Origin of the sequence: Kocuria kalidii (assembly GCF_044462225.1) — a bacterium.
Lineage (GTDB): Bacteria > Actinomycetota > Actinomycetes > Actinomycetales > Micrococcaceae > Kocuria > Kocuria kalidii.
This window is the reverse complement of the sequence record NZ_JBISWJ010000094.1, coordinates 1-49,104: the sequence shown is the minus strand read 5'-3', so window position 1 is coordinate 49,104 and position 49,104 is coordinate 1. Positions and strand designations below refer to the sequence as shown.

At 71.4% G+C, this 49,104-nt stretch carries 53 protein-coding genes; 28 read left to right on the top strand and 25 right to left on the bottom strand.

The window, feature by feature from the left end; all coding sequences use genetic code 11:
• From ACH9D3_RS14145 to ACH9D3_RS14135, 3 genes are all read left to right on the top strand, one after another.
• Window positions 1-693 (top strand): TetR/AcrR family transcriptional regulator C-terminal domain-containing protein (locus tag ACH9D3_RS14145; RefSeq protein ID WP_396411430.1); only part of this gene is annotated, 693 nt, incomplete at its 5' end.
• Window positions 694-740: 47 nt separating this feature from the next.
• The gene (locus tag ACH9D3_RS14140) at window positions 741-1,088 is read left to right on the top strand and encodes a hypothetical protein (RefSeq protein ID WP_396411429.1); all 348 of its coding nucleotides are present in this window, start codon (window positions 741-743) and stop codon (window positions 1,086-1,088) included.
• 425 nt (window positions 1,089-1,513) lie between these two features.
• Complete coding sequence (locus ACH9D3_RS14135; protein WP_396411428.1) at window positions 1,514-1,987, top strand: DUF4383 domain-containing protein; 474 nt, start codon at window positions 1,514-1,516, stop codon at window positions 1,985-1,987.
• Window positions 1,988-2,195: 208 nt separating this feature from the next.
• Here ACH9D3_RS14135 and ACH9D3_RS14130 read toward each other — a convergent pair whose 3' ends face one another.
• From ACH9D3_RS14130 to ACH9D3_RS14120, 3 genes are all read right to left on the bottom strand, one after another.
• Window positions 2,196-3,257, bottom strand: coding sequence for a glycosyltransferase (locus ACH9D3_RS14130; RefSeq protein WP_396411427.1), 1,062 nt, complete (start codon window positions 3,255-3,257; stop codon window positions 2,196-2,198).
• 236 nt (window positions 3,258-3,493) lie between these two features.
• Window positions 3,494-4,126, bottom strand: a complete 633-nt coding sequence (locus tag ACH9D3_RS14125; RefSeq protein ID WP_396411426.1) for an NAD(P)H-binding protein — start codon at window positions 4,124-4,126, stop codon at window positions 3,494-3,496.
• Window positions 4,127-4,426: 300 nt separating this feature from the next.
• Complete coding sequence (locus ACH9D3_RS14120; RefSeq protein ID WP_396411425.1) at window positions 4,427-5,065, bottom strand: methyltransferase domain-containing protein; 639 nt, start codon at window positions 5,063-5,065, stop codon at window positions 4,427-4,429.
• 155 nt (window positions 5,066-5,220) lie between these two features.
• On the opposite strand from ACH9D3_RS14120, the gene ACH9D3_RS14115 reads away from it, so the two are divergent.
• On the top strand, window positions 5,221-6,636 hold the full coding sequence (locus ACH9D3_RS14115) for an FAD-dependent oxidoreductase (protein WP_396411424.1): 1,416 nt from the start codon (window positions 5,221-5,223) through the stop codon (window positions 6,634-6,636).
• A gap of 264 nt (window positions 6,637-6,900) precedes the next feature.
• Here the strand turns inward: ACH9D3_RS14115 and ACH9D3_RS14110 are convergent, their stop codons facing one another.
• The 6 genes from ACH9D3_RS14110 to ACH9D3_RS14085 all read right to left on the bottom strand — a co-directional run bounded on the left by ACH9D3_RS14110 (window position 6,901) and on the right by ACH9D3_RS14085 (window position 13,750).
• A complete protein-coding gene (locus tag ACH9D3_RS14110; RefSeq protein ID WP_396411423.1) occupies window positions 6,901-7,578 on the bottom strand; it encodes a haloacid dehalogenase type II in 678 nt (225 codons plus the stop codon).
• 819 nt (window positions 7,579-8,397) lie between these two features.
• Window positions 8,398-9,942 carry an alpha/beta fold hydrolase gene (locus ACH9D3_RS14105; protein WP_396411422.1) on the bottom strand — a complete coding sequence of 515 codons (1,545 nt, stop codon included), beginning with the start codon at window positions 9,940-9,942 and terminating at the stop codon, window positions 8,398-8,400.
• A 106-nt stretch (window positions 9,943-10,048) separates the two neighbouring features.
• Window positions 10,049-11,650, bottom strand: a complete 1,602-nt coding sequence (locus tag ACH9D3_RS14100; protein ID WP_396411421.1) for a DUF4389 domain-containing protein — start codon at window positions 11,648-11,650, stop codon at window positions 10,049-10,051.
• Complete coding sequence (locus ACH9D3_RS14095) at window positions 11,647-12,657, bottom strand: hypothetical protein (protein WP_396411420.1); 1,011 nt, start codon at window positions 12,655-12,657, stop codon at window positions 11,647-11,649. The genes ACH9D3_RS14100 and ACH9D3_RS14095 overlap by 4 nt, the downstream gene beginning before the upstream one ends.
• On the bottom strand, window positions 12,629-13,159 hold the full coding sequence (locus ACH9D3_RS14090; RefSeq protein ID WP_396411419.1) for a flavodoxin domain-containing protein: 531 nt from the start codon (window positions 13,157-13,159) through the stop codon (window positions 12,629-12,631). Before ACH9D3_RS14090 ends, ACH9D3_RS14095 begins: the two co-directional genes overlap by 29 nt.
• A gap of 408 nt (window positions 13,160-13,567) precedes the next feature.
• On the bottom strand, window positions 13,568-13,750 hold the full coding sequence (locus ACH9D3_RS14085; protein WP_396411418.1) for a cytoplasmic protein: 183 nt from the start codon (window positions 13,748-13,750) through the stop codon (window positions 13,568-13,570).
• A gap of 199 nt (window positions 13,751-13,949) precedes the next feature.
• Here ACH9D3_RS14085 and ACH9D3_RS14080 point away from each other — a divergent pair, with 199 nt between their 5' ends.
• The 6 genes from ACH9D3_RS14080 (at window position 13,950) to ACH9D3_RS14055 (ending at window position 20,197) form a co-directional block, all read left to right on the top strand.
• A complete protein-coding gene (locus tag ACH9D3_RS14080) occupies window positions 13,950-14,543 on the top strand; it encodes a rhodanese-like domain-containing protein (protein WP_396411417.1) in 594 nt (197 codons plus the stop codon).
• A 231-nt stretch (window positions 14,544-14,774) separates the two neighbouring features.
• Window positions 14,775-15,638, top strand: a complete 864-nt coding sequence (locus tag ACH9D3_RS14075) for a TSUP family transporter (protein ID WP_396411416.1) — start codon at window positions 14,775-14,777, stop codon at window positions 15,636-15,638.
• Window positions 15,639-15,769: 131 nt separating this feature from the next.
• On the top strand, window positions 15,770-17,122 hold the full coding sequence (locus ACH9D3_RS14070) for an MBL fold metallo-hydrolase (RefSeq protein WP_396411415.1): 1,353 nt from the start codon (window positions 15,770-15,772) through the stop codon (window positions 17,120-17,122).
• Between the two features lie 122 nt (window positions 17,123-17,244).
• On the top strand, window positions 17,245-18,456 hold the full coding sequence (locus tag ACH9D3_RS14065) for a HoxN/HupN/NixA family nickel/cobalt transporter (protein WP_396411414.1): 1,212 nt from the start codon (window positions 17,245-17,247) through the stop codon (window positions 18,454-18,456).
• Window positions 18,453-18,701, top strand: coding sequence for an SHOCT domain-containing protein (locus tag ACH9D3_RS14060; protein ID WP_396411413.1), 249 nt, complete (start codon window positions 18,453-18,455; stop codon window positions 18,699-18,701). Before ACH9D3_RS14065 ends, ACH9D3_RS14060 begins: the two co-directional genes overlap by 4 nt.
• Window positions 18,698-20,197, top strand: a complete 1,500-nt coding sequence (locus ACH9D3_RS14055) for a multicopper oxidase domain-containing protein (protein WP_396411412.1) — start codon at window positions 18,698-18,700, stop codon at window positions 20,195-20,197. Before ACH9D3_RS14060 ends, ACH9D3_RS14055 begins: the two co-directional genes overlap by 4 nt.
• Window positions 20,198-20,352: 155 nt before the next feature.
• Here the strand turns inward: ACH9D3_RS14055 and ACH9D3_RS14050 are convergent, their stop codons facing one another.
• A complete protein-coding gene (locus tag ACH9D3_RS14050) occupies window positions 20,353-20,934 on the bottom strand; it encodes a TetR family transcriptional regulator (protein ID WP_396411411.1) in 582 nt (193 codons plus the stop codon).
• Between the two features lie 434 nt (window positions 20,935-21,368).
• Between ACH9D3_RS14050 and ACH9D3_RS14045 the strand changes: the two genes are divergently transcribed.
• From ACH9D3_RS14045 to ACH9D3_RS14035, 3 genes are all read left to right on the top strand, one after another.
• On the top strand, window positions 21,369-22,538 hold the full coding sequence (locus ACH9D3_RS14045; protein ID WP_396411410.1) for an MFS transporter: 1,170 nt from the start codon (window positions 21,369-21,371) through the stop codon (window positions 22,536-22,538).
• 628 nt (window positions 22,539-23,166) lie between these two features.
• Complete coding sequence (locus tag ACH9D3_RS14040; RefSeq protein WP_396411409.1) at window positions 23,167-23,814, top strand: dihydrofolate reductase family protein; 648 nt, start codon at window positions 23,167-23,169, stop codon at window positions 23,812-23,814.
• Between the two features lie 468 nt (window positions 23,815-24,282).
• The gene (locus tag ACH9D3_RS14035; protein WP_396411408.1) at window positions 24,283-25,785 is read left to right on the top strand and encodes an MFS transporter; all 1,503 of its coding nucleotides are present in this window, start codon (window positions 24,283-24,285) and stop codon (window positions 25,783-25,785) included.
• Window positions 25,786-26,093: 308 nt separating this feature from the next.
• On the opposite strand, the gene ACH9D3_RS14030 is transcribed toward ACH9D3_RS14035, so the two are convergent.
• Window positions 26,094-26,630, bottom strand: coding sequence for an SRPBCC domain-containing protein (locus ACH9D3_RS14030; RefSeq protein ID WP_396411407.1), 537 nt, complete (start codon window positions 26,628-26,630; stop codon window positions 26,094-26,096).
• Window positions 26,627-27,001 (bottom strand): metalloregulator ArsR/SmtB family transcription factor, encoded by a 375-nt coding sequence (locus ACH9D3_RS14025; protein ID WP_396411406.1) that lies wholly within the window; start codon window positions 26,999-27,001, stop codon window positions 26,627-26,629. Before ACH9D3_RS14025 ends, ACH9D3_RS14030 begins: the two co-directional genes overlap by 4 nt.
• A 309-nt stretch (window positions 27,002-27,310) precedes the next feature.
• On the opposite strand from ACH9D3_RS14025, the gene ACH9D3_RS14020 reads away from it, so the two are divergent.
• The 4 genes from ACH9D3_RS14020 (at window position 27,311) to ACH9D3_RS14005 (ending at window position 29,464) form a co-directional block, all read left to right on the top strand.
• The gene (locus ACH9D3_RS14020; protein WP_396411405.1) at window positions 27,311-27,535 is read left to right on the top strand and encodes a hypothetical protein; all 225 of its coding nucleotides are present in this window, start codon (window positions 27,311-27,313) and stop codon (window positions 27,533-27,535) included.
• 563 nt (window positions 27,536-28,098) lie between these two features.
• Window positions 28,099-28,269, top strand: a complete 171-nt coding sequence (locus ACH9D3_RS14015) for a hypothetical protein (protein ID WP_396411404.1) — start codon at window positions 28,099-28,101, stop codon at window positions 28,267-28,269.
• Entirely contained in the window at window positions 28,266-28,922 is a 657-nt protein-coding gene (locus ACH9D3_RS14010) for a three-helix bundle dimerization domain-containing protein (protein WP_396411403.1), read from the top strand. The genes ACH9D3_RS14015 and ACH9D3_RS14010 overlap by 4 nt, the downstream gene beginning before the upstream one ends.
• A 143-nt stretch (window positions 28,923-29,065) precedes the next feature.
• Window positions 29,066-29,464, top strand: a complete 399-nt coding sequence (locus ACH9D3_RS14005; RefSeq protein ID WP_396411402.1) for a nuclear transport factor 2 family protein — start codon at window positions 29,066-29,068, stop codon at window positions 29,462-29,464.
• A gap of 246 nt (window positions 29,465-29,710) precedes the next feature.
• Here ACH9D3_RS14005 and ACH9D3_RS14000 read toward each other — a convergent pair whose 3' ends face one another.
• Window positions 29,711-30,022, bottom strand: coding sequence for a hypothetical protein (locus ACH9D3_RS14000; RefSeq protein ID WP_396411401.1), 312 nt, complete (start codon window positions 30,020-30,022; stop codon window positions 29,711-29,713).
• Between the two features lie 402 nt (window positions 30,023-30,424).
• Here ACH9D3_RS14000 and ACH9D3_RS13995 point away from each other — a divergent pair, with 402 nt between their 5' ends.
• Entirely contained in the window at window positions 30,425-31,129 is a 705-nt protein-coding gene (locus tag ACH9D3_RS13995; protein ID WP_396411400.1) for a GAF domain-containing protein, read from the top strand.
• A gap of 148 nt (window positions 31,130-31,277) precedes the next feature.
• On the opposite strand, the gene ACH9D3_RS13990 is transcribed toward ACH9D3_RS13995, so the two are convergent.
• The 4 genes from ACH9D3_RS13990 to ACH9D3_RS13975 form a co-directional block, all read right to left on the bottom strand.
• Window positions 31,278-31,559, bottom strand: coding sequence for a hypothetical protein (locus ACH9D3_RS13990; RefSeq protein ID WP_396398846.1), 282 nt, complete (start codon window positions 31,557-31,559; stop codon window positions 31,278-31,280).
• Between the two features lie 17 nt (window positions 31,560-31,576).
• Complete coding sequence (locus ACH9D3_RS13985; protein ID WP_396411399.1) at window positions 31,577-32,296, bottom strand: GAF domain-containing protein; 720 nt, start codon at window positions 32,294-32,296, stop codon at window positions 31,577-31,579.
• Between the two features lie 156 nt (window positions 32,297-32,452).
• On the bottom strand, window positions 32,453-32,833 hold the full coding sequence (locus ACH9D3_RS13980) for a hypothetical protein (protein ID WP_396411398.1): 381 nt from the start codon (window positions 32,831-32,833) through the stop codon (window positions 32,453-32,455).
• A gap of 9 nt (window positions 32,834-32,842) precedes the next feature.
• Window positions 32,843-33,562, bottom strand: coding sequence for a GAF domain-containing protein (locus ACH9D3_RS13975; RefSeq protein ID WP_396398849.1), 720 nt, complete (start codon window positions 33,560-33,562; stop codon window positions 32,843-32,845).
• A 673-nt stretch (window positions 33,563-34,235) separates the two neighbouring features.
• On the opposite strand from ACH9D3_RS13975, the gene ACH9D3_RS13970 reads away from it, so the two are divergent.
• Complete coding sequence (locus tag ACH9D3_RS13970; protein WP_396398850.1) at window positions 34,236-35,576, top strand: hemolysin family protein; 1,341 nt, start codon at window positions 34,236-34,238, stop codon at window positions 35,574-35,576.
• Between the two features lie 232 nt (window positions 35,577-35,808).
• On the top strand, window positions 35,809-37,143 hold the full coding sequence (locus ACH9D3_RS13965; RefSeq protein WP_396411397.1) for a TerC/Alx family metal homeostasis membrane protein: 1,335 nt from the start codon (window positions 35,809-35,811) through the stop codon (window positions 37,141-37,143).
• 196 nt (window positions 37,144-37,339) lie between these two features.
• Here ACH9D3_RS13965 and ACH9D3_RS13960 read toward each other — a convergent pair whose 3' ends face one another.
• Window positions 37,340-37,591 carry an SDR family oxidoreductase gene (locus ACH9D3_RS13960; RefSeq protein ID WP_396411432.1) on the bottom strand — a complete coding sequence of 84 codons (252 nt, stop codon included), beginning with the start codon at window positions 37,589-37,591 and terminating at the stop codon, window positions 37,340-37,342.
• 64 nt (window positions 37,592-37,655) lie between these two features.
• On the opposite strand from ACH9D3_RS13960, the gene ACH9D3_RS13955 reads away from it, so the two are divergent.
• Together ACH9D3_RS13955 and ACH9D3_RS13950 are read left to right on the top strand one after the other, a co-directional pair.
• A complete protein-coding gene (locus ACH9D3_RS13955) occupies window positions 37,656-38,222 on the top strand; it encodes a TetR/AcrR family transcriptional regulator (protein WP_396398853.1) in 567 nt (188 codons plus the stop codon).
• Window positions 38,223-38,265: 43 nt separating this feature from the next.
• The gene (locus ACH9D3_RS13950; RefSeq protein ID WP_396411396.1) at window positions 38,266-39,447 is read left to right on the top strand and encodes an SGNH/GDSL hydrolase family protein; all 1,182 of its coding nucleotides are present in this window, start codon (window positions 38,266-38,268) and stop codon (window positions 39,445-39,447) included.
• Between the two features lie 261 nt (window positions 39,448-39,708).
• Here ACH9D3_RS13950 and ACH9D3_RS13945 read toward each other — a convergent pair whose 3' ends face one another.
• On the bottom strand, window positions 39,709-40,596 hold the full coding sequence (locus tag ACH9D3_RS13945; protein ID WP_396411395.1) for a DoxX family protein: 888 nt from the start codon (window positions 40,594-40,596) through the stop codon (window positions 39,709-39,711).
• Window positions 40,597-40,687: 91 nt separating this feature from the next.
• On the opposite strand from ACH9D3_RS13945, the gene ACH9D3_RS13940 reads away from it, so the two are divergent.
• Entirely contained in the window at window positions 40,688-41,269 is a 582-nt protein-coding gene (locus ACH9D3_RS13940; protein WP_396411394.1) for a WHG domain-containing protein, read from the top strand.
• A 207-nt stretch (window positions 41,270-41,476) separates the two neighbouring features.
• Window positions 41,477-41,737 carry a hypothetical protein gene (locus tag ACH9D3_RS13935; RefSeq protein ID WP_396411393.1) on the top strand — a complete coding sequence of 87 codons (261 nt, stop codon included), beginning with the start codon at window positions 41,477-41,479 and terminating at the stop codon, window positions 41,735-41,737.
• Here the strand turns inward: ACH9D3_RS13935 and ACH9D3_RS13930 are convergent.
• Both ACH9D3_RS13930 and ACH9D3_RS13925 read right to left on the bottom strand, forming a co-directional pair.
• The gene (locus ACH9D3_RS13930; protein WP_396411431.1) at window positions 41,713-42,261 is read right to left on the bottom strand and encodes an EamA family transporter; all 549 of its coding nucleotides are present in this window, start codon (window positions 42,259-42,261) and stop codon (window positions 41,713-41,715) included. The genes ACH9D3_RS13935 and ACH9D3_RS13930 overlap by 25 nt on opposite strands.
• Entirely contained in the window at window positions 42,144-42,692 is a 549-nt protein-coding gene (locus ACH9D3_RS13925; protein WP_396411392.1) for an EamA family transporter, read from the bottom strand. The genes ACH9D3_RS13930 and ACH9D3_RS13925 overlap by 118 nt, the downstream gene beginning before the upstream one ends.
• Window positions 42,693-42,942: 250 nt before the next feature.
• Between ACH9D3_RS13925 and ACH9D3_RS13920 the strand changes: the two genes are divergently transcribed.
• Window positions 42,943-43,452, top strand: a complete 510-nt coding sequence (locus tag ACH9D3_RS13920; RefSeq protein WP_396411391.1) for an antibiotic biosynthesis monooxygenase — start codon at window positions 42,943-42,945, stop codon at window positions 43,450-43,452.
• On the top strand, window positions 43,415-44,257 hold the full coding sequence (locus tag ACH9D3_RS13915; protein WP_396411390.1) for a PhzF family phenazine biosynthesis isomerase: 843 nt from the start codon (window positions 43,415-43,417) through the stop codon (window positions 44,255-44,257). The genes ACH9D3_RS13920 and ACH9D3_RS13915 overlap by 38 nt, the downstream gene beginning before the upstream one ends.
• Window positions 44,258-44,557: 300 nt before the next feature.
• Here ACH9D3_RS13915 and ACH9D3_RS13910 read toward each other — a convergent pair whose 3' ends face one another.
• The 4 genes from ACH9D3_RS13910 to ACH9D3_RS13895 all read right to left on the bottom strand — a co-directional run bounded on the left by ACH9D3_RS13910 (window position 44,558) and on the right by ACH9D3_RS13895 (window position 46,679).
• On the bottom strand, window positions 44,558-44,767 hold the full coding sequence (locus tag ACH9D3_RS13910; protein ID WP_396411389.1) for a hypothetical protein: 210 nt from the start codon (window positions 44,765-44,767) through the stop codon (window positions 44,558-44,560).
• 68 nt (window positions 44,768-44,835) lie between these two features.
• Entirely contained in the window at window positions 44,836-45,054 is a 219-nt protein-coding gene (locus tag ACH9D3_RS13905) for a hypothetical protein (RefSeq protein ID WP_396411388.1), read from the bottom strand.
• A gap of 229 nt (window positions 45,055-45,283) precedes the next feature.
• A complete protein-coding gene (locus tag ACH9D3_RS13900; protein ID WP_396411387.1) occupies window positions 45,284-45,904 on the bottom strand; it encodes a hypothetical protein in 621 nt (206 codons plus the stop codon).
• 211 nt (window positions 45,905-46,115) lie between these two features.
• Window positions 46,116-46,679: a hypothetical protein gene (locus ACH9D3_RS13895; RefSeq protein ID WP_396411386.1), complete on the bottom strand. Its 564-nt coding sequence runs from the start codon at window positions 46,677-46,679 to the stop codon at window positions 46,116-46,118.
• Window positions 46,680-46,916: 237 nt separating this feature from the next.
• On the opposite strand from ACH9D3_RS13895, the gene ACH9D3_RS13890 reads away from it, so the two are divergent.
• Both ACH9D3_RS13890 and ACH9D3_RS13885 read left to right on the top strand, forming a co-directional pair.
• Window positions 46,917-47,360 carry a hypothetical protein gene (locus ACH9D3_RS13890; protein WP_396411385.1) on the top strand — a complete coding sequence of 148 codons (444 nt, stop codon included), beginning with the start codon at window positions 46,917-46,919 and terminating at the stop codon, window positions 47,358-47,360.
• A gap of 735 nt (window positions 47,361-48,095) precedes the next feature.
• Window positions 48,096-49,061 carry a TIM barrel protein gene (locus tag ACH9D3_RS13885; protein ID WP_396411384.1) on the top strand — a complete coding sequence of 322 codons (966 nt, stop codon included), beginning with the start codon at window positions 48,096-48,098 and terminating at the stop codon, window positions 49,059-49,061.
• The last annotated feature ends 43 nt before the right edge of the window (window positions 49,062-49,104 follow it).

Sequence of the window (49,104 nt, the reverse complement as noted above, 5' to 3'; positions counted from 1 at the left end):
GGCCTGGAGGCCCTCTCCATGCGCCGGCTGGGCGCCGAACTGGACCGGGACCCCATGGCCCTGTACCGCTACGCGAAGAACCGGGCGGACCTCCTCGACGGGATCACGGAACGGGTGCTGGACCAGCTCGTCATCCCCACCGACGGCGACGACTGGCAGGACCAGCTGCGCGCCACCGCCCACGACGTCCGCGCCCTGGCCCTGGCCCACCCGCACGTGGTGCCGCTGCTGGTCACCCGGCCGCTGTCCACCCCGCTGGGACTGCGCCCGCTGGGCACCCTGCGCCCCCTGGAGAACATCCTGGCCCTGCTCATCGACGCCGGATTCGCCCCGGCCGATGCCCTGCACGTCTACCGGGCCTACTACGGGTTCCTCTACGGCCACATCCTCAACGAGCTCCAGGAGATCGTCGTGGACGAGCAGGAGAACGAGGACCTGCTGCGCCTGGGCCTGCACCGGCTGCCCGCCCGCTCCTTCCCCCGGCTGCGGGCCCTGGCCCCGGAACTGGCCGACTACGACGGCGCCGGCGAGCTCGACCAGGGCATCACCATCCTGCTGGGCGGCCTCGCCGCCCAGCTCCACCCCACCGCCGGGCCCGGCACCCCGAACACGACGTCGCCGGACACCGCCGAGGCCGTCGCGGGCGGCCCGGCACACGCCGACCGGCTCGACACCTCGTTCACCGAAGCCTGACCCGCCGGCTCCCTGACCTGTTCGACCCATTGCATCCAGGAGTTCCCATGACCGCCATCGCCCCAGAGCCGACCGGCAACAGCGACCTCCGGGCTCAGCCCGTGACCGGCGCCGCGCCGTCCACGCCGGTCGTGACCCCGTCCTTGTCCCCGGCGGCCACGGCGACGCCGGCGGCCACGGCGACCCCGAGGGCACCCGGGAGCCGCCTGGGTCCGGGTGAGGACTTCCCGGACGACCTGACCGGACTGGTCATGGCGGACCTGCAGGTCCTGCACTCCAGGATCGCCCGCCAGCTCGACCACGACCACCTCACCGACCCCGCCGGACCCCACCCGTGCACCATGGACCGGCAGCAGGAGCTGCTGGCGGAGCTGGACTCCCGCGACACCGCCTGACCTGCCGGGGTGGACCCCGGATCGCACCGGGCTCGGTGGCCGGTGGCCCGTCCACGGCGCACGGATGGTGCACGCCCCGAGGACGGAGAACACCCCGCACCTGCCGCGTGGCGGGAACGGGGTCCATGTCGAGGGCGGGCCGTCCAGCCGTTCCTGCGTGAAGCAGTATGTCGATCAGCTTGCTTCCCAACGGGTGGGCGGCTGGCTAGCGTGGAGAGCACCACTGATCGAGTGCTCCTCGATCTCGCGCCGTTCCCGATCAGAGCACTGCCGTCGACGACGGAGGCACGAAGTGTTCACGCACAGCCAGACCCTCCGGTACAGGTCCATCCCGGAGCAGCCCGACGCCGTCCAGGACACGCTCACGAAGGAATGGACCCCCACCACCGCACGCGTTCCCGATCGTACTGACGAGAGGAACCATCATGACCACTCCCGCTGCTCACCCCGACGACCGCCCCGCCCGCCGCTCGCCCGTACGCACGGCCGCCCTGCTCTACGGGGTCGTCTTCCTGCTCGTGGGCGTGGCCGGCTTCATCCCCGGCGTCACCACCGGCTACGACACCATGCAGTTCGCCGGCCACGAGTCCGAGGCCATGCTCCTGGGCATCTTCCAGGTCTCGATCCTGCACAACATCGTCCACCTGCTCTACGGCATCGCCGGTCTCGCGCTGGCCCGCAGCGTCTCCGGAGCGCGGAACTACCTGCGCTGGGGCGGTGCGGCCTACCTGCTGCTGTGGCTCTACGGCCTGCTCGTCGGCGAGGAGTCCGCCGCGAACTTCGTGCCCCTGAACAGCGCCGACGACTGGCTGCACCTGTTCCTCGGGGTGACCATGGTGGCCCTGTCCTTCCTGGACCGGGACGCCCACGACCGGACGGCCGGCAGGGCTCGCACCTGAGGTCCGCCGCCGGGCACCCTCCGTGTCCGTGAACCGTGGGAACCGGCTCTCCGCCGTCGGCGGGGAGCCGTTTTCCACGGGGCGGTGGCCGGACTCCGCTCCAGGGGGTCGTCGGGAGGTGGTCAGGAGACGACCGCTCGACCTCGGGGAGGTCCTCGGCGGCGATCCCGGCGACCGGACCCGCACCGCCGCCTCCCCTCCCCCACGCTCACCCCTGACTGCGCGCCCGTCGCCGCAGGGCGGCCCGGGAGTGCCCGGCGGTGCGCAGCCGGGACCCCGCGTAGGACACTCCGCCGCGGGCCCGGAGGACCACGGCCACCCACACGCACACCGAGCGCTCCAGCATCCACAGCGGAGCCCACAGCACCGTGCCGGCGGGGAAGACCCGGGCACCCTCGGCTCGTCGTCGTCCGATCTCGGCGACCCCGCACAGGGCCAGAGCCCCTGCCGCCAGTCCACCCGGGTGCCGCAGACCCCAGCACAGCAGGGGCAGCAGCGACAGCTCGGCGAGCAGGCGATGAGGTTGGGCGAAGTCGTCGTAGGCCTGGCGGACGCGCTGGCCGACGAAGTGGGACACGGTGGGCGGCACCCGGCCCACGAGCACGTCCAGGGCCACGGCCTCCCTCCCGCCGACCGCCCGCACCGTGCGCACGAGCTCCAGATTCTCGAACAGGACATCGCCGTCATAGCCCCCGGCCGCGAGGAGGACCGACCGGCGCACTCCCAGGGTGCCCGGCCAGTCCCCGCCCAGGGCGCGGTTGAGCAGGGTGCGCCCGGAGTCCCAGCGGGCCTGCCAGGGCAGGGCCAGGTAGTAGTTCTGCGGTCGGACCACCTCGGCCTGCCCCAGCATCGCCGCGATCCGTTCCAGAGTCTGCCGGGTGTGGCGCACGTCGTCGTCGGCCACCACGATCCGCTCCTCGCGGGCACAGCGCACCCCGGTCATCACGCCCGCGACCTTGCCGTTGGCGCCCGGCCACGGCTGTGGCCGTACGTGGTCGACCGCCTCCGGCAGGGCGCGGCGATGGGCGGCGAAGAGTTCCTCGGCGGAGCCGTCGACGACGGTGACGGGCAGCCAGGTGACGACCTCGGCCAGGTAGCGGGCGAGCCCGGCCAGGCCGGTGTCGTCAGCCCACTTCAGCGGCAGGACGTACCGGGCGTCGCCCAGGAGTCCGGGAGCGGGGTCGTTCGTGCGGGGGAGGCCGGGAGCCGCCTCGACCGAGGCAGCATCGCGGCGGCCGGCCGCGGCCGGCATGAGTACGGTGTGGTCCACGGGAGCATCCCTCATCGACAGCGGCGCACTGCGGGCCAGCTGCTCGACCACCCCTCACCGTAGTCACACGCATCCCCGACAGGCCGCGCCTTCTGCGGATTACGGCTCCTCCGACCCCCCCTCGGGAGGCACCTCCACACCGCTCGCCGGGCCTCCGGCCGGTCCGGCGCCGTCCGCTGCGACAGCGCCCGGGAGGACTCCGGCGACCGCACCGACCCGGCGCGGCGCGGCGCAGCTCAGTTGCTGACGGCCGGGGCGTCCGTGACGTGGCGGGCATCCAGGAGCTGGGTGACGGCGAACGCGGCGATGTCGCCGGCGGCCGCACGGCATCCGATGGCGTCGTGGCCGAAGTAGCCGACGTACTTCAGCCCGTGTCCTCGACCGGTCGTGTGGCGCAGGAACCGCACGATCGTCCAGTCCAGATCCGCGCCGGTGGCCGTGGCCATCAGCTGCCGCATCTGCCGGTGGACGCGCGGGTGCAGGGCCCGCAGCAGGACCCGGTGCGCCTTCAGCACCGGCGTGGGTCGTTCCTTCGGGCACAGCCCGACGGCAGGACTGCCCAGACCGATGTAGCGGTGCACCCCGTGCTCCTGCATCGCGGCCACCAGGTGCGCGGTGCCTTCCACCAGGTGCGCCCCGGGACGGTCCAGGCGCGGATCGAGGGCGTTGACCACGGCATCGGCCCGCGCAACGGCCGCGGCCACTCCCACCCGGTCGGTGAGCTGCCCGGTCACCACCTGCACCCGGGACCCCCAGGCGACCGGCAGCGCGCCGGGGTCCGAGACGAAGACCTGGGCCGCGTAGCCGCGCCAGATCAGTTCCTCGACGACCCTGCGGCCGATGTCGTTGTCAGCCCCGAAGACGGTCACGCGCACGGGGTCCCCCGATCCCTCGAAACATGCACACGCTGTGCTCCGAGCCTAGGCCCCCGGGGTCCGCGCCGACAGGGAGGAATCGACGGTCGTCGTGACCGGGACCGATGCCGGACCGGACCACGTCACCTCCGACCACCGGCACCCCTTCGGCGCACGACCAGGGTCCCCGCGTCCCGGCGTCGGAGGACAGCCGCCGCCGGAGCAGGGCCCGCACACGCGTCACGGGCGCGGCGGCGCCGTGCCGGCCTGGTCCCCGACCGCCGAGCGGACGCGGAGGGCCGGCCGCGGCGGCGGCTACGCCCCGGGGCCGGGCCTGCGGCGGCCCGCCCGGATCTGGAGGTGACCGCCGCGGGCGGAGTCCGCGACCACGTCCGTGCAGTCGCGCTCCACCGCCCGCCACGGGTGGGCGCCGATGTCGGCCCCGCCCAGGCGGCACGCCAGGCGGGCCAGCGGGGAGAACACCGACCACGGACCCGTGGTGTCCTGCATGTCCACGACGCCCAGCACGGCGCCCGGCGTGCTCAGCTCGAGGATGCGCCGCCACGCGTTCTCCCAGCCGGGCATGATCGACAGCGCATAGGTGGCCAGCGCCGCGTCCGACAGTTCGCGGCCGCCGGCGGCGGCGATCCGGGCGCCGATGTCCTGCGGGCAGAGCGTGGTGGCGTCGGCCTCGAGCAGGATCACGTTCCCCCACCCGCGGCGCCGGACCCGGGACCGGGCCTGGCCGAGCATCCGGGAGCTGGCGTCGACGCCCACGATCGTCCCGGCCGGTCCCACGGCGTCCTGCAGGAGGCCGAAGTTCAGTCCGGTGCCGCATCCGACGTCGAGCACCTGGTCCCCGGGACGGGGTGCCAGCGCTGCGATGCCGGCCCTCCGGCCCGCCCGGTACACCGGGTACTCGGCCGAGAGGAGGTCGTAGAAGGGGGCGACCATGCCGTACTTCTCGGGAATGCCGGTTCCTCCTGCTCGTGGGGGGCGGCTCCTGTTCCGCGCGGGCCTGCCCGTAGGCACAGCATAGGGTGAGCCGCAGGTGGCTTGCCCCGGAGGCGGCATCGGCACCGCGGGGCGCACGACGACGAGGAGAGCCCATGGAACCCCACGAGGACGTGTTCGACCTGCTGGTGGTCGGGGGTGGCACCGCGGGCATCGTGGGCGCGAGGACCGCGGCCGGGCTGGGTGCCCGGACGGTGCTGGTGGAACGCTCCCGCACCGGCGGGGACTGCCTGTGGACGGGGTGCGTGCCCTCCAAGACGCTCCTCTCGGCGGCGAAGACGGCCGCGGCGGAGCGGTCCCTGACCGGGCGCGGCGCGGACTTCGCGGCCGTCCGGGCCCGGGTCGCGGGCGCCATCGCCACGATCGAGCCCGACGACTCCCCGCAGTCCCTCGAGGACGCGGGAGTCACCGTGCTGTCCGGCACGGCGAGGTTCACCGCGCCCGGTGCGGCCGACGTCGACGGAAGGCCCGTGCGGTTCCGACAGGCGCTGATCGCCACCGGCAGCACCCCGACGGTGCCGGGGATCCCCGGACTGCAGGACGCGCGGACGGTGACGTCCGAGACCGTCTGGGACCTCGAGATGCTCCCCGGCCGCCTGGTGGTCGTCGGCGGCGGCCCGATCGGCTGCGAGCTGGGCCAGGCCTTCGCCCGGCTCGGTTCCGACGTGACCCTGATCGCCCGCTCCGGGATCCTCACCAAGGAGGACCGGGACGCCGCCGCCCTGGTGCGCGAGAGCCTGGCGTCCGACGGGGTCCGGGTGGTGGAGGGCGCCGGCGCCGAGCACGTCAGCACGCACGAGGACGGCAGCAGCACCGTGCGCACCTCGGACGGTCAGGCCTTCGCCGCCGACGTCGTGCTCGTGGCCGCCGGGCGCACCGCCCGGACGGAGGGGCTGGGGCTGGAGGCCGTGGGGGTGGCGTGCGACGACTCCGGCCACGTGGTCGTCGACGCGAGGATGCGCACCTCGCAGCCCACCTTCTGGGCGGCCGGGGACGTCACGCCGCATCCGGAGTTCACGCACCTCGCCGGGGTGCACGGCAGCACGGCGGCCTCGAACGCGGTGCTCGGGCTGCGGCGCTCCGTGAGCCGGACGGTCCCCCGGGTCACGTACACCTCCCCCGAGCTCGCCGCCGTCGGGGTCACCGAGGCCTCCGGGAAGGGGCACACCACGTCCACGATCCAGCACGAGGCCACCGACCGCGCCGTGACCGAGGAGCGGACGGCCGGGATGACCCGGATCGTGGTCGACAAGCACGGACGCATTCTGGGCGGCACGGTCGTGGGACCGCGGGCCGGGGAGTCCCTGGCCGAGCTGACCCTGGCCGTCGAGCAGGGCCTGCGCACCCGGGACCTGGCCGCGGTGACCCACCCCTATCCCACGTACAACGACGCCCTGTGGAACGCGGCCATCGCCCACGCCCGGGGCGGGCTGGACTCCCCGGTGGTGGGTGCTGCGGTGCGGGTCCTGCTGCGGGTCAACCGGTGGCGCGTTCAGCGCAGCAACCGGTAGCCGGACACGATCCGCCCGGCCGCGCTCGCCGACACGATCACGGCCCACACGGCGGCGACCTGCCACGCCACCGCGGGCAGGAGCAGCCAGAGGCTGTGCACCAGGATGGTCCCGGTCCCCTCGGCGAGCCCGCCCAGGAAGGACAGCGACCGCCCGTCGTCCGTCCGGCGGCCCGGCCCCGGGCGAGGGGCCCGTCGAGGCCGTCGGCGGACCGGGAGATCAGCTCCTTGCCGAGGTGCGTGCCGTGGCCGCCCCGCCCCCGGTTCAGTCGTGCAGGGACGTGAGCTGGTCGGCCAGCGCCGGCAGGTCGGCGGCGTGCAGGTCCGGGCGCGAGAAGTATCCGGGGTACTCGGCTCCCGCCCGGTTGATCCAGGCCGTGCGCAGTCCCGCCTGGTGCGCGCCGTGGATGTCCCACGGGTGCACGGCCACCAGGAGCATCCGGCCGGGCTCGCGGCCGCACCGTTCGGCGGCGTGGTCGTAGGCGGACCGGGCCGGCTTCCACGCCGGGGCGTCCTCGACGCTGAGCAGCTCGGCGAAGTGTCCGCGGATGCCGGCGCTCTCCAGCAGCGTCTCGGCGACCTGGGCGGCCCCGTTGCTGAGGGTGACCAGCTCGGCGACCTGGTGCAGGGCCTCGATCCCGGGCACGACGTCGGGGTGCACGCCCAGGCTCGTCACGGTGCCCATGATGCGCTCCACGGAGTCGCCGGGCGCGGAGACGTCGTGCTCGCTCAGCAGCCGGGTGAGGCTGTCCTGGGCGATCTCGGCGAAGGCGGCGTTGCCGCCCGCGGCCGCCACCGCGAAGCCGTCACGGAGAATGCCGGCGAACCACGTGCGCGCCAGGTGCCCCGGCACTCCTTCCGCTGCGAACGCCTCGCTCAGCGGCCCCATGTCGGAGAGGGTCTCATTGACGTCGAACACGATCAGGTCCGGTCGGGTCATCATGGTCCTGCCTCGATCCTCGTTGCTGCGGCACGCCGCTCCCGGGTGGGCCGGTGTGCCGTCGAGCCTACGCGGAGCCGGAGCTCGGCGGCGCGACGGTCCCCGCCCGGACCCCGGCATCAGGTGCCGGCACGGCCTGCCGCGCCCCCTTGCGCCCGGTCTCGGCCAGGGTCGGTGTCTCAGCGCGTGGGCCGCGATGGACCACGACGAACCGATCTCGCCCGACCACGACCGGCACGGCGCCGACGGCGGGCACCTTGCGGGCGGACGACCGAGGCCGGGGAAGCCAGGGCCGAGGACGACCATCGGCAGGTGGAAGGGTCCCGGGCCGGGCCCTGCCGACGGCAGGCAGCGGGACAGGCAGTCCGGCATCGGGCCGCGGAGACCTCCGCCGGGTCCCCGGCATCCCGTCCGAGGACGGCGGGCGATGCTCCCGTCGGGCAGCGAATGCCTCTCCGCCGCCCACGATCCATGCACGTGGAACGAACTGTCACGAGCAGAATTACTGTCTGGTAGGTTTCAGGTGGCACCGGCCCACATACCGGTGTCACAACCCCTCTGGGCCGTTCCCCGGCGGCCGGGGTTGCCTCACGCGCTTCGGCGCGGCGAAGCGTTCCTGCCCTCTCCCGGGCAGGAGCGCTTCGTCCGGAGGACGCAGGACCTCCAGGCTGGTGAATCGTGGAATCCGCGCGGAGTCGACAGCTCCCCAGGCTGTGCCTCGAACCAGGACCGCACCGCACCGGAATCACGTCCTGCTGCGTGGCCTCCGGGTGTCCGGGGCGTTGCGCCGGGCCCGGGCGTGGGTGCTCGGTTCGCTCCCGGTCAGTCCGAGCCGCCGGTTCGGGCCAGGACGGTGTCGACCATGAAGTCGTGGAACCGGGATGGTTCGTCCAGGTGCGGGGTGTGCCCGGAGTGGTCGAACACCACCAGCTCCTTGTCCGGCGCGTCGAGGTCCTCGAACCACTCCACGGCCGGATCCGACCGCCCCGGGGACTCGTAGGCGCCCTCCACCACGTACACCGGCACGTCCAGTTCGGGGACGTCGCGGCGGAAGTCGATGTCCTGCAGCTGCGGGTAGAGCACCGCGAAGGTGTCGATGATCCCGCCCATCGCCCGGACCTGCTCGGTGAGGGTGTACTCCTCCACGAACAGGCTCACCGGATACTGACTGGCCGGGTCGAAGTCGTCCCCGTGGGGGAAGTCCCGGTACTCCGGGTTGGTCGACAGTGCGTCCGGGTAGGCCAGCATGTCCTCGTAGGGCGGCGGGCCGTTCTGCCGCAACCGCTGGGCGAAGTCGGTGTTCCCGGACCGCTCCGCCCAGGCAAGGGTCTCGGCGTACATCCGCTGATCGGTCTCCTGCTGGTCCACCATCTGCCCCGATCCGACGACGGCGTGGAACTTCTCCGGGGCGCGCTGGGCGGCCAGCACCCCGAGGGTGCTGCCCCAGGAGCTGCCCACCAGATAGATCTTCTCCTGCCCGAACCGGTTCCGGAGGTAGTCGGTGACCTCCACGGTGTCGGCCACCATCTGCTCCACCGTCAATGTGGAGGTCGGCTCCAGCGCGGGCAGGGACTTGCCGGTGCCGCGCTGGTCCCACACGGCCACCACGAAGTCCTCCTCCAGCCCCTGTCCGGAGGCGCGCATCGCCCCCAGGGCCGTGCCGCCGGGTCCGCCTTCGAGGAACAGCAGCACGGGGTGGTTCCGGTCGTGGCCGCGGATCATGATCGACTGCTCGTGTCCGCCGATCGGCACGGTGGTCAGCTCGGCCACGCTGTTCGGCAACGGTGCGCCGTCGGCTCCGACGATGGGCGCGGTGCTCGCCGGGCGCAGCAGGGCTGCTGCCAGGGCCAGCACCAGCACCCCGGCCACAACGGCAACGCCCCGCCGGACGTACCCCCCGGCACGGCGGCGAGCAGGGTGGTGGCCTCCACCGGTGAGGCGCCGCCCGCCGGCAGCGCCCCACACCGCCCCCACCACCAGGGGGAAAGCCATCACCAAGGTGTCGAATCCGCGCCCTGCCAGCAGTGCGGCGATCCCGTAGACACTGCCCGGGTGGATGCCGTCCACGGTGGGTCCGACCGCCGGCATCCGCGCCAGCTCGAACGCCACCATGAAGACCACGGGGGCCAGCAGCACGGACCACCGTGAGATCACGAGCGTCCCCGCTGCCGCGCCGAGGGCCGAACACAGCACCAACACCGACACGGACTGGGCCGAGGTGACCGGCCCCCTCGGCAGCAGCAGTCCCGTCAGCAGACCGGCCACCGTCAGCACGGTCACGGCGACGGCGAACGCGACGCGCCGGTTCCCGTGGACGCGGGCCACGACGGAGGTGCTGCCGGTCGGAGCACCATGGGGTGAGCTCATCGTCGACCTCCCGGGCACTGCAGGGCCCATCGTCACGCCTGTCCCACGGTCAGGGTCTGTCCGCCCCTCGGACGCCGGACAGACCCGGGCGCCCGGCGGTCGGGCCTCAGCCGCCCCAGGGCGGACGGTTCCCCGGCGCGGGCGCCCCGATCTGCGGCCCCGGGGCCCGCTCCCGGTCATCGGGTGCGGGGTGCGGGTCGACGGGCCCCTGGTCGAGGCGGAAGGGCGGGTACTCGTCGCGCAGCAGCAGCACATAGGCGCTCACCCGGTAGATCCAGCGGTTCAGCCCCACGACCAGGGCGAACAACCCGTAGCGGTAGCGACCGGTGAACAGCAGGATCACCGCGGCGATGAGCACCAGCAGTCCCAGCAACGACGGGCCCCAGCTCGTGGTGGTCGCCCGCCCGCTCTCGTCCCACTCGGTGCCCCAGGTGCCCGTGCCGCTGGTGAGGACCCCGACGACGAGCAGGTGCGGGATCGCCAGCAGCCACCACTTCACCAGCACCAGCCCCCGGGACAGCCGCGCCGGGTAGGCCACGTCGAAAGCGGCCGGATAATCGGCGGCGGCCAGGGTGAAGGGCGGATACCGGTCCGTGCCCAGCACCGAGTAGGCGTAGAAGCCCACCCGCCAGGACCAGCGCAGCACCCCGACACTGAAAGCGAACCAGGACCGCGGGTAGCGGCCCGTGAACAGGACGGTGATCCCGGCGGCGATCGTCGTGACCACCAGCGCGACCCACAGGATGGCCAGGACGATGTAGTGCGGGATCGCCAGCAACCACTTGACCAGCCACAGCCCCCGGGACAGCCGCTGGTCCAGGAACCCGCTCACCCGCACCGGACAGCCCGGGCCCGAGCCGCCGCTGCGCCCGGAGTGCTGGGCCAGGGCCGCGCCGGGTCCGGAACCGGTCCGGGGCCGGTCCTCCCGGGCGGCCGGGTCGATGTCCCGGCCCAGTCCCCTCGTGCCGAGCAGCAGCAGCGGCAGCCCCACCACCAGCCCGACCAGTCCGGCGATCAGCAGCCCGGAGCCGAAGGGGCCGAGCAGCTCGGTGCGGGCCCCGGCCTGCAGGTCCACCCACACGGGGCGGGTGGTGTCGGCGTTCACCACCACCAGTGACCACTGGCCCGGCTGCAGGTCGAAGGTGATCTCCTGGGTCCCGGTGCCGGAGGCCGAGGTCACCCAGAAGTCCTGTGCACCGGGATCAGCAGGTGTTCGGGTCCCCGTCGGCTGCCGGCGCAGCTCGTCGTCGTCGGTCCAGGACAGTCCTCGGCCCCCGGGGCTCGACCAGGAGGCGTTCCCGAGGGAGGTCTGCGGTACGTCCTGGAGGTAGGCCGAGGCGTCGGAGGCGTCGGCGATGCCGACGAAGATCTCCTGGCCCGGTACCACAGGGGTGACGCGCACCTGCACACCGGCCAGCTCCTCCACCCCGGGCACTCCGGGCATCCCGGCCCCGCCCGGGTCGATGACCACCGACGGCGAGGTCAGGGCGTAGCCGGTGCTCTGGTACCGCTCCGTCTCACCGGTGAGATAGCGGCCGTCGCGCTGGGCCGCATCCGCACCGGCCAGCACCGCACCGCCGATGGTCAGACCCAGCCCCAGCAGGCTCAGGAGAACGCCCAGGACCAGCAGGACCCAGTGCCCGGCCCTCATGCGCGGAGGACCGGAGCGGGAGGGTGGGGCGTTGCGCGGAACAGGCGCTGCGGTCATGGTGATCCTCCAGTCCTCGAATGCGCTGCTCTCCCGGGTCGAGGTGCCGCTGCGGGAACGTGGCGCAGGATCGCGACCAGCACGGCGGCCGCCGCCACCGCCAGCACCACGAACCCGGCCATCGGCCCGATGATCTCGGGAGGTGTGAAGGCCGCCCCGGCCCGCAGCTGCAGGACCGTCTGGGCGATGATCAACGGCGCCAGAAGGATCTCCAGCACCAGCAGGGACACCGCGATGAGGTACCCCCGCGGGTCCCGGTGCAGGATCAGCACCCCGGCCCAGACGGCGGCAGGAGTGATCACCGCCAGGTCCAGCGCCTCGGTGAACTCGGTCGAGTACGGGCCCAGGCCCGCCGGGGACGTGCCGGCGAGCGCGGCTGACACCAACGGTGCCCCCCAGACCACCAGCAGCACCACGGCACTGGCGAACATCAGCGCCGCCGGTCCCCGCCGCGGCGTCCCCGCCGGGAACAGCCCGGCCGGGTCCTGCCGGAAGAAGGCCGCACAGACCAGCACGAAGGCGTACAGGGCGGCCGAGAAGAGCACCACGTAGAGCAGGAACAGCTCGTTGTAGGCGATCGCGCCCAGCGCGTAGCCGGCATAGACGTAGAGGAAGTACCCCAGGGTCCCCAGCAGCACCAGCCCGGACCGTGCGCTGCCGCGCCACGACCCCACCGCGGCCCCCGCGAGCAGGGGAATCCCGGCGACCAGGGTCACCAGGTCCGTTCCCCTGCTGCCCGCGGCGGTGAAGACGGTGTCGTAGCGGTACAGCCCCCGCCCTGACAGCTCGACCACCTGGCCCCGGACCGTCTCGGCCGGGAACGGGCCCGAACCGCCCTGCTGCAGCAGACCCAGGACAGCGGCGATGCCCGCCAGCGCTGCGATCCCGGCGCACAACCACAGCACCGGGCGGGCCGGACCATCGGGGTCCACGTCCCCGCCGTGGCAGGTACGGTCTCGGGGTTCGGCGCGCATCAGCTCAGGGACCTCCTGCGACCGATCGCGCATCCAGCTCCTGGGCGATCTGTCGAGCCCAGGCCTCGATCTCCGCCCAGTCGCGGTGGTCCCCGAAGTGGGCTCCGACGCCCCGGAACAGCAGGCTGACCCAGGGGGGAAAGTCTGACGCCCTGGTGGCCCCGGACACCAGCAGGTGCCCGCGCGGGCGCACCACGTCCCGCAGGACCTCGGCCAGACGCCGGTTCTGTCCCGCCCGTGCTGCCCCGCGGACGGCACGCGGCAGGGCAGCGGACATTCCCACGCTGAACAACCACACCGGACGGGACACCAGCTCGTCCCGGTGCCGGTGGACGAACTCGGTGGCCTCCGGCAACCAGGCCTGGCTGTGGACGGCACTGCCCAGCACCACGGCGTCATATCCACCGGGGCCCCCGATCTGCCCCACGGGCCCCACATCGACCGACCTGCCCTCGCCCCGCAGCACGTCGGCGATCCGCTGGGCGATCTCCGCGGTCGATCCGTGCGCGCTGGCGTGTCCCACGAGAATCCGCATCCCTGCCCCCTCCTCAGGCGTGTTCCCAGCGTAGGCAGGCGAGCCGCCGCGCGATCCAGGACCAGGCCGATTGTGACGACAACGGGACCCCGCCGACGCCCGGCCCCCACAGGTCCCGGGCGGCGTCCGCTGGACCCAGCACGCGACAGTCGTGGTGTGGCCGCGGTGGCAGGGAGTTCAGCCGGGCGCGGGCCGGCTTCGCCGAGCCGCGGCTCGTCGGCCAGACGGTGGCGAAGCCGGCCGTGACGTCGATCCCCGTGCGGATGCCGCAGCCCTGGTCGGCCGGCGCGGCACGGGTGCGCTCCCCCGCCTGGTCCGAGCGCAGGGGACGGTGACCGCGCGGGTGCTGGTCATGGACGGCTCCTCCGGATGCACTGTGGACGACATCGAGGCGTCAGACCCCCGAGGTCAGGCCGGGGCAAGGAACAGCTTCTCCCGGTCGTCCGTGTCCGGGGTCTCGTCCGGGTCGGTCCGGCGCTGCTCGGGCCCGCTGGCGATGATCGCGAAGCGGGCGCGGTCCGGGGCCTCGGACACCGTCGAGAGCCGGGTGACCACGTCCTTGCCGTCCGGTCGTTCCCCGATCGTGCGCACCACCGCTTCCAGTGGGCCTCGAGCCCGTTCAGGGCCGGATGATCACGAGGATGGGGTCGACGGCGCCCCGTTGCGCGGGGCTCCGGACGAGCCCGGGGTGCCGTCACGGCATACCCCCGGGGGTGTCTTGCATACCCTATGGGGTATAAGCAATACTAGGTGCACACCCGCTCCCGTGAGCCCTTCCGAAAGGATCCCCATGACTTCCGCCGACACCACCGTGGCCACCCTCGACCCCCAGACCCTGCGCCGGTGGATGGCCCAGCACGAGGACCTGGTGGTCATCGACGTCCGTTCCGCGGCCGAGTTCGAGTCCCTGCACATCCGCGGTTCCTACAACGTGCCCCTGCCCCTGCTCTCCGAGCACACCGCCGATCTGGCCGCCCGCCTGGGCGAGCGGGTCGTGCTGGTGTGCCGGTCCGGGGTCCGCGCCGAACAGGCCCGCCAGAAGCTGGCCGGCGTCGGGGTCGACACCGCCCACGTGCTCACCGGTGGAGCCCCCGGTTTTGCCGACGCCGGCGGCGACGTCGTGCGCGGGGCCCAGCGCTGGGACCTGGAGCGCCAGGTGCGCATGGTCGCCGGTTCCCTGGTGCTGACCGGGCTGGTGGGGGGCCGGTTCGTCTCCCCGAGGCTGCGCACCCTGGCCGGGGTCGTCGGCACCGGCCTGACGTTCTCGGCCGCCTCCAACACCTGCGCCATGGGCAAGGCCCTGGCCGCCATGCCGTGGAACAGGACGGCCGAGGAGCCCACGGCCACCGGGGCCATCCGGCAGATCCCCGCTGACGGCGCCTGAGCCCCACCGGGCCTGCCCGGGACCGGCCGAAGGCCGTAGGCGCCCCGGCCGGCCTCGGGCACCCCAGCCCGCCCCGCACCGTCGAGCACCCGAGGGAGCAGCCATGTCAGAGATCACCAGCACCGACGCCGAGAGCCCCTGGGCCCAGAACCAGATCCTTGATCCCCGGGAGGCCCCCGAGGTCGCCGCGGACATCATTCCCCCCGTTTCGCCAGGACAAGGACACCCCTCATGACTCTCACGCTCGTGCTGACCCTGCTGCTGTCGGTGGTGATCGGCCTCTCCCTGGGCCTGCTCGGCGGGGGCGGGTCCATCCTGACCGTCCCGATCCTCACCTATGTCGCCGGCCTGGACCCCAAGGAGGCCATCGCCGCCTCCCTGTTCGTGGTCGGGGTGACCTCGGCCGTCAGCGCCGTCGCGCACGCCCGCAGGGGACGGGTGAAGTGGCGCACCGGCCTCGTCTTCGGCGCCGCCGGCATGGCCGGAGCCTTCCTCGGGGGCCTGGCCGGGGGAAACCTTCCCGGCACCGTGCTGATGATCGCCTTCGCCCTGATGATGCTCGCCACCTCCCTCGCCATGCTCCGCGGCCGCAGGAACAGCACCACCGAGACCCACGAGGACGAGCTGCCGCTGGGCAAGGTCGTCGCCGAGGGCCTGGTCGTGGGTCTGGTCACCGGTCTGGTGGGGGCCGGCGGCGGCTTCCTCGTCGTCCCGGCCCTGGCCCTGCTGGGCGGGCTGCCCATGCCCGTGGCGGTGGGCACCTCCCTGGTGGTCATCGCCATGAAGTCCTTCGCCGGCCTGGCCGGCTACCTCACCACGGTCTCCCTGGCCTGGGGTCTCGTGGGTGCGGTGACCGTCGCCGCGGTCGCCGGCTCGTTCGCCGGGGCACGGCTGGCCGGCCGCATCCCCGAGGCCACGCTGCGCCAGGGCTTCGGCGTCCTCGTCCTGCTCATGGGTGTCTTCGTCCTCGTGCAGGAGCTGCCCGGCGCGGCCGGGCTCGCCGTCGGAGTCACCGCCGCGGCCGGCGGCGTGGCCGCCGCGGTCTGCTGGTTCGCCGTCCCGAAGTGCCCGCTGCGCGCCCCCCGCACCGCCTGACCCGCGACGGGCGTCACCGGGACACCGCTTCCACCGCCGCCCGCACCTCCGCAACACTGCCGCCCACCACCCCTCGAGACCGCCACCCCGCCCCGCGGCGCACCGCGGGCACCACCCAGAAGGAACACATCATGGACGTCACCGTCATCGACACCCCCCAGCTCGGGGACCGCAGCTACCTCGTCCACGACGGGCAGGTGGCCCTGGTCATCGACGCCCAGCGCGACATCGACCGCGTCGAGGCCACCGCCGAGCAGGCCGAGGTCCGGGTCACCCACGTGGCCGAGACCCACATCCACAACGACTACATCACCGGCGGACTCGTCTACGCCCGCAAGCACGGGGCCGCCTACCTCGTCAACGCCGCCGACGACGTCTCCTTCGAGCGCACCCCGATCACCGACGGGGAAACCGTCCAGGTCGGCGAGCTGACCGTGAAGGCCGTGGCCACACCCGGCCACACCCACCACCACCTCTCCTTCGTCGTGACCCACGGTGAGGAGCAGGCCGTGTTCTCCGGTGGCAGCGTCCTCTACGGCTCCGTGGGCCGCACCGATCTGCTGGGCTCCGAGCACACGACGGGCCTGACCCACGACCAGTACGCGTCCGCCCGCCGCCTCGCGGCCGAGGCCCAGGAACAGGCCGCCCTGTACCCCACCCACGGGTTCGGCTCCTTCTGCTCCTCCGGCCCCGCCACCGGCGCGGACGAGTCCACCCTGGGCGAGCAGTTCCAGGTGAACCACGTCTACACCGACCCCGACGAGGAGCACTTCGTCGCCGAGCTCATCGCGAACCTGAGCGCCTACCCCAACTACTACGTGCACATGGGCCCGGCCAACGCCGCCGGCCCCACCGCACCCGACCTCGAGGTGCCCGACTCCCTGGACCCCGAGGAGCTCACGACCCGCCTGCAGGACGGGGAGTGGGTGGTGGACCTGCGTCACCGCGTGGCCTACTCCTCCAGCCACCTCAAGGGCACGATCAGCTTCGAGTACGGCGACGGGGGAAGCTTCACCACCTTCCTCGGCTGGGTCTTCCCCTACGACCGGAAGCTGACCCTGGTCGGTTCCCGCGAGGACGTCGAGAATGCGATCCGCGACCTGTCCCGCATCGGCATCGACTCCCCCGACGCGGCACTGGGCGAGGACCCGGACCGGCTCGCCCCCGGGGCGGCCGTGTCCTCCTACCCCCGGGTGGGCTGGGCCGAGGTGCTCACGGACCGCCCGGCCGACGAGACCATCCTGGACGTGCGCCGCACCGAGGAGTACGAGGACTCCCACATCGCCGGCGCGGTCAACATCCCGCTGCACGAGCTGCTGGCCCGCATGGACGAGGTGCCTGCCGGACGGCTGTGGGTCCACTGCGGCTCCGGGTACCGCTCCGGGGTCGCCGCCTCCCTCCTCGAGCGCGCCGACAAGGACCCGGTGCACATCGACGCGATGTTCGCCGAGGCCGCCGACGCCGGCCTGCCCATGGACGGCTGACCGCCCAGTCAGTTCTCGAGCACTCACAACAGGACGCGGGGGCGGTCAGAGAGCCTTCTGTCCGCCCCCGTTGTCCATTCGATCCGCACGTTCCCGCACCCGTCTCCCAGGAGAGGTCCCGCATGGAAACCCGCACCACAGAGACCCGATCCCGGGGGCAGGTCCGCAGCCTCACCGGCATGGGAGCCACCGTCCTGGGTCTGCACGTGGCCGGGTGGGGAGCAGTGTTCGCCTGGTTGCTCCCGGCCCAGGCCGCCGCCGGAGCCAACGCCGGGGTCCTGCTCGGGCTGACCGTGGGCGCCTACGCCCTGGGGGTGCGCCACGCCTTCGACGCCGACCACATCGCCGCCATCGACAACGCCACCCGCCAGTTCCTCACCCGCGGGCGCACCACCGTGACCACCGGGTTCTGGTTCGCCCTGGGACACTCCTCCGTGGTGGTGGCCTCCGTGGCCCTGCTGGCCCTGGGCGTGGAGACCTTCACGAAGGGCCTGGCCGAGGAGGACTCCACGCTGCGCCAGGCCGCCGGGATCTGGGGCGGGACCGTTTCCGGGCTGTTCCTGCTCACCGCCGGGGCGCTGAACCTCCCGGCGCTGCGGTCCCTGCACCGGCTGCGCCGGACCACCGGCGGCGGCCCGGTCGACGAGCACCAGTTCCACACCCACCTGAACCGGCGCGGGGTGCTGCACCGGGTGCTGCACCCGCTCACCCGCACGGTGGACCGCCCCGTGAAGATGTACCCGGTCGGATTCCTCTTCGGCCTGGGCCTGGACACCGCCGCCTCCATCAGCCTGTTCGTGCTGGCCGGGACCCTGGCCCCGTCCCTGCCCTGGTACGCCGCGATGGTGCTGCCGGTGCTGTTCACCGCCGGCATGACCGCTTTCGACAGCGCCGACGGGCTGATGATGGCCCGCATCTACAGCCGGGCCACCGGCGACGCCCGGCGCAGTCTCGACTACAACATCATCGTCACCGGCGTGTCCGTCGTCATCGCCTTCCTCATCGGCGGGACCGGCCTGCTCTCGGTGACCGCCGAACTGGTCCAGCCCACCGGCGGGTTCCTGGAAGCGGTCACCGCAGTGGACCTGAACTTCCTCGGGATCGCCGTGATCGCCTTTTTCGCCCTGGCCTGGATGATTGCCGCAGCGGCGCGCACGGACGAACCTTCCGGCTCTCCTCCGGCCCCCTGGAGGACAGCGACGGCGACCTCCGGCTCGCCCCCGTCGTGGACACCCCGGGACGCGAGAGGGCAGGACCGATCTGCCCGGCTGCGACGAGACCCACGGACCACCAGCGAGCTGACCATGCACGACGAGAGACAGGGAGCACGATGATGGTGAACGGCGGTGGTACGGGACCGATGTGGATCTTCGGGCTGCGGTGGTTCGTGGGGGTGGTCGTACTGGGGCAGGCCTTCTCCGGCCCGTCCGCGCACATCAACGGATGCGACTCCGGCCGTGGCACGGGCTCCGGGGGTGGCCGGGGGCCGACGATCCTCGAAGAGCGCCGCACCCGCGGCGAGCTGAGCACCGACGCGTACCGCGAGCGACTCCGGGCCCTGAAGGAGGACGGCCGGTGAGCCCGCTGACGCGCCGGCAGCTGCTGGCACTGGGTGCGGCCGGGGCCGGGGCCACGGTCGTGGGTGGGACCGGGCTGTGGTGGACCACCACCGGCGGAACCGGGTACACCGGTGGCGAGGAGCTGATCGAACCGCAGGTGCTGACCAGCCGCGACCGCATCCTGGAGCTCGAGCTGACCGCCGCCCCGGCACGGATCCAGATCGGCGGACGGGAAGCCTCCCTCCAGGCCTTCGACGGCTCCCTGCCCGGACCGACCCTGCGTGTGGCCCCTGGAGACACGGTCCGGGTGGCGATGCACAACCGGATGGAGACCCCGACGAACCTGCACGTGCACGGACTGCACGTCTCCCCGGAAGGCAACGGCGACAACCCGTTCCTGAGCATCGACCCCGGCGAGTCCTTCGACTACGAGTTCGTCCTGCCCGCCGACCACCCGCCGGGCACCTACTGGTACCACCCGCACCGCCACGGCCACGTGGCCGACCAGGTCGCCGCCGGACTCTACGGGGCCATCGTCGTGGAGGACCCCGAACCGGTCCCGGTCACCCGGGAACGGGTCATGGTGGTCTCGGACCTGACCCTGGACGCCGCCGGCCACCTCGCCGACGTCTCCCCGATGCAGCAGATGACGGGCCGGGAAGGCGAGGTCGTGCTCGTCAATGGCCAGGTCCGCCCGCAGATCACCGCCGCCCCGGGGGAACGGGAGCGGTGGCGGATCATCAACGCCTGCCCCTCCCGGTACCTCCGGCTCCAGCTGGAGGGCCAGCACGTCCGGCTGCTCAGCCGGGACCTCGGCCGGCTGCCGGTCCCCGAGGAGATCACCGAAGCACTCATCACGCCCGGCAACCGCATCGAACTTCTCGTGGAAACCACCGAAGGCTCCTCGGCCCTGATCACCGCACCGGTGGACCGCGGAGGCATGGGCGCCATGATGGGCCGCGGCAGGATGAGCGGCAACGAGCCCGGCGACGACGAACCGACCGAGCTGCTCACTCTGGACGTGTCCGGGGATCCCGGCCGGACGCCCACGCCTGTGCCCGCAGGCCAGGCCCTGCGAGATCTGCGCGGAGAGCCGATCACCGCCCGCCGCACCCTGGACTTCGCCATGGGCATGTCCGGGACCATGGGCGGCCGCGGAGCGATGACGGGCGGTGACGAGGACACCACCGGGATGGGCTTCACCATCAACGGCCAGGAGTTCGACCCCGCCCGGGTCGACACCCCGGTGACGGCCGGGACCGTGGAGGAGTGGACCCTGGTCAACTCCAGCCCCATGGACCACCCCGTCCACCTGCATGTGTGGCCCATGCAGGTCGTCCAGGACGGGGACAGGGACGTCCTCGCACCCCGGTGGCTGGACGTGGTGAACGTTCCCGCCCGCAGCCAGGTGAAAGTCCTCATCGCCTTCGACGACTTCCCGGGGAGAACCGTCTATCACTGCCACATCCTCGACCACGAGGACCAGGGCATGATGGGCACCGTCGAAGCCCGATGAACCGGGGGCCGCCCGCACGGTGCGGGCGGGCCCCATCGCCCATCGACGTCGACCGCAGGCTTCAGCGCCGGTCCACGTGCCGTGGCGACCGACCGCGGGGCGGCCCGAGCGCTGCGTTCCGCACCGGCCCGGCGCCGCGCATCGCGGACGAGGCGTCAGTCGCGGAGGTGGGCCTGAACCGCGGAGTGGGCCAGACGGCGGCCGACGTCGATGGGCGATGGGGGGCGCCCGCGGAGGAAACCGGTCAGGGTGCCGCTGTAGGCCAGGAGCACCTCATCGGCCAGATCCTGGGCGCGCACTCCGGCGAGAGGGCGGGACAGGTGCAGGAGGCGTTCGGCGAGCAGGGCGGTGTCGCCGGCCAGGACGTCGCCGATCTCCTCCGGTGCCTCGGGAAGCTCGGTGGCGGCAGCCAGGAAGGCGCACCAGCGTGCCGGGTGGCGCTGGTCGCCCCGGTAGGAGGCCAGTGCGTCGAACACCGCGAGCAGCCGCGCCAGGTCGTTGTCGGCCGCCACCACGTGCTGGTCCCAGACCGCCCGCCAGTCCGCGAGCCGGACCCGCAGCGCCTCGGCCACGAGGGCGTCCTTGCTGCCGAAGTGCGTGTACAGGGTGGCCGCGGAGACCTCCGCCTGGCGCAGCAGCTCATCGACGGGGGTGGCCCGGATGCCACGGTCGAACAGCACGCGATCGGCTGCCTGGAGCAGCCGTGCGCGCGCGGGAGTGCGCTGAGCCGTGGTCACCACTTCAGTGTAGGGACCACCGTGTCAGAACGTCCGTTCTGGTGTATCGTAACGAGCGTTATCAACGGCGAAACGTCGGACGGGTGCGATGCGAGCTCGGGCGCTCAGCGGCACGGCGCTGCTCCGCCGCACCCACGGGCCGGCGCGCTTCCGCTACGTGCTTCTGCCCCCCGTTCCGCCGAGGCCTTTCCGATCGGCCCGGTCGTCTCCGGGCTCATCGGCTCTGTGCCTTCGAGGGTGTCGTGCGGTCCGGCGCCACCCCGGAGCCCTGACGAGCCATCGGGGCGGCCTCGCGCTCGGGCGGAGGGTACGAGCTGCTGTCCGGTTCCCGTGCCGCCGGACACCGATGAGCACCCGGGCCGAGCGCATCGTGCCGTCGCACTCACGGGGGCCGGCAGCGGCTCCGGTGCACACCGCGCCATGAAGGGACATCCATGACACTCTCAGCGGGCAGCCGGATCGGTCTGGCCGGGGCGGCGGTGGTCGGGGTCGCCTTCGGCATGGCCCGGTACGCCTACGGTCTGACGCTGCCCGACATCCGGGAAGACCTGGGGCTCTCCGAGCTGGTGCTCGGCCTCATCGCGAGCGCAACGTTCGCGGGCTACCTGGCCGGCCTGCTGCTCGCGGGCCCGCTCGCCGCTCGTCACGGTTCACGGGCTCCGACGACCGTGGGCGGGGTCTGCGGGGTGCTGGGGTCGGTGATCGTGACGGTGGCGCAGTCCCCGTGGCTGCTCGCCGTCGGTGTCGTCCTGGCCGGCAGCGCGGGCGGCTGGGTCTGGGCCCCCTACTCCGACATCGTGACCCGTGCGGTGTCCTTGCGGCAGCAGCCCAGAGCGTTGGCGATCATCACGACCGGCACCAGCGGCGGACTGGTGCTGCTGGGCGGCCTGGCCGTGTTCGCCGCGCTGGGCTCGTGGCGTCTGGTCTGGGCCGGCATCGCCCTGGCCGCCGTGGCCGCCGCGGTCGTGAACCTCCGCCTGGTGCCGCGCACCGAGCCGGCCTCACGCCCGGACGGACAGCCCGGTGCCTCCTCGCTGGCCAGAGCGCTGCGGGTTCCGGGGGCCTATTCCGTCGTCTACTTCGCGGTGGTCGTCGTCTACTTCACCTACGCCGCCGACGTCCTCGACCGCGGCACCCTCCCGGCGGGGGCCGTCCCGGCCCTCTATGCCGCCATCGGGCTCACCGGCATGGTGGGCGTGGCGGCCGGGACCTTCGCGCAGCGCGTGGGCAGTCTGCGGGTCGCCGCGCTGTGCCTCGGAACGGTCGGCGTGGCGCTGGCGCTCCTCGGTCTGGCCGGGGACTCCCTGACCGCGACGGCCGCCTCGGCAGGCATCTTCGGCGTGGGGTACATGACGGGATCGGCGGTGCTCGCGGTCTGGACCGCAGAGCTGGTGCCCGGCCGCGCAGGCGCAGCGTTCACGGCCTGCCTGGTGGTGGGGGCCTTCAGCTCGGTCGCCGCACCGGCCCTGGCCGGTGCGGCGATCCCTGCCCTGGGACTGGGGGCGCTGCTCGTCCTCACCGCGGCGGTCTCGCTGCTCAGCGGGGTGGCGCTGATGCTGCACGGCGCACTGCGAAGGGCGGCGGTCGGCGGCACCGGACCGTGAACGCCAGAGCCCAGCTCGTCCTCGAGAAGCCGGTGATCACCGTGTGCCACCAGCCATCGCCGCACGTCGCAGCGGCCGCTGGAGTCCCGCTACGGTCCCTGGCCGAAGACGTGGCGGAGTCGGTGGTGCCGACGGCGGCCTCGGTCCCCGAAGCACTGGAGGGCCCGCAGGGACAGTCGAGCGGCTGCCGGGCCGGGACGAGGGGACCCTGCGCGATGTGCAGCTGCGCCGGAAGGACCACGACGCCCTCGTCGGCGAGTGCACGATGAGGGAAAGGGCCCGCAGCGCTGTCGGGCGGGCGCACCCAGCGGGTCCTCGACGCCGGCGAGCCGGTTCCCCGCGGCGACGACAGCGTGCCGGCCGGCGGGGGCGAGAAGTGCCTGGCGCACCCGGCGTTCCGGCCCGTCGTGATCGGCCGGCGGGACACTGACGGGCCACCGGGTGGATCGTCCTCCTCGTGCTGGTCGGACTGCAGTGCGGACAGGAGCTCGGGCCTGCCGAGACCGGGCACCAGGGCCCGTACCCATAACGTCATGCCCTCCGACGCCTGACCGCGCCTCATAAACTCGGCTGATCTGGCCTGCAGCAGTCCCCGACACACCCGAAGCCGAGCAGACGGAGCGAGCAGATGACACGGACCCGCATTCACAACCTCTCCATGTCCCTGGACGGTTTCGCGACCGGCGAGGGCCAGTCACTCGACGCGCCCATGGGGCACGCCGGCCAACGGCTGCACGAGTGGATGTTCGCCACCCGCTTCGGCGCCCCGATCCTGGGACGCCAGGGCGGCACCACCGGCGTCGACGACACGTTCGCCCAGCAGCACGAGCCGGGCATCGGCGCCGAGATCATGGGTGCGGGCAAGTTCGGCCCACCGGGCTGGCAGGACGACGCCGACTGGAGGGGGTGGTGGGGCCCGAATCCCCCGTTCCACACGCCGGCCTTCGTGCTGACCCACCGCCCGCGCCCCTCGATCGAGATGGAGGGCGGCACCACCTTCCACTTCCTCGACGCCGCACCGGCCGCGGCGCTCGACGCCGCCCGGGAGGCGGCCGAGGGACAGGACGTCCGCGTCGGAGGCGGCCCGACCGTCGTGCGCGACTTCCTCGCCGCGGGCCTGGTCGACCACATGCACGTGGTCCAGGTGCCGATCGTGCTCGGCCGTGGCGTGCGGGTGTGGGACGGGCTGGAGGCGCTGGAGGAGGAGTACGAGATCGAGGCCGTCTCGGCGCCCAGCGGGGTCACCCACCTGACCTTCGACCGGAGATCCGCATGAGCGGCACTGTCCGGTAATCGACGCACGGAGTCCGGCATGCTGCGCTGAGCAGGGCCGCACCTGGTGCTGAGGGCGAGGGCGCCGCGGCCTCGGGAGTCGGCGGGAACGGGGCACGGCCTGCCCGATGCCCCGACCGCGGCCGGCACCGGACCAGCCTGTCCGTGCTGCCGTCGCGATCCCGCTGCGACGTCTTCCGGATCAGAAGCGCCGTCCGGGTCGGGACGGTGGAGGCGTCCATGCCTGTCTGGCAGAGGCCCCGCCCACCACAGCACCTCCGCCCCGCAGCGACCGGGTCCTCGCCCCGGCGGCGGTACGACGGCGAGCCGTTCCGGACCGGGGGTCTACCCTGGGAAAGCTCTCTGCTCAGTGAAGTACTGCCGGAAGGACTGTGGTTGCGGGATGGACCGTCACGGGCGCTCGGACTCCTGCGCTGCCGCCGACGAGGCGCGATGCCCTGGTGCGGGGCCGGTGGGAGGAGCGGCCCGTGACGCACCGGGCCGCGACACCTCGTCAGCGCAGGACCAGCCCGGAGCGCAGGAGTCCGGCCCGGAGCGTTGGCGGATCCTGGCGGTGCTGCTCGTGGCGATCTTCATGTCGCTGGTGGGGGTGAGCATCGTGAACGTGAGTCTGCCCTCGATCCAGGAGGGGCTGGGCGCCAGCCAGGCCCAGATCCAGTGGGTCCTCTCCGGGTACGCACTCACCTTCGGCGTGGTGCTGGTGGCGGCCGGGCGGGCCGGGGACATCTTCGGCCGCGGCTTCCTGTTCATCCTGGGGGTGGCCGTCTTCACCCTCGCGTCGATGGCGGCCGGGTTCGCCACCGACCCGGTGGTGCTCACCGTTGCCCGGTTCGTGCAGGGCCTGGGCTCCGGGTTGCTCAATCCGCAGGGTGTGGGCATGATCCAGCAGTACTTCCGCGGACCGGAGCGGGGCAAGGCCTTCGGCATGTTCGGCAGCGTGGTGGGCATCTCGGTGGGAGTCGGCCCGTTGCTCGGCGGACTGCTCATCCACCTCGGTGGCCCTGCGGACGGATGGCGGTGGATCTTCTTCGTCAACGTGCCCGTGGGTCTGCTCGCCCTGGTGCTGGCGTTCGTGTGGTTCCCCCGGCCACTGCTGAATCCGCAGCACGGCAGAACGGCCGGGGAGGCACTGCGGAAACTGGATCCCGTCGGCGCTCTCCTGCTGGGTTCGGCGATCCTGGCCCTCCTGCTGCCGTTCATCGAGGCGCGGGCTGCGGCATCGGCCTGGCTGTGGGCGCTGTTGCCGGTCGGTGCTGCACTGCTCATGACGTGGACGCTGTGGGAGCGCCGGTACAAGGCCGGCGGCCACAGTCCGATGGTCGACCTGGCGATCTTCCGGGTCCGCAGCTTCTCCAACGGAACGACCCTGATCGGGCTCTACTTCCTCGGTGTCACCAGTGTGTGGGTGCTCCTCGCCCTGTACATGCAGCAGGGGCTCGGACACACCGCGCTGGAGAGCGGCCTGATCGGACTGCCCAACGCCGTCGCCAGCGCGTTCGCAGCCAACTGGGCCGGCCGGCACGTGCTCCGTCTCGGCCGGAAGGTCGTGGTGGGCGGGATGCTCAGTGTGCTGCTCGGCCTCGCACTGAGCGTGCTCGTCATCGCCCTGGAGGACCGCGGGATCGGCAGCGAGTGGTGGCTCCTGGCCACCCTCACCTTCGTCGGGCTGGGGCAGGGTGCGGTGGTGAGCCCCAACCAGACCCTCACCCTGGCCGAGGTCCCCCTGGAGTACGCCGGCAGTTCCGGTGGGATCATGCAGACCGGTCAGCGCATCGGCACCTCCATCGGCATCGCCGTCATCACGGCGGTGTCCTTCACCGTGCTGCCCCGAGCGGACTGGGCTCAGGCCATCGTCGTCGGATTCGGGCTGATCGGGCTGATCCTGCTCAGTGCCCTGGCCGTGGGCGTCGTCGACCTGCGCCACCGGCAGAAGAACAGTCCCGTTCCGGCCTGAACCGTAGAGGCTTCTCCGCCGCCTGCACCCGGATGGCGCCTCCGCCCGGAACCTGGTGCTCCGGGCGCAATGGACGACCCCTGCCGACACCAGCACGGACCGCACCGAGCAGGCCACCACGTCCCTCACACGACCAGGCCCACCGGCCTCACGCGTCCGTGACGATGATCCGCTTGCCGGCACCTCACCGGACCACCGGTCCAGCGGTCCACCTTGCGCCGCTCAGCCGGCCGTCGGCCACGGACGGACCGGCAGCTGATCGGGCAGCCCGTGGCCTGCGGCCGGACCCGTGACCGCACGTCGGCCGGTCACGGCTGCTCGGGCGCGGCCGGGAAGCGTTGCTCGTATGCCGGGACCAGGGCGGGGTAGTAGTCGCGCTCGAAGTCGATCGCGGCGACGTCCCCGCCCGTCTCGGCCGCCACGAGCCGGTCCAGGTAGTAGTCCCAGCCGGGCCCGATGTTGTGCGCCCACTCCGGTTTCGGCAGGATCTGGCCGAAGTGCAGCGTCGTGCCGCCACCGTCCTCGGTGAGGCGGATCTCCACCCTCCAGTCGTGGTCCTGCCCATCGAGGCCCTCGCCGCGTGCGCGCGTGCGCAGCAGCCGCGGGGGCTCGCAGGCCTCGATGTGGTGCACCTCCTCCGGCATGCCGTCCTCGGCGGTCATCCGGAAGGTGACGCTGCCGGAGGCCGGGTCGCCGGTCCAGGTGCCGATCCAGCGCCCGAGGCGATCGGACTCCGTGACGGCGGCCCACACGTCCTCGACGGGGGCGTCGAAGTGGCGGGTGAGCACGATCCAGTCACCGTCCTCGCGGGTCTCGGGCCGGCCGGTGGCCTGTGGTGTCGTCATCCTGCATCCTTCCTCTCGGTGCGCGGCTGCCGGGCCTGCCGGTCAACGGCGCGGTCACGGGTGGTGCGGCGGACCTCGAGGTCCAAACCGTCCAGGACGTGCTCCGGGATCCGTGGCGTCCGGTCGCTGAGCTCCTCCAGAAGGGTGGCGACCGGTTCCAGGGCGGAGGGCACCAGCACGTAGTGGCGTTCACGGCCCCGCGTGGTCCCGGCCACCAGGCCCGCGTCACCGAGCACCTTCAGGTGCCTGCTGACCGCCGGGCGACTGATGTCGTGATCGGCCGCGAGGTCGACCACCCGCGCCGATCCCTCGGCCAGTCGCCGCAGCAGGTCACGCCGCACCGGGTCCCCCAGGGCCATGAACACGTCCACGACACTTATGGTAACCAACCGGTTACCAATGTGCCAGGGGTCGGGGACAGGGTCACCGCGGGGCCTGCCCCCCGGAGGCAGCAGCGACCGGGGCCGCTGCGCGCTTCTGCAGGTGTCCCAGTGCTCGTCCCGGCCATCGGGCGTCGTGTGCACCAGGGTCAGCGCCGGGCCCGTGCTGGTCGGGGAGAGCCGCCCCTCCACCACGGAGTGGGACCCTTCGGAGCCCCAGTCGGTCCGCGCGGCCACCTTCGGCCCACACCGCCGGATCCGACCCGAGGCGTTGTCGGTGACGCTGACGCCTCCCCCGTCGTGCAGCTCACCGCCCACGCCCCCTACCCGCGCGGCGAGTCCTTCGCGCGTCGTCATCGCCGGCCACAGCCGTTCTGGTTCAGCCCCGAGCTCCCCCTCGACGTGCACGGCACTCCCCGGTTCTCCGTCGAAGGGTTCGTGGCTCAGTGCCCGGTGACCAGCAGCAGCGGTCACGAGGACCGGGACGGGGGACAGAGTGGAAAGCGCGAGGGTCAGCAGCCCTGAGCAGCAAGCCAGGCGGTCATCCGGACGGTTCGACGCAACGGGTCGTCGCGCCGCGGAACGCAGGCCGTCCTGGCCGGATTGAACCTGGAACGGTCGAGCAACTCCCGCGGCTCGACGGCCGCTGTCGGACCACGTGCCGACCGTGACCCCTCTCGGCGTCGCGCACTGGATGCCGATCCACCCGACCACCATGGGGGCCGCCCAGCGGTGGTCGCTGACATTCCCACACTCGACGGGTATGGCACCCGCGACGTGCCACTGTTCGTCCCAGTCACGTGACATGCGTCACTTTCTGTCCATCCGGTGGTCACCTGAAGGTCATCACCGGGACGCACACTGGGACTGTGCCGGCACGATGCCAGTGCCAGGACAGGGCCCATCGGGCGAAGCCCGCCTGCGCCCCTCGTGGTCCTGGAACGGTTGTCACGGGGAACCGGATTGTGGCGGGTCGCCGCAAGGTGCTGGCACACCACGACTATGTCGCACCGGCAGCTCCGTGCAGCGGAGTCGCCGTGGCGGCCGGAACGAGAAGCCGTGATGGGCAGTCAGCCCAGGGGGATGCCATGACCGAGCAGGAGATCGATCTGCAGGACCCGCGGGGACTGCACCGGGCCGCCGAACACCTCACCGACCGGGACCCCGGGTTCGCAGCCGAGATCGAGGCCCCGGCCCAGGCTCTGCGGCCGGACAGCACCGCCAGCACCGTGACGGACCCACGTCAGGAGCCGGCATGAGCGAGCCCACCGAGCCCACTGCTCCGGCCGAGGCGGCTCAGCCCCTGGACACCCGGGTGCTGGCGCGCACCGTGGAGCATCTGGCCGAACGCTACGCGGGGGTGTTTCCTCCGGAGCTGGTCGAACGGGTCGTCTTCGAGTCGTACGCGACGCTGGCCCGTACGGCGAGGGTGCGCACCTATCTCGCCTCGATGGCCGGGCACTTCGCCGACAACCGGCTGGCCGCCCTGGCCCACGCCAAGGACCGGGACGCTTCAGGGGTCGTGCAGGTGTTGTTCGTCGGCGTGCACGACACCGGGCCGGCGCAGATCGCCGCGGCGCTGCTGGCTCACTATGCCCAGGACACCGTGGAGGTGCGCTCGGCCGGAGTCCTCCCCGGGCCTGCTGTGGATCCCCGGGCGCTGGAGGCACTGGCTGCGCGCGGTGTGGAGGCGGGGCAGGTGTATCCGAAGCCGGTGACCGATGACGTGGTGCGCGCCGCCGACCGGGTGATCACCTTCGGGTCTCCGGACGCCGTGGCGGTCTACGAGCACACCGTTCACCAGCACTGGGACGTGGCCGACCTCCAGGACGCAGGCCCGGAACAGGTCGAGGCCGTCGTGCAGGAGCTCGACGACCGGGTCCGGGCCCTGTGGGCGGAGCTGCAGGGCTGACCACGTACGGCAGGGCCGAGCAGGGCCACGTGTACGCACGACGTGCTCGAACGGTCGCAGGAGCAGGGGGCGGGTGATGCATCCGGCCACGAGAACCGGACTGCGCCGGTGACGAGCTCGGCCGCGGCAGGGGACGCCTGCACGTGATCAGGCAGTGGTCGGAGGCGTTCAACGCCCACGACGCCGTCGGAGTCGCCGCCCTGTATGCAGAGGACGCCTGCGTCAGCCACCCGTCCTACAGGGAGCCGCTGCAGGGGCGCAAAGCCGTCCAGGACGACACCTTGGCCTACATGATCGCGGTGCCCAACGTGACCTCCGAGCTGACGCGGATCGTGGGCGACCAGGACTGCGTGGCGGCGGAGATCACGATCTCCGGAGTTCACGCCGGTCCCCTCGTGCCGGCCACCGGGAATCTCCCGCCGAGCGGACGCCGGGTGCGGTTCCCGCTGGCGTTGTTCTGCCGGTTCGGGCCCACAGGCCGGATCGTCGAGGAACACCGCTATGACGACGCGCCGGATCTCCTCCGCCAGCTCCCCCACTGACGACCCCAGCGACGACCGCGCCAGCTGCTGGGCGCCCCAGCACCCTGGGCATACGCGCCGTCCAACAGATCCGGACCGCGAGGCCGGCAGGAACTGATCCATGACCCGCTGGAACAACGAGTGGCGCACCCCAGTGGGCGGCATCCGCGTCGCACGATCCCGGGAACAGTCCCGTACACGGTCATCCTTATGGCAGCTCACAGGTGCGGCGCGTCACGTCACGCTCCGCATCGACGGATGCGGACATCAGGACCGGCCCCCGGGCTTGCCCCAGGACATGGCGCCGAACACCTCGTCGGACTGTCCCAGGAACTCCACGTCCGCCCGCGCCAGCAACGCGCCGGGGGCGTAGTCATCGGCCTCGCAACGCACCGGCACGAGCGCCTGGTGCGGGGCGTACTCGTAGTCGATGCACAGCACCAGCTCGCCGGCGCGCAGCTTCAGGCCGGGCCGGTCTGCGAGCATCCGGTAGCGGCGCAGCCGGGCAGGGGTCTTCTCGGAGGCCGATCCCGCTGCGCACACGGGGTCGGCCTGGGTGAAAGTGCTCAACACGCTCATGGCGGGTGACCTCCTGGACAGCAGTTCTCCCGGAAGGGACCGTCCGGGGGGGTGACGCGCTCCATCGGTCGTCCGCCTTCAACAGTAGAGAGGCAGCCCCTGACCGGGAAGCTGTGCGCGGGTGAACATCAGGGGTCAGCCGGTGTCGTGCACGGCACCGTGGACCCCTGCTGCGGCGGCGTCACCGGCAGGCGCCTGTCGGCCGGACCCCACGAATCTTCCCCTACCACCTGGCGCGGGATCGCCCGCCCGCCGGACGACGTGGGGATGTGCTTTGGCCAAGTCCGGCCCCGGTGCTGTCGGCGCCACGGCCTGGGAGGACAATGGTGGTGTCGGCAGGCGGGAGGCCTGCCCGGAGGGCAGGCCGCTTCCAGGGCTGACGGGCTTGTCGGAGGAGTACTGATGGAACCGGATTCGCCCCTGGCCGGGCTCGACCCCGCTCTGGCCCGTGTGCAGGGCGTAGTCCTGCAGGCGGCCACCGCCGCCGAGGCCGTGGACCGGCTGGTGGAGGTGGCCCAGGAACTGATCCCCTTGGCGGCCGGGGCGGGGATCAGCCTCGTCGACGAGGACGGGCAGTGCACCACGGCCGCGGCCACCGATGAGGCGGTGGTGGCGGCCAACGCGCTGCAGTTCGAACTCGGGGCCGGACCGTGCCTGCGCGCCTGGGACACCGTGAGCCCGCAGTACGTCGCCGACACCGCCACGGATCCCCGGTGGCCGGTGTGGGCCCGGGCGGTGGCCGAGGGGGGCCTTCGTTCGGTGCTCAGCGTTCCGCTGGTGGTCGAGGGTCACGAGATCGGAGCGCTGGAGGTCTATGCCACCGAGCCCCACGCCTTCACCGACCACGAGGAGCACCTGCTGGGTCTGCTCGCCGGCCCGGTGGCGGTGCTGCTCGGGGTGGACCGCATCCGGCGCGGCACCAGCACTTTGCAGGAGGCCGTGTCGGATCGGGATCGGATCGAACGCGCCGTGGGCGTGCTGATGGAACGCCGGAACCTGCCGGAAGCCACCGCCCGCACCAGCCTGCTGGACACCGCCCGCGACCAGCGTCAGACCCTCGCCCAGACCGCCGACCACGTTCTGAAGGACCCCGGACCCGAACCATGATCGGCAGGCTCTCCGCGCCGGGGACGGTCAGCCGGCATGGTTCCGGTCACCGAGGTGGCGGCAGGCACGGTGGGCGCCTGATCGAAGCCCATGTTCCCGTGTCCGGCAGATCCGCCGATGCCCTGCTCCACGATGCCCGAGGGCAGGCTCACTGCGCTCCCAGGTTGTCGTCATCGGCGTTGTCACCGTCGACGAGATCCGAGGCGTAGGGGGCCTGTGGCGGGGGGATCCGGGCGATCAGCTCATTGGCCGCATGGGCCAGCAGATCCCGCTGGAAGGGCGGCAGGCTGAAGGACTGGTGCAGATAGGCATCGACCTCGGTCTCCCCTGCCTCCCCACCGAGGCTGAAATAGTGCAACCACAACTGTTCCCGGGCGATCCCGGCACGGCGGATGGCCTGGCGCAACTGGCGGGCCTGTTCGCGGGCCATGGCATCATCCACCACCGCTAGGAGTTCGTGTCGAGGGAAGGGTCCAGGACCGCCCGGGCGATCTCGAGCAGGGGACGCCCTTCGGCCCGGGAGGTCTTCAGCAGCGCGACCCGGGCGTGGTGCTGATCCAGACCGCGGCGTTCCATCACGATCCCGGTCGCCACGTCCACCGTGGCGCGGTCCGTCAGGGCCGTGCGCAGGGCCTGGCTGAGCTGGTGCGGGGCCTCGGAGGTCTGCGCGGCACCGAGCAGCGTCGCGGCCGCCGCCGCCAGCAGGCTCAACCGCCGCTCGTCCGCGGCGGTGAACCCGTCAGCGGTGGTGGTGTAGACCTTCAGCGCCCCGATGCAGTGGTCCCTGTACAGCATCGGAGCGCTCATCGCCGAGCGGATCCCCAACGGGAGAACCCCCGCGCACCAGCCCCGCCACCGGGTCTCGGTGGCCGTGTCATCCACCCGTTGCAGGGCCTCGGTGGCCCACGCGCTCAGGCACGGGCCCTCGCCGAGTTCGTACTGCAAGGTGTCGGCGGTCTGAGCGACCGCATCCGTGGTGCCGGCGGACATCGTGTGCCCCTGGTCGTTGATCAGCGAGGCCCCGGCCCCGATCGCGGAGTCCACCACGTCCTGGGCGACTCGGGCCAACTGCTCCACCGCCGACGTCGCGCTCTCCTGGCTGAGCAGCATCCCCTGGATACGGGCGAAGACGGTGGTCAGCTCCGTGCCCGAGAACTCGATTTCCACGGTGACCTCCCCGGTCCCACGGACCCGCTCCACGTTCCCCGGCGGCTGGGAGCACAGGGGATGATCCGCTCGATGACTGTCCTGGCACTCCAGGATACTCCCGGTCCGTCCAGTGATGAGGCGGCACGGTGGGCCCGCTCCGGGGAGATCGTCCCCCTACGGTGCAGTGCCGTCCGGGCCCCCGTCGCCGTCGGCCCCACCTGCCCCGTCGGCCGTCTCCTTGCTTTCGCCGTCGGCCGTCTCCTTCTTTTGGCCGTCGGCCGTCTCCTTCCTCTCGCCGTGGAGCAGCTCCCAGGAGTACGGGGCGTGGCCACCGGCCCCGTGGTCGATGAGCTCGTTGGCCGCACGGGCCAGCAGGTCGCGTTCCCAGCGCGGCATCCCGAGGGCGTGGTGGAGATAGGCGTCGATCTCCACCTCCCCCACTTCCCCTCCGAGCCGGAAGTAGTGCAACCACAACACCCCTACTCCGATGCCGGCCACGTCCAGCGCCCGGCGGAGACGCTGAGCCTGCTCGGACCCCACCCCGTCGTCGTCCACGACGGGGCCCTACCCTTCCCGGTCCGCCGGGCGGGCCAGGGTCTGGCGGGCGACGTGGGCCAGGGGGCGGTCCTGGAGCACCGCCTCAGCCAGCAGCGCGGCCCGCGCCTCCTGGACATCGGTGCCGTGACGCTCCATGAGCACCCCGACCGCGACCCCCACCTCCTGCCGGTCCGCCAGGGCCGACTGCACGGATGCGCTGAGCCGGTGCGGAGCATCGGTGGGTTGAGCACAGCCCACCAGGACTGCCACCGCACCGGCCAGTAGGCCCAGAGTTCCCTCATCCTCCGCGGTGAACGCGCCTGGCTCACCGGCGTAGACCTTCATTGCCCCCACCCTCCGGTCCCCGTGCACCAGTGGGGTGCTCAGCACCGAGCGGATGCCCTGGGCGTGCGCGGTCGCGCACCACTGCGGCCAGCGGATCTCGTCGGCGGTGTCGTCGATGCGCACCACTGCTGCGGTGGCCCAGGCGCTCAGGCACGGGCCGTCTCCGAGCTCGTACTGCAGGGCGTCGGCGGCGGCGGTGAGGGCGTCGGTGGCCCCGGTGGATCGTGCCCGGCCGCTGTCATCGAGCAGTGTGGCCCCGGCCCCGACGGCACTGCTGATCATGGCGCGAGCAACCTCGGCGAGCTGGTCCACCGCTGTGGTCGCGTGCTGCCGGCTCAAGAACATGCCCTGGATACGGGCGAACGCCACGCTCAACTCGGGCACAGAAGGATCAGGGGTCATGAGGTCTCCAGTGGTCGTGATGACGACCGGAGGTCACGTCTCGGCCTCGGAAACCTCCCGGCTCAGCGGGGTGCGTCTCCGTAGTTCGCCCTGGTCCTGACCTTCCAGCTTACGCCGCATTCCACCGCCCACCATTCTTCGTCTCGGTGCTCCGCAGCACCCGCCGTGATCTCCCCGCGGCCCCACCGCCTCAGAACGGCCATGAAGCACGTCGACGACCCCCTGCTGCACCGTGGTTCGCTTCCGACCGGCCAGAGGTACAGTCGAAGCTCGGATTCCTCCTGCGTCCGGCGTCCACGGACCGACCAACGACTGCGCGGCCGCACCTCGGGCCTGGGCTGGGCCCACCCCGCGGACACGTCGTGTCGGACGTCACCTGATCGTGCGGCAGCCTCCTGCGGGGGCGGGTGCTGGCGTCCGGGAACACGTGGGCCACGTCGGCGGGTCCGTGCAGCGACAGGTCGGTGCGCCGGGGACGTAGGGGCGCAGCGCTCCGTGGGTGTTCTCGTGGAGGCGGGCTGCCGAGGGGGCTGGTCGGGGCGGTGGAGGAGACCGACATCCCGGTGGTTCTCGGCCGGGAGCGGTGGGCGGTCGCCTGACGCGCCCAGCGCCTGCCGGGCCCTCGGCCCGGCAGGGCGGTGCCCCTGATCACCGGGCCGGTACCGTGGATTCCATGGACTCCGACACCCTCGTCAACCTTGTGCTCGTGCTCGCCTTCGTGGTGATCGGAGGTGTCTTCGCCGGCACGGAGATGGCGATCGTGAGTCTGCGGGAGAGCCAGATCAAGAAGATCGAGCGCTCCGGCCGCCAGGGCGCCCGCACCGCCGCCCTGGTCCGGGATCCCAACTTGTTCCTCTCGGCCGTGCAGATCGGTGTGACCGTGGCCGGGTTCTTCTCCTCCGCCTACGGGGCCTCGACCATCGCCCCGGACATCGCCCCGCTGATCGAGCAGGCCGGCCTCTCGGCTTCTGCGGCCCAGACCGTGGCGCTGATCGGGATGACCCTGGTGATCGCCTACCTCTCCCTGGTGTTCGGGGAACTGGTGCCCAAGCGTCTGGCCATGCAGCGCTCCGTGGGGTTCACCCGGGTCCTGGCCCCACCGCTGAACCTGTTCGCGAAGCTGATGCGCCCGGTGATCTGGTTGCTCTCGGCCTCCACCAACACGGTGGTCCGCCTGCTCGGCGGGGACCCGCACGCGGCCACAGAGGAGGTCTCCGCCGACGAGATCCGGGAGATGGTCGTGGACACCCGTGGCATCGGCCCGGTGTCGCGGTCGATCCTCACCGACGTCTTCGAGGCCGGAGACCGGCGTCTGGTGGAAGTCATGCGCCCGCGCACCGACGTGCACTTCCTGGACGGCACCCTGCCCGTCACCCAGGCCTACCGCACGGCCCTGTCCCTGCCGCACTCCCGCTACCCCGTCACCGGGGAGGACATCGACGACATCCTGGGTTTCGTGCACATCCGCGACCTCGTGGTGGCCGACGCCGACGGTGACGGGGTGATCGAGGCCCCACCGCGCACCCTGGGCGAGATTGTGCGCCCGATCCCGTACCTGCCCAAGACCAACCACGTGCTGCGCACTCTGCAGTACATGCGCAAGGAAGGCCACCACATCGGACTCGTGGTCGACGAGTACGGCGGCACCGCCGGCATCGTGACCCTGGAGGACCTCGTCGAGGAGCTCGTGGGCGAGATCTACGACGAGTTCGACACCGGACCGCGCGAGCACGAGGACACCGTGCTGCGCAAGGGCGAGGCCGTCCTGGTGGACGGCGGGCTGATCATCCAGGAAGTGCCGGCCGAGACCGGCCTGACCATCCCCGAGGGTCCCTACGAGACCGTGGGCGGGTTCGTCATGGAGCGGCTGGGTCGGGTGACCCGCCCCGGCGACGTCGTGGAGGTGGACGGGTACCGGCTCGAGGTCCTGGCCACCGACCGCACCCGCGTGGAACGGGTCCGGATCACCCGCCTGCCACCGGCCGAGACCACGGCGACCGATCCGGCCGGCTGAGGGCCACGCGGTCCGGGGTGTGTCGTTCATGACGGGGGCGGCACGGGGTCTCGTATAGAATCGGGAGAGCTTTAGGGGAGTATCCCTCAGCGTTGCGGACGTCAGTACGTCGGGAGATCGATGCCCGGCCGGACGCAGCGGCCCAGCTCGGCAGCACGGACCTCAGAGGTCCCGGCGGAGCGGCGGAGAGACTTACGGCGGTCCTGTCCCCGACCCCGAAAGCACACCTCCCATGGACGTCTCCACCACCGTGTGGGCCGTGACGATCGTCGCGATCGTCGGCCTGCTGCTGTTCGACTACGTGTTCCACGTGCGCAAGGCCCACGAGCCCCAGCTGAAGGAAGCCGCGATCTGGTCGGCGATCTACGTCGGTCTCGCCCTGCTGTTCGGGCTGTTCGTCCTCTTCCAGTGGGGCGGGGTGTACGCCGGGGAGTACTACGCCGGCTACATCACCGAGAAGGCCCTGTCGGTCGACAACCTCTTCGTCTTCCTCATCATCATGGCCTCCTTCAAGGTGCCCCGGGCGGACCAGCAGAAGGTCCTGCTGTTCGGCATCACGTTCGCCCTGATCGCCCGCACCGCGCTGATCTTCGTGGGCGCCACGCTGATCAACCAGTTCGCCTGGGTCTTCTACGCCTTCGGGCTCATCCTGCTGCTCACGGCCGGCTCCCTGATCAAGGGCGAGCTCTCGGGCTCGGCGCACGACGAGGCGGACAACTTCGTGGTGCGCCTGGCCAAACGCTTCATCCCCACCACCGACCACTACGACGGCGACAAGCTCTTCACCATCCACAACGGCAAGCGGGCGATGACCCCGATGCTGCTGGTCATGGTCGCCATCGGCGGCACCGACATCCTCTTCGCCCTGGACTCGATCCCGGCGATCTTCGGCCTGACCCAGGAGACCTACCTGGTGTTCACCGCCGTGGCGTTCTCGCTGATGGGCCTGCGCCAGCTGTACTTCCTCATCGACGGTCTCCTGGACCGGCTCATCTACCTCTCCTGGGGCCTGGCGATCATCCTGGGCTTCATCGGCGTGAAGCTCATCATCCACGCCCTGCACGAGAACAACCTGGCTTTCATCAACAACGGGCAGCACGTCGACGTCGTGGAGATCAGCATCGGGCTGTCCCTGTCCGTGATCATCGGCGTGCTGGTGATCACCGTCCTCGCCTCCCTGTTCAGCCCCAAGGGCCGGGCCGTGCGCATCATCAGCACCCTGCAGACCGTCGCCGAGCAGTACGTGTCCCTGCCCCAGGACGCGTCCCCCGAGGAGCGACGCCGCCTCGCCGCCAAGGCCGCCCGCTACCAGGAGAAGATGCCGTCCATCTCCCCCCGGTACCGGGACGAGCTCATCGAGTCCGAGAAGCACTTCCACGAGCTGCTGGACCGCACCCACGGCAAGCACCACGAGTACGAGCGCACCGGGGTGGGCCCGGAGCCGGAGTCCCTGCCCACCATCAGGGCCGAGTCCGGGTCCGCAGAGGAAGCGCGGGCCGACACCCAGGCCTCCGCCGGGGCCACCGCCCCGGACACCCGGCGCGGCAGCGACGGCAAGCCCGTCTGAGCCCGTCCGAGCCCGTCCACGGTGAGGGGACCGCCTCTGCGGGACGCGGAACCCTGCCGACGGACGAGTGACGCGGACGCAGCCGGTCACCTGTCCGGCCGGGCGGCTTCGCTGGGCTCGTCAGCCGTCGGTCGGCCTCGCGTGCGGGGCCGTGCGGAAGAACCCGACAGTGCCGTCGCGTCCTTCGCCGGGCGTGTCAGCGCTCGCCGGTGAGCCGCTGGGTTGTTCCGGTGGCGCAGGAGGCGTCGTCGGAGAGCAGCCAGGCCCCCGCTCCGGCGATCTCCCCGGGTCGCCCGACCCGGCCCATCGGCGTCGTCGCGGCGACCTCGGCCGGCCGGTCCGGGTCCCGGTGGCACCTCGTCCACACCGTGCCCGGGGCCACCGCGCCGGCCCGGATGCTGTCCGGCGCCAGGTCCTGGGACCAGGACCTCGAAGCAGCCGGACGCAGACCTCCAGCACCTCGGTGCTAGCCTATGACCTGTAGGCAGTTTCTGAGTGGTTGAAGGTTGGGGATGCGGGCAGGACTCTCTCCGGAACGGATCGTCGAGGCCGGTCTGGAACTGGCGGACACCGCCGGCTTCGCCCACGTCACCGTCTCGTCGGTGGCCCGGCAGGTCGGCGTGAGGTCGGCCAGTTTGTACTCGCACATCGAGGACCTGCACGACCTGAGGACGCGGATGGCGCTGCGGGCGCTGGACGAGCTGGCGCAGCGGGCGTCCCAGTCCCTGGCGGGGCGGTCCGGGGCCGACGCGCTGGCGGCCCTCGGCAACGTGTACCGCGACTACGCCCACGAGCACCCCGGACGCTTCACCGCCGCCCGGTTCCCGCTGGACACCGACACGGCCATGGTCAGCGCCGGGCCGCAGCAGACGGCGCTGATCCGGGCCGTCCTGCGCGGCTACGCCGTTCCCGAGGCCGAGCAACCCCATGCGGTGCGGCTGCTCGGCAGCACCTTCCTGGGCTACGTCACGCTGGAGCTCAGTACGGGATTCAGCCACAGCGCACCGGACGGCGAGGCCAGCTGGAGGCGCATCCTCGAGGTCCTCGACCACACCCTGCGCCACTGGCCCAGGACCTGAGCCACTGATGCCGGACACCACACGCCGCGGAAGGACCATGCCGATGCACGACCGAGACCGCACCACCCCCGTCACCGAGGAGCTCCTCCATGGCATCGTGGAGCTGGAGCGCACGGACGACGGGGTGATCCCGCACCGCCTCTCCGCCCGGGCCCGCAACCAGGCCCAGAACCCGCAGCTGGCCATGGCCGAGTCCCAGCCCTCGGGCGCGCGGCTGCGCTTCGCGACCGAGGCGAGTCGCATCGAACTCCGAGGGCGCGCCACACGCTTCCGGTACGAGGGAGCACCATCGCGCCCTGCCGGCGTCTTCGACCTGCTGGTCGACGGCCGGCACACCCGTCAGGCCAGCCTCGAGGCCGCGACCGTGGTGAGCATCGACATGACCACCGGCGACCGGCAGATCGCACAGGGGGAGATCGACGGCGTCGTCTTCGACGACCTTCCCCGGAGACCCAAGACGGTCGAGCTCTGGCTGCCGCACAACGAGACCGTGGAACTGGCCGGGATCCGCTCCGACGCCCCCATCCGACCGCTACGGGACCCTCGCCCGGTGTGGGTGCACCACGGCAGTTCCATCAGCCACGGTTCCAACGCGGGGCACCCCACCGGCACCTGGCCGGCGGTCGCCGCGCTACGGGCCGGTCTCCATCTGCTCAACCTGGGCTTCGGGGGCAGCGCGCTGCTCGACCCGTTCACGGCACGTACGATCCGCGACTCCCCGGCCGAGCTGATCAGCGTCAAGCTCGGGATCAACCTGGTCAACCTCGACGTGATGCGGCTCCGGGCCTTCGGGCCCGCCGTGCACGGGTTCCTCGACACGATCCGTGACGGCCACCCGCGCACCCCGCTGCTGGTGATCTCTCCCATTCTGTGCCCGATCCACGAGCACACCCCGGGCCCTGGCGCCTTCGACCCGGACGCCCTCGCCAGGGGCGAGCTGAGGTTCACGGCGACGGGCGAGCCCGGCGAGGTCGCCGCCGGCAAGCTCTCCCTGACGGTCATCCGTGACCACCTGGCACGGATCGTGACGGAGCGGGCGCACGACGATCCGCATCTGTTCTACCTCGACGGACGCGAGCTCTACGGCGAGTCCGACGCGCAGGAACGTCCCCTGCCCGATGCTCTCCACCCCGACGCCACCACGCACCTGCGGATCGGCGAGCGCTTCGCCGACCTCGCGCTCAGCCCAGGTTCGCCCCTGGCCACCGATCGACGTCCCGGCTGACCCAGGTCCTCGGCACACGACCGGGGACCCGAGCAAGACCGGGAGCTCCCACAGATCTCGTGGATTGCCAACCGCCGACCGGGCGCAGGTCCAGCACAGGGCGTCCGGCTGCCTTGTCACCCCAGGGGACGGTTCAGGGGCGGCCCCACCGGGTGGGACGCCCACGGGCCACCCATTCCGCGGCACCACGGTCCATGGACTCAGCGGGAGCCCCTGCCGGGGTGTTTCCGGCAGAGGCTCCGTTGCGACTGCTGTCGCGGGCTACCGCTCCGCGGTCGTGGCGTCGAGCATTCCTCTGACCTCGGGCCACGTCGCGGGTGCCTGCGCGGCAGGGAGCGTGCGGAAAACCGACTCCTGCAGATGCGGCCGGTAGGTCCGCATGACGTGGGCGTGGAGTGCGGAGCGGGTGTAGCAACGCATGGCGTCCTCATCCGTCCATGCGGACCAGGTCCAGAAGGTGGCGGTCAGCGGCTGGGCGGCGAGATCGAGCCAGAGGGCCCCGGATGCTTGTCGCAGAGCCCGTCGCAGTCGGAACGAGGCGAGGAGGAAGCCCGGCACGTGCCTGGCTGAGCGCAGCTGGAGCCGGGAGACGAGCACGGTGCCGGCGCTGGTGGCCTCGGGCGTCGCCGCGGCGGGCCCGTAGGCCCGGGGCAGGACGGCGGTGAGCTGACCGAGCGAGTCGCTGAGCACCGCGCGACGCCAATGGGTGACCACCACAGCGACGGCGGCCGCGATGTAGAGCAGCTGCATGGCGGTACGGGGCAGCAGAGCGGTGGCCGGTTCCCCGGCCAGCGTCAGTCCGGCGGTGGCGGCGTAGACGTTGGCGGGGAACATCGCCACCATCAGCAGCGCCAGCCCAGCTGCTGCCCAGGCGGCCGTCCTCGGCAGCAGCAGGCCGATGGCGCCGGCGAGCTCCAGCACCCCGGTGACCGTCACGAGCAGCTCAGGGTTGGGCAGGACGGGCGGCACCATCGCGACGAGGTCCTGGCGCAGGCCCGCGAAGTGCGACACCCCGGTGACGAGGAACATCACGGCGAGACCTCCACGGAGAGCCAGGGGTACCGCCTCCCGCAGGCGGCGACGCCCGAGAAGTGCGGCGACGCCGAGTGCTGCCAGGGTCGCGGTCAGGAAGACGAACAGGACTGACATGGTGCCCTCCTTGACATTCCATCTTGTCACTGACAAGACTGCGCCTCCGGTCGCATCTTGTCAATGCCTAGATATGGGATAGGGTGCAGGAATGACCCCCCGCGCGTATCACCACGGCGACCTGCATCGCGCGGTGCTCGACGCCGCTGTGCAGGCCGTGCTCGAGGTGGGGCCCTCCCAGTTGAGCCTGCGGGACCTGGCGCGCCGGGCGGGGGTCTCCCACGCGGCCCCCGCCTATCACTTCGGCACCAAGGCCGGGCTCTTGACGACGCTGGCGGCAGAGGGTTTCCAGATGCTCGCGGAGCACCTCACCGAGGTGCTCGAACGCACCGGCAGCTTCCTCGAGGTCGGTGTCGCCTACGTGCACTTCGCGGTCGAGCACCGAGCACACACCCAGGTCATGTTCCGCCCGGATCTCTACGAAGCCTCCCGTGCCGACGTCGTCCAGGCGCGCGCCGCCGCCGCCGAGGCGCTCTCCGCAGGGGTCGCGACCTTGCCGCCCGACGTGGTGGGACCGGATCCGAAGGTCGCCGCTCTCGCCGCCTGGTCCCTGGTGCACGGTTTCGCGGACCTGTGGCTCGGCGGAGCGTTCAGCGAAGGGAACGGCGGCGATCTCGACGAGTCGGCCCAGGCGGTGGCTCGGTTCCTCTTCGACAACGGCACGGCGGAATAACTGGAGGAGATCATCCACAGGGGCTCCTGCGTTTCCGTGGTGCCCTTGCTGACGGGCCGCTGATCCGGTCCATGGTCCGCTGGACCACTCCTCCACCGGTGGCCGGGTCTGCCCGTGCCTCGACCGAGCCCGGGCGATCCACGGACGCGTCCGGCACATGGCTGGTGCCAGTGCTGGTGGGCGTTGCCACCCTGAGCCCCGTGGAGCGTGCTCAGCGATTTCTGCACCCCGGCCGATCAGGACATGCTCGACCTGGAACCATGGGAACACGTCTCGCTGCTCCCCGACGCACGGCGGGACATCTCCGTCGTCCTCGACGACAGCGGCGATGACGAGCTCGTCGGTGACCGGGTCCGGACAGCCCTCGGGCAGGATGCGGGCCTCCTCGAATCCGTCGAGGACCTGTCGTTGACCCGAGGCGAGGAACCCCCACCGCGCCACGGTCAGCCGCTGATCCGCCAGATGTAGAGCTCCGGGCACCCAACCGCCCCGTCACCAGGGAAGATCCGAGAAGGCGTTCTCACCGCATGAGACGTCCACAGGAGGTGCTCGAGGGGAGGTCGTCCCGGGGCGTCGAGGGACGCATCCTGATCCTGCCCTGGCTGACCAGAAGCGCCAGGATCACGATGGTTCCCCCCGACGATCTCGTTCCAGCGGATCTGTTCCTGGAGGACGAGCATTCCGAGGATCACGCCTGTGATGGGTGTCAGGTAGGTGACTGTCGAGGCGAGGGTCGCACCCCAGGCGTTGATGACGTTGGTGTACCAGACATCAGCGACACCGGTCCCGACCGCGCCGAGCAGGATGATGCTGACGACGACCGCTGGTGACAGGTCGACCGGATCGCGGCCGATGACGGGCGTGAGGGCGGCGATCACCAGGGCGCCGGCGCCGATCTGGCTGGCAGCGACCGTGGTGGCGTCACAGCTGTGGGCCCGGAAGAAACGCCGGGTGTAGGCGAATCCCAGCCCGTAGCAGGTCGTGGCGCCCAAGCATGCCAATTGGGCCGGGAGGTGCGCGTCCTGCAGGTCCGCCAGGAGTCGCCACGGCCCGAGGACGAGGACGATCCCCCGGCAGCAATGATCATCGCTGTCGTCCTGATCCTGGTGAGACGCTCTTCGGGCAGGACGGCCAGAGCGATGACCATCGTCGCGATCGGGGTTGTCGCGTTGAAGATGCTGGACACCCCCGAGGGCAGGTGCTGGGCCGCCCAGGAGAACAGGAGGAACGGGGCAACGCACATCAGGATTCCGAGGGCGAAGAAGTGCGACCACGTCCTGGTGCCCGTCGGCCACCGGCGGCGCGTGACGGTCATGATGAGCGCCAACAGGACCGCTCCTCCCAGCAGCCGGCCGAGCACGACCTGCCCGGGTGAGAGTCCCTCGACCGCGATCTTGATGAACAGGAAGCTCGCCCCCCACACAGCCGCCGCGGCGATGTACTGCGCCCCGATGGACGACGACGTTCTTGCTGGTTGGAGTGACCCCCGTCAGGCGGACGCCACTTTCTGTGTCACGAGCTGCTGCTCATAGTCGGTAAGCCGAGGTTGCCCAGCCGGGAGTGGCGGTAGACAAGCTCGGTCTTCAGGGTGGCGAAGAACGTCTCAGCCATCGCAGTATCAAAGGCCGAACCTACCCGGCCCATCGCGGGCAGGATGCCTGAGGTGCGCAACCATGACAGTTGCACGGCCCCCTTACACCGCGGTGGTCTTCTCCAGCCAGCGGTCAGAAACCGGGCATGCCGACGAGTACGAGCAGACCGCGCGGCAGATGGTGGAGATGGCCCAGCAGCAACCGGGATACCTCGGCGTGGAGGGTGCACGCGGTGCTGACGGCTTCGGCGTCACCGTGTCCTACTGGGAGACCCCGCGGCACGCCCAGGCGTGGAAAAGGTCACCGAGCACGTGGCGGCTCAACACCGAGGAGCTCGGGACTGGTATGCCGAATACACGGTGCGCGTGGCCACGGTCGAACGGCAGTACGGCAACCACCGCAGCCCGGGTGACCTCGACTGATCGGCAGCACCCCACCCCACCCCCCTGCTCAAGGTTGCAACCGGTTCAAGAATCCGGGGGATCCCTGCCGCACCACCAGCGGGGCGGCACTGCGGGCGGCATCCGATGGTGGGTCCTCTACGCTTCAGGATGTGATTCGCAGATTTCGTCAGGTCGATGTGTTCGGTGAAGAGGCGTGCACGGGCAACCCGGTGGCGGTGGTGCTCGACGCGCAGGGTCTCGATGACGAGACGCTGCGGCGGTTCTCGGTGTGGTCGAACCTGTCCGAGTGCACCTTCGTGCTCCCGCCCACCACGGCTGGTGCGGACTACCGTGTGCGCATCTTCGCCCTGAGCACCGAGCTGCCTTTCGCCGGGCATCCTACGCTGGGGACCGCCCGGGCGTGGCTGGATGCCGGGGGCGTGCCGGCGACCCCGGGGGTGCTCGTGCAGCAGTGCGGGGCGGGTCTGGTGCCGGTGCGCGTCGACGGGCAGCGACTCGCCTTCGCGGCACCACCCCGGATCCGTTCGGGTCCCGTCGAGGCCGACCTGCTCACGGCCGTGATCGAGATCCTGGGTGTGGATCCGGGCAGGGTCGTGGACGCCGAGTGGCTCGACAACGGGCCAGGATGGGTCGGGGTCCTGCTCGACAGCGCCGACACCGTCCTGGAACTGCGCCCGGATGCTTCGGCTCATCCGGGACGTTGGGACATCGGAGTCATCGGTCCGCACGCTGCGGGCGCACGGCTGAGCTTCGAGGTGCGTGCGTTCTTCACCGAAGGAATCGAGGCGCTGCGGGAGGATCCGGTGACCGGAAGCCTCCATGCCGCCGCTGCGCAGTGGCTCCTGGCCCGAGGCGAGGCGACAGTCCCCTATCTCGCCGCCCAGGGCACCGCCATGGGCCGGCGCGGACGCGTCCACGTCGGTGCTGAGGACGGCACGATCTGGATCGGTGGACGGACCGATGTCGTGCTCTCCGGCACCGCCGCCCCGTAGCCCGAGCTCCGGACAGGGCGGACGACACTGACCCTGCGTCCCGGGTTGCTACGCACGGAGCCGAACATGGCCGTCGGAACTCCGCTCAGGACGACAAGGGGCCTCGTATGCGGTCGCTCACGGTATGGCCGACCTTGTCGGTAACGAGCACTCACGGGTCTCGTCCGAAAGGGCGGGAGAAGGGCAGGAAGTAGACCCGGAGTCTCGCCATACGCGCCATCTGCGCCCCGCGGAGGAACCTCAACTGCACCGATGCATGCACAGCGACCGGCCAAGGCTTCGGTGGTGCTCAGCTTCGCACTAGGGGTCGCGTCCCAAACGCTCGTAGAGCCGCTCCATGCGCTCTTGGTACTCCCGGTCGTGCCTCTTGAAGCCTCGCCAGTTGACCAGCGCCATCGCCACAAGACCGAGACTGCCCAGCGCCGTGGTCCAGGAGTCGCCCTCAACAATTGCGAGAACCACCATGGCCAGGAACCAGAGGACGCACACGACCACGAAGCCGCCGCTCATCGGAGCCCTTCCGGTTGCTGGAATGCTTCTTCTCTGCGATGTGGCACCTGATGGCAGACGACTGCGCGTCACTGGGGAGCTGCCTTCCTGATCCGGCGCAACCGGAAGAGTTGCACCGCGACGAGCGCGCCGAACATCGACGCCATGACACCGATCATGATCACCATGACCGCCGTGCCGAAGGCTTCGCCACCCAAGGCCCACACCGCGGCCCCCGCACACACCGCGAGCCGAGCCTCCACGGGAGCGGCCGCTGGGAGGAGCCAGATGGCCAGGAGAGCAGCCACCCCGGCCGGCATCGTCAGCACCCCGCCGGCCGGCCGAAGTCCCCTGCCACGGTCCCGGTCGGGCCTATCCATCCTGTTCCCCTGCCTTGGACGGTTCAGCGCCCAGTCCCCTTAAAGCCGATGATGGCATCGAGTGTGCACATGTTAAACCGTGCCATTGGCGGCCGAGGAGTGTGCGCTTGTGGGGACAGAAGCTCGCACGCTCGAGAAACCACGTCGGCGGCGGACCTCAGGAGCCCGCCCCCCTGGGAAGTGACCCTGGTGAACCGAACTGTCGACGGTCGGCTCGCGCCCCCATCACGTAGCTGAGGCTCATCACGAAGAACGCCAGGAAAGCCCCCAGCGACTGCCCGTCCCGCTCGACCGCGGAGAGCACACCGAAGGCACCGAAGAGCACGGAGCCGACCACACCGACCCCGATCATGGCCTGCACCCGGTGAGGACGTGTGGCGATGAGCTGGGCGTAGCGCTGTTGTTGCCGCGGTTGCTCGAACAGCGTCGCCACGGGGAACGCCACGAGGAACGGGAACAGCGCGACACCGGCCATGGTGGGCTCGTTCCAGGTGCTGAGCAGCATCAGCACCCCGGCGATCGGCCACCACACCAGCATGATCCGGGTGGACCGTCGACGGCTCAGCTGCCGGGGAGCCCGGCGCAGGACACCGCCGATGAGCAGGACACCGAGAACGACCGCCATGGCCCCGGTCAGCACGCCCAGCCAGGGGGCGAAGAGCTCCGAGGTGGCCGACGAGGTCAGGTGCCCCAAGCTCCACGACAGGGGCACCGTCCCCACGGCGATGATGACCAGCCCACCCAGCACCGTCAGCTGCGCCCACCGTCGCTGTTGCACCCGCCACCCCCATGTTCGGACGGACCCCGCCTCACCGCCCGGTACGAACATTCATCATATGTGCATAGGTGAACGGTTGTTGTTGCGAAAAGGGATGCGCTGTCAGCCCTCGGGTCATGTCAGGAACCCCTCGTGCAATGCTGCGGACCGTGCAGATCGTCGAGGCTGCGGCAGTTCCCGCGAGTTGTGGCACCTCGCGCAGGTCCCTCGATCACTGTCGCTGAGGCTGCTGCCCGTCGGTTCGCGCCGGAGCGTGCAACACCGTCAGATAGGTCAGGCTTCGGCGGAGCCGAAAGGCGGAGACCAGCGCCATGCCTATCGGGGCGCCGAGAAAGCTCGCCCACGGAGCTTCCGGCTGGACGAGCATGCCCGACACGACGCCCAGGGCGAAGGAGGTGAGCACCACGAACGCCTGAATCTCGGTGCAGGCGATCATCGCCGCGGTGGTTCGCACGCCCGGGTCCACCGGCACCTCCCTGGTCTTGGTGACCGAAGAGAGCGCCCACTTCCACCGCTCCTGGCTGACCCGCTTGTCCGGCCGAGGCTGCGGCGACTGCACGAGATGCTGGATCAGCCAGGTCAGGGCGAAGAGCGAGAAGACGGCCAGGAGCCACCACCCGTCGCCCGTTTCATCAGGCAGGACTGCGGCCACCAGTGGAGGGCTGGCCAGAGCAAAGAGGACAGCCGGTGTGGAACGCATCGCCACCTGAGCGGCCGTGGGCACCGCAGGGCTGTCGATGGGTTCGACGTGGGGTTCTGCGCCGCTTCTCGTCACTCCCACGACGCTACGGGCCGGTTTGCGAGGGAACCACGACGCACAAGAGGGGAACCCCAACCGCAACGCAGCGCGTGCCTGCGCCGCCGTGGCCAGGGCTGGGCCTGTGGGATGCACGGACCGGCGCCGCACGGCTCTCATGCCGGCATCCTGCCTCTTCCGCCCGCGCCATCCGGCGCCCTGCCCCATTACCCGGTGCCTGTTGGCCATCCGCGCCGTGGTCACTACCGTGAAGACATGGACGGCAACGACGCACTGCCTCGCACCGAATCGACAGCCACGGCGACTCCCGCGACCCGAGACCGTGGCTCCGGCCGGCGCGAGGCACTGGTCCTGGCGAGCTGGACGCTGATCGGCGGCCTCTTCATGATCGCGGTCCTCCACCTCGGCGCCGACCTGTGGGGCGGGGCCGGCGGCCCGGTCATCTTCGGCGGCCTCATCGTGCTGGTCATGCTCGGCAACTTCACTCGCGCACGCACCCGGACAGTACGCCCCCGGCACTTCGGACTGGCAGAGGGAATGGCCGCCCTGTGGCTGGGCATGGGCGGCGGCATCGCCACCCAGGCCCTCGGCAACGACACCGGCAGCGGGGTGCCGCTGGGCACCGCTGTGATCGCGGCTGCTGTGCTCACCGCCCCGCTGTTCGCCTGCTCGATGTGGCTGGCCGCACGAGTCCGGTGAACCGCGGTCATACCATCCGCACGTCCCGGCCACCGCTGCCCCGAGTACCGCGCCGGGGCAGTTCCATGCCTGTCGACCGGCCGGTGCGGAACCGGCCGCGGTGATCGACGGAACTCCGGTGGCCCCGTGTTGTTCGCTCCCCCTGGAGATCCAGCGGTGCTCCTCGACCGTCCCGGCGGACCTCGCCGCGCCTGGGTCTATGACTCTGGCCATCTTGCGGCAGACCAGACGGACACAGTGGAGTCCGTCCGCCTGTCACCGCTCGGTGACCTTGCCCCTCTTGCCCGGTGGGTGCACAGGACGGGCGGGAAACCTGGCACCATGGGCGGCTCAGTCTGGTGATGTGCAGCGGTGCGGAAGGACCGATCAGCCGAGGCCTCCGGCCGGATTGGAACCTCAGTCGCATCGTCGTCGACGCAGGCAGTGTCCGGCCGCCGGCCAGAGGCACAGCCGGAGGGTCCGAGCTGCTCCGGCACCCGCTGCCCGCGGCGCAACCCGCGTTGCCCGGTCCCTGCGGATCGATCCGACGTGCGCTGAACCCCTGGACTCGGCCCCTCCGCCGGCCTGCCGGGGACTTCTGTGAAGACGAGTCGTCCAGGCCACCGGGTGCTTCTCGGGAGACCTTGTCGACGTCCCGTTGTCCAGTGCACTAGTACGTACTAGTGTGCTGGACAACACTCTTTCCCTCTGCTGTGTACTGTCCACGCGCACCGTTAGAACTGTGAGGAACCACCTATGAAGCTCGGACTCATCACTGACTCCGTCAGCCATCTGCCGTTCGAACAAGCCCTGGACCTGGCCCGGACCCTGCGGTTGAGCTCCGTCGAGGTGGCTACCGGCAACTGGTCCGAGAGTCCCCATGCCGATCTGCCGGCCCTGGTCTCCTCGGCCCAGGCTCGATCCGAGTTCACCGGGATGATCGCCGACCGCGGCCTGAGTCTCAGCGCGCTGACTGCCAACGGCAACCAGCTGCACCCCGTCAGCGGACCCGACCAGGACCGGGTGGTCCGCGACACCATCAGTGTGGCCGGTGAGTTGGGCGTTCCCACCGTCGTGTTGATGTCCGGGCTTCCCGGAGCGCGCGGTGACACGGCCCCGAACTGGATCACCACCTCCTGGCCGCCGGAGAACCTCGGGGTTCTTGACTATCAGTGGAACGAGATCGCGCTCCCCTACTGGCGGGAGCTGGCTGCCTTCGCCCGGGACAAAGGCGTCCGGCTGGCGGTCGAGGCCTGCGGTGGTCAGCTCGTGCACAACGTCTCCACCCTGTTGCGGCTGATCGACGCCGTCGGTGACGACGTCGTCGGTGCGAACCTGGATCCCTCCCACTTGATGTGGATGGGTGCTGACATCCCCGCCGTCATCCAGGCGCTGGGATCCGCGATCACTCATGTTCATGCCAAGGACATGCGTATCAACAGGCCCGTCGCCTCCCGGGACGGGCTGTTGGACACGGTGCCGATGGAGCAGGCGGCCGACAGGGCCTGGAACTACGTCACCCTCGGGCTGGGACATCCGGACGGGGCCGCCTTCTGGGCCGACTTCGTCTACCACCTTCGCTCGGTGGGCTATGACGGAACGCTCAACATCGAGCACGAGGACACCCTGGTCAACTCCATCGAAGGGGTCACCCGGGCGGCCAACACACTCCAGCAGGTCGTCCTGGTCGAGGCCCCCGACTGGCAACCCGCCGGGATCTGACGCACAGGACTGCCGCACGATCAGGTGTCACCTGATCGTGCGG

What these genes read in the sequence shown, in the direction of transcription:
- ACH9D3_RS14140 (WP_396411429.1), top strand. Translation starts at nt 741, where the DNA reads ATGACCGCCATCGCCCCAGAGCCGACCGGCAACAGCGACCTCCGGGCT.
- ACH9D3_RS14135 (WP_396411428.1), top strand. Translation starts at nt 1,514, where the DNA reads ATGACCACTCCCGCTGCTCACCCCGACGACCGCCCCGCCCGCCGCTCG.
- ACH9D3_RS14120 (WP_396411425.1), bottom strand. Translation starts at nt 5,065, where the DNA reads ATGGTCGCCCCCTTCTACGACCTCCTCTCGGCCGAGTACCCGGTGTAC.
- ACH9D3_RS14115 (WP_396411424.1), top strand. Translation starts at nt 5,221, where the DNA reads ATGGAACCCCACGAGGACGTGTTCGACCTGCTGGTGGTCGGGGGTGGC.
- ACH9D3_RS14110 (WP_396411423.1), bottom strand. Translation starts at nt 7,578, where the DNA reads ATGATGACCCGACCGGACCTGATCGTGTTCGACGTCAATGAGACCCTC.
- ACH9D3_RS14105 (WP_396411422.1), bottom strand. Translation starts at nt 9,942, where the DNA reads ATGAGCTCACCCCATGGTGCTCCGACCGGCAGCACCTCCGTCGTGGCC.
- ACH9D3_RS14100 (WP_396411421.1), bottom strand. Translation starts at nt 11,650, where the DNA reads ATGACCGCAGCGCCTGTTCCGCGCAACGCCCCACCCTCCCGCTCCGGT.
- ACH9D3_RS14095 (WP_396411420.1), bottom strand. Translation starts at nt 12,657, where the DNA reads ATGCGCGATCGGTCGCAGGAGGTCCCTGAGCTGATGCGCGCCGAACCC.
- ACH9D3_RS14090 (WP_396411419.1), bottom strand. Translation starts at nt 13,159, where the DNA reads ATGCGGATTCTCGTGGGACACGCCAGCGCGCACGGATCGACCGCGGAG.
- ACH9D3_RS14080 (WP_396411417.1), top strand. Translation starts at nt 13,950, where the DNA reads ATGACTTCCGCCGACACCACCGTGGCCACCCTCGACCCCCAGACCCTG.
- ACH9D3_RS14075 (WP_396411416.1), top strand. Translation starts at nt 14,775, where the DNA reads ATGACTCTCACGCTCGTGCTGACCCTGCTGCTGTCGGTGGTGATCGGC.
- ACH9D3_RS14070 (WP_396411415.1), top strand. Translation starts at nt 15,770, where the DNA reads ATGGACGTCACCGTCATCGACACCCCCCAGCTCGGGGACCGCAGCTAC.
- ACH9D3_RS14065 (WP_396411414.1), top strand. Translation starts at nt 17,245, where the DNA reads ATGGAAACCCGCACCACAGAGACCCGATCCCGGGGGCAGGTCCGCAGC.
- ACH9D3_RS14060 (WP_396411413.1), top strand. Translation starts at nt 18,453, where the DNA reads ATGATGGTGAACGGCGGTGGTACGGGACCGATGTGGATCTTCGGGCTG.
- ACH9D3_RS14045 (WP_396411410.1), top strand. Translation starts at nt 21,369, where the DNA reads ATGACACTCTCAGCGGGCAGCCGGATCGGTCTGGCCGGGGCGGCGGTG.
- ACH9D3_RS14040 (WP_396411409.1), top strand. Translation starts at nt 23,167, where the DNA reads ATGACACGGACCCGCATTCACAACCTCTCCATGTCCCTGGACGGTTTC.
- ACH9D3_RS14030 (WP_396411407.1), bottom strand. Translation starts at nt 26,630, where the DNA reads ATGACGACACCACAGGCCACCGGCCGGCCCGAGACCCGCGAGGACGGT.
- ACH9D3_RS14015 (WP_396411404.1), top strand. Translation starts at nt 28,099, where the DNA reads ATGACCGAGCAGGAGATCGATCTGCAGGACCCGCGGGGACTGCACCGG.
- ACH9D3_RS14010 (WP_396411403.1), top strand. Translation starts at nt 28,266, where the DNA reads ATGAGCGAGCCCACCGAGCCCACTGCTCCGGCCGAGGCGGCTCAGCCC.
- ACH9D3_RS14000 (WP_396411401.1), bottom strand. Translation starts at nt 30,022, where the DNA reads ATGAGCGTGTTGAGCACTTTCACCCAGGCCGACCCCGTGTGCGCAGCG.
- ACH9D3_RS13995 (WP_396411400.1), top strand. Translation starts at nt 30,425, where the DNA reads ATGGAACCGGATTCGCCCCTGGCCGGGCTCGACCCCGCTCTGGCCCGT.
- ACH9D3_RS13990 (WP_396398846.1), bottom strand. Translation starts at nt 31,559, where the DNA reads ATGGCCCGCGAACAGGCCCGCCAGTTGCGCCAGGCCATCCGCCGTGCC.
- ACH9D3_RS13975 (WP_396398849.1), bottom strand. Translation starts at nt 33,562, where the DNA reads ATGACCCCTGATCCTTCTGTGCCCGAGTTGAGCGTGGCGTTCGCCCGT.
- ACH9D3_RS13970 (WP_396398850.1), top strand. Translation starts at nt 34,236, where the DNA reads ATGGACTCCGACACCCTCGTCAACCTTGTGCTCGTGCTCGCCTTCGTG.
- ACH9D3_RS13965 (WP_396411397.1), top strand. Translation starts at nt 35,809, where the DNA reads ATGGACGTCTCCACCACCGTGTGGGCCGTGACGATCGTCGCGATCGTC.
- ACH9D3_RS13955 (WP_396398853.1), top strand. Translation starts at nt 37,656, where the DNA reads ATGCGGGCAGGACTCTCTCCGGAACGGATCGTCGAGGCCGGTCTGGAA.
- ACH9D3_RS13950 (WP_396411396.1), top strand. Translation starts at nt 38,266, where the DNA reads ATGCACGACCGAGACCGCACCACCCCCGTCACCGAGGAGCTCCTCCAT.
- ACH9D3_RS13945 (WP_396411395.1), bottom strand. Translation starts at nt 40,596, where the DNA reads ATGTCAGTCCTGTTCGTCTTCCTGACCGCGACCCTGGCAGCACTCGGC.
- ACH9D3_RS13940 (WP_396411394.1), top strand. Translation starts at nt 40,688, where the DNA reads ATGACCCCCCGCGCGTATCACCACGGCGACCTGCATCGCGCGGTGCTC.
- ACH9D3_RS13920 (WP_396411391.1), top strand. Translation starts at nt 42,943, where the DNA reads ATGACAGTTGCACGGCCCCCTTACACCGCGGTGGTCTTCTCCAGCCAG.
- ACH9D3_RS13910 (WP_396411389.1), bottom strand. Translation starts at nt 44,767, where the DNA reads ATGAGCGGCGGCTTCGTGGTCGTGTGCGTCCTCTGGTTCCTGGCCATG.
- ACH9D3_RS13890 (WP_396411385.1), top strand. Translation starts at nt 46,917, where the DNA reads ATGGACGGCAACGACGCACTGCCTCGCACCGAATCGACAGCCACGGCG.
- ACH9D3_RS13885 (WP_396411384.1), top strand. Translation starts at nt 48,096, where the DNA reads ATGAAGCTCGGACTCATCACTGACTCCGTCAGCCATCTGCCGTTCGAA.